Source organism: Nakamurella flavida (assembly GCF_030811475.1).
Classification (GTDB): domain Bacteria; phylum Actinomycetota; class Actinomycetes; order Mycobacteriales; family Nakamurellaceae; genus Nakamurella; species Nakamurella flavida.
This window is the reverse complement of sequence record NZ_JAUSQV010000001.1, coordinates 2,535,932-2,593,602: the sequence shown is the minus strand read 5'-3', so window position 1 is coordinate 2,593,602 and position 57,671 is coordinate 2,535,932. Positions and strand designations below refer to the sequence as shown.

The following is a 57,671-nucleotide window of genomic DNA, read 5'->3' as shown; positions in this document are numbered from 1 at the left end:
GCCGTTCTGGCAGGCGGCCCTGGGGTACGTCGAGGATCCGTCCGACCCCGGGCCGGACGGCAGCCTGCTCGACCCGACCGGTCAGGGGCCGTCGGTGTGGTTCCAGCAGATGGACTCACCGCGGGAGCAGCGCAACCGCCTCCACCTGGACGTCGACGTCCCGCACGACCAGGTGCAGGACCGACTGGCCGCCACCCTGGCCGCGGGCGGCACGCTGCTGTCCGACGCGCACGCCCGCGCGTTCTGGGTGCTCGCCGACGCCGAGGGCAACGAGGTGTGCCTGTGCACCTGGCAGGACCGCGAGCGCCCGGGCTGACCCGCGGCCCACCTGACCGCCGCCCCGGCCGTTCTACCGGGCCTGGTCGTCGGCCGGGAGGCCGGGCAGTCGGCGCTGCTCGGGTGGCCGGGGCAGCGTGCCCACGGCCACCACCTGTTCGTGCACCTGCTCGAGGGCAGCCCGCAGCGGGGCGACCAGGTCGGGACTCAGGCCGTCGAAGACCATCGACCGAACCAGTTCGGCATGCCCCGGGGTGGCGGCCCGGAGTGCGGCCAGCCCGGCATCGGTCAGCACGGCGTCGGAGGAACTGCTCGCCCGCATGCTCCAGGACGTGTTCAACCAGCCCGACGAGGAGCGCCGGGCCACGGCCATCGCCGGCATCTTCAGCGAGGACGTGGTCTTCCGCGACGCCGAGGGCACCGCGACCGGCCGAAACGAGTTGGCCGCGACGGTCGCCGGTCTGCTCGCCCAGGGGCCCGGACTGGTCTTCACCCCGGACGGGCCGTACCGCGGCGTGGCCGATCTGGGCATGCGCTCGTGGCAGCTCGGTCCGCCGGGCGGCGCAACGATCCTGGGTGGGCTGGACGTCGCCCAGGTGGCCGACGGGCGGATCGTGCGGCTCTGGACGATTCTCGGCGCGTGAGGGACGGGCCGGCTGTCCCGCGGGACAGCCGGCCCCGTCGTCCGTCCCACCGATCCGCGCGGCAGGGCTTGGGGCGCGGCCCGTCAGCCGGTGGCGACCAGCCCGCGCCGTTCCAGCAGCGGCTCGATACGGGGGTCGCGGCCGGTCACCGCGCGGAAGGCGGCGCCCATCTCGACGCTGCCGCCGACGGACAGCAGCCGGTCGCGGAAGCGCTGGCCGTTCTCCCGGGGCAGGCCGCCCTCGCCGAACCATTCGACGGTGTCCGCGTCGAGCACCTCGGCCCAGATGTAGGAGTAGTAGCCCGCGGAGTACCCGCCGCTGAACACGTGCTGGAAGTAGCGGCTGCGGTACCGGGGCGGCACCAGCTCCAGCGCGATGCCGGCGCGCTCCAGGGCCTGCTGCTCGAAGGCGTCCACGTCGGTGATCTCGTCGGTGGGCGAGATGCGGTGCCAGGCCTGGTCCAGCAGGGTCGCGGCGAGGTACTCGGAGGTGCCGAAGCCCTGGCCCCAGCGTTCGGCCGCCTCGAGCTTGTCGACCTGCTCCTGCGGCAGCGCCTCACCGGTGTCCACGTGGCGGGCGTAGTGCGCGAGGATCTCCGGCCGGCTGATCCACATCTCGTTGACCTGGCTGGGGAACTCGACCACGTCCCGCGGGACGGAGGTGCCGGACAGCCGCGGGTACCGGACCCGGGAGAACAGCCCGTGCAGTGCGTGGCCGAACTCGTGGAAAAGGGTGCGCACCTCGTCCAGGCTGAGCAGGGTCGGGTCACCGGCCGGGGGCTTGTTGATGTTCAGCACGTTGACCACCACCGGCAGAGTGCCCATCAGGTCGGACTGGTCGACGAAGCTGTTCATCCACGCGCCGCCGCGCTTGCCGGTGCGGGCGTAGTAATCGCCGAGGTAGAGCCCGATCGGCGAACCGTCGGCGTTGCGGGCCTCCCAGACGCGGACGTCCGGGTGGTAGCCGGTGAGATCGGGACGCGCGGTCATGGTGATGCCGTAGACCTGCTCGGCGGCGTGGAACACCCCGTCGACCAGGACCCGGTCGAGCTCGAAATAGGAACGCAGGGCGGCGGTGTCGACCTGGTAGCGGTCCGCCCGGACCCGTTCCGCGTAGTACGCCCAGTCCCACGGGGCCAGCTCGACACCGTCCTGCGCGGCGTACTCGGCGAGCACCGCGGCCTCGGCGTTCGCGTTGGCCACCGCGGGGGCGACGAGGCGGCCCAGCAGGTCGTCCACGGCCGCGGAGGTCTTCGCGACCTGGTCGGCCAGGGTGGCCTCGGCGTGGGTGGGGAAGCCCAGCAGCTGCGCGCGCACCGCCCGCAGCCGGGCGATCTCGACCAGCACCGGGCCGTTGTCCTCGTCGCCGGCCGACGCCCGGCCGACCGAGGCGGTGAACAGCCTCCGGCGCAGGTCCCGGTTGCGCAGCACGGCCAGCAGGGGCTGTGACGTCGGCAGGATCAGCGGGATCAGGTAGCCGTCGTCGCCGCGCTCGGCGGCCGCGGCCGCCGCGGTGGCGACGGCCGCCGGGCTCGCGCCGTCGAGCTCCACCGCATCGTCGACGAGTACCGCCGCGTTCTCCATAGCGCGCAACAGGTTCTGTCGGAACGTCGTGGACAGAACGGACAACCGCTGGTTCAGATCGGTGAGCGTGGCCCGGTCGCTCTCGCCCAGCTGCGCCCCGGCCAGCACGAGATCGGTGTGGTACCGCTCGATCAGGGCCAGCGCCTCGGTGTCCAGCCCGGCGTCGTGCCGGCCGGCGTGCACGGCGTCGATCCGGGCGAACAGCGCCGGGTCCAGGCGGATGGCGTCGGAATGCGCCGAGAGCTTCGGGGAGTACTCCGCCTCGATGCGCTGCAGGCCGGGGGTCGAGGTGCTCGACACGAGGTTGAAGAAGACGGCGCTGACCCGACCCAGCAGCTGTCCGGCCCGTTCCAGTGCGACCACGGTGTTCTCGAAGGAGGCCGGCTCCGGGTCGGCCAGGATCGCGTCGACCTCGGCGCGGTGCGCGGCCATCCCGGCGTCGAAGGCGGGCGCGTAGTCGTCCTCGCCGATGCCGGCGAACGGCGGCAGCGCGAAGGGCAGGGTGGACGGCGCGGCGAAGGGGTTCGTGTCGGACAGGTCGACAGAGGGCACGCGGGACTCCAGTGGTCGGACGATCGGTCGGGTGACTCCAGGGACGACCGTACGTCCGACCCGCTGTCGACCCCACCCGCCGGTCCGGCGGTGGCGCGTGACGGGCCCGCGTTCAGGCCGCGGACGACCCGGTGGACTCCGTGGACCCGGTGGACCCTGCGGGTGCGGCGGATTCCGCGGCGAGCACCTCCCAGTGGTGCCCGTCCAGGTCGCGGAAGCTCTTGGAGTACATCGGCCCGTCCTCCAGATCGGCCTTGGACGGTCCGGCGCCGGCGGCCAGGGCCGTGCGCTGCAGCTCGTAGACGGCCGCCCGATCCGGGGCCGAGATGCAGTAGATGCCGCCGACGGTGGTCGCGGTGTCAGCGATCTCGGCGTCGGTGAACTGCTGGAAGAACGGCTTGACCAGGAGCATCAGGTAGATGGTGTCGCTGATCTTGACCATGCTGGCGTTCTCGTCGGTGAAGCGTTCGTCGATCTCGAAACCCAGGGCGCGGTAGAACGTCTGGGCGCGCTCCAGCTCGGCGACGGGGAGGTTGAGGTAGATCTCGGTGGCGGGCTGGCTGGGCACGGGGGCTCCTCGGGATCGGGGTGACGCTGTCCGGGGGTGGACCGCGATCGGTGTCCGAACTCATCGGTGGGCCCAGGGTCAGAGGGTGGCGGCCGCGACGGCCAGCACGACGACCTGCACGCTCGCGGCGGCGACCCGGATCCGGTCAGCGTGCATCATCCGGCGGTGCGCGATCGCGTCCCACCGGGTGGACAGGGCGCGGTGGGCCGGGACGGCGAGCAGGCCGGTGACCGCCACGACGATCGCGGCCATCGCCCCGGAGACCGCGGCGAACGCCCAGGGGACGGGTCCGCGGTCGACCAGCAGCCAGCCCGAGCCGAGAGCGAGGAGGACGAACAGCGGACCCACCAGGGCGGTGATGCGGCGCTGATGGGCGGCTTCGTAAGCGGGGAAGTCCTCGGTCGACCGGGCCGAGACCGGGGTCATCTGCGGGTAGACCACCACCTGCACCGTCCACTGGAAGCCCGCGTACAGCGCGGCGGCGACCAGGGCGGCGAGCAGGCTGAGGGGCACCGGGCCATCCTGCCCGGCCACACGGGGTCGGGGACGCCCCCCTCGACGCGTCCCCGACCCGGTGGCCCTCCCGGTCCGGCCCCTCTCGGGGTCAGCCCTGCAGGGTCACCCGAGCTCGCACGTCGCCCAGACCGCGGGCGACGAGGAGCTCGCCGGTGCCGGACAACGCTGTCCAGCCGGAGTTCTCGGTGTCCCAGCGACGCCACAGCCGGGCGTCGGCAGTCACCGTGACATCGGCGGCGGCACCCGGTTCGACGTCGACCGCCTGCCACCCGACCAGTCGGACGGGCTGGTCGGTCTCGGCGGGGGCGAAGTACAGCTGCACCACCTCGCGGCTGGGGCGGGCGGAGGTGTTGGTGACCGGCACCCGGACGGCGGTGTCCTGGCCCGGGACCAGGGCGGCCTCGCCGTACTCCCAGCTTCCGTAGCCCAGGCCGTGCCCGAGCCAGAACGCGGGCGGCGCAGCCAGCTGGGCCCAGTGACCGCGGTACCCGATGAAGGTGCCCTCGGTGTAGACGAGATCGCCGTCCACCGGCTCCACCGCCCAGGCCGGGGAGGCGCCGTCGGCGGCCGGGAAGGTGGTGACCAGGCGACCGGCGGGCTCGATGACGCCGAGCAGGGCGGCGGCGATCGCGTGCCCGGCCTCCTGGCCGGGCAGGCCCACCCAGAGCACGGCGTCGACCTCGTCGAGCCACGGCATCAGGATCGGGGTGGCGGCGTTGACGACGACCACGGTCCGGCTCGCGGCGGCGGCGACCGCGCTGACCATCGCGTCCTGCTCACCCGGCAGGGCCAGCGTGGACTTGTCGACCGACTCGGTCTCCTGCTCCTCGGTGAGCCCGACGACGACCACGGCGACCTCGGCGTCCCGGGCCGCGGCGACGGCGTCGGCGATGACGTCCGCGGCCGGGCGCGGTGCGGGGCGGGCGACGACGCCAAGCACAGCGCCGCCGACGAGGATGTCCTCGCCGTCCTGCACGTCGGTGGTGATGGCGGTCTGCCGGGGCAGCCGGACGGTGCCGCGCAGCGTGGAACCCGCGGTGACGGTGGCCGTCTCGACCTGGACCGGGGGAGCGAGCATCTCCTCGCCGATGCTGCCGGTGGCCCGCAGGGTGAAGCTGATGTCCTGGTCGCCGGCCTGGAGCGTCCAACTGCCCACGCCGATGGCGCCCAGTTCGATCGGTCCGTCGCCGGTGATGACGGCCTCGACGTCGAGGGTGATGACCACCTGGTCGAACTCGTCGTCAATGCCGACGAGGGTGGTCGCGCCGGCCTCCAGGCGCTCCTCGATGACGGCGCCGTCGGCGTCGCGCAGGGTGAAGCGCACGCCGGGCGCACCGGTGACCGGGTCGGTGAGGAACCCACCGCGGGCGGGGACGGCACGGGTGCGCACCTCGACGCCGTCGGTCACGGTCACGCTGCCGCCCATCAGTTCCCGCAGCCCCTGGGCCGCGCTGACCTGGTACGGCGGATTGACCGTGGCCGAGCCCCCGCCCATGGTGATGGTCTCGACGGCGTGCCGGCCGATCAGGGCCACGGTGGCCAGGGACGACAGCGGCAGGGCCTCGTCGCGGTTGATCAGCACGGTCATCCCGCCGGCGGCGAGCCGGGTCATCTGCTCGCGTCGGGTGGCACTGCCGGGGGTGGGCAGATCGGCCGGGTAGCTGCGCAGTTCGCCCAGCGCGCCGACCCGTCCGGCCAGTCGGAGCACCCGGGTGAGGTGGTCGTCGACGACCGACTCGGCCACCCGGCCGTCCCGGACGGCGGCGACGAGGGCCTCACCCCAGGGCCCGTCGGGGCCGGGCATGACGAGGTCCAGTCCACCGTTGGCCGCCTGGGCCGCGGTCTTGGTGGCGAACCAATCGGACATGATCACGCCGGAATAGCCCCACTCGCCCTTGACCACCTCGTTGACGATGTGGTTCTGCTCGGTGGCGGCGACGCCGTTGATGTCGTTGTAGGCGGCCATCATCGACCACGCGTCGGCGTCGGCCTGGGCGATCTCGAAGGGCAGCAGGTACAGCTCACGCAGGGTGGCCTCGTCGACGACGCTGTTGACGGTGTTGCGATCGGTCTCGGACTCGTTGGCCACCAGGTGCTTCAGGCAGGCGGCGACGCCGAGACCCTGCATCCCGCGCACGTAGGCGGCGGCCAGCTTCCCGGTGAGCAGCGGGTCCTCGGAGTACGCCTCGAAGAGCCGTCCGCCCAGCGCGGTGCGGTGCAGGTTGATGGTGGGCCCGAGCACGACGTGGATCTCCTGGGCCAGGGCCTCCTCGGCGAGCATGGCGCCCACCTCCGCGGCGGTGTCCTCGCTCCAGGCCGAGGCGAGCAGGGTGGCGTTGGGGAACAGCGCGACCTGGCGGCCGCCGGCGAACTTGAGACCGCGCACCCCGGTGGGGCCGTCGGACATCCGCAGTTCGCCCAGCCCGATGACCGGCTCCGGGGCCAGCGTGAACGTGGTGCCGCCGGTCAGCAGCCGCACCCTGGCCGGCAGGTCCAGCCGGGAGATCAGCTCGGCGATGTCAGCGGTGCTGGCGGTCTCGGCGGCGGGGCTGCGATCGGCAGAGGTCAACGGTGGTCCTCGGGGTGTGCGGCGCCGGGGCGCCGGCGGGCGTCCGGAGCTCACCTCCGGTTTACTTATACGTGTCACTTGTCCGTGTCAGCACGCTAGGGCAGCCTGCGGGGCGGGGCAAGAGGAGGACGGTGTGATGGTCTCCGGCGAGCCCGTACCGCGCCGCGTCACCAGCGCGGACATCGCCCGGGAGTGCGGCGTGTCCCGCACCACGGTGAGCTACGTCCTCAACGACACCCCCCACCAGAAGATCTCCGACGCCACCCGCGAACGGGTGCTGTCCTCGGCCACGCGGCTGGGTTACACGCCGTCCGCCGCCGCCCGCACCCTGCGCGCCGGGCGGTCGGACATCGTGCTGTGCCTGCTCCCCGACTGGCCCATCGGGCCGGAGGTGGCCCGCACCCTGCAGTACCTGTCCACCGCGCTCGCCGGGCACGGCCTGACCTTCCTCACCCACCCCCGGTCGGCCGGGGAGTTCCTGCCCGCTCACCTGTGGCGGGCGATCGGGCCGGCCGCCGTCCTGGGCCTGGACCGGTTCACCAAGCAGGAGAACGTCGAGATGCGTTCCGCCGGAATCGGTGTCGTCTCCGTCCTGATGGCCGACGACGGTCCCCACCAGGGCGAGCTGGCCCAGCAGGGCATCGGGCGGCTGCAGGCCGAGCACCTGCTGGACGCCGGGCACCGGTCGATCGGTTACGCCTGGCCCACCGACGAGCGGCTGCTCGGGTTCGCCGAGCCCCGGTTGGCCGGGGTTCGGGCGGGCTGTGCCACCCGAGGGGCGGCCGAGCCGATGACCCTGGAGCTGACCGGTTCCGACGACGGGGCCAGGGTGGCCGTCCGGGCCTGGCGCGCCGCCGGGGTCACCGCCGTGTGCGCCTACAACGACGAGGTCGCCTTCCAGCTGCTCACCGCGGCCCGGGCCGAGAACCTCCACGTACCGGGGGATCTCGCGGTCATCGGGGTGGACGACATCCCGCTGGCCCGGCACGCGGCCCCGCCGCTGACCTCGGTGGCCACCGACCAGCAGGCGGTGGCGGAGTACACCGCGGAGGCCATCGCCCGCGCGCTGGACGGCGGGGCCGCCCCCCGCCCGCCGGGCCCGGGCGTCATCACCGTCGTGGTGCGCGAATCGGCCTGAGGCCTGTCGCCCGAGGTCCCCCGGTCAGCTCGGGCGGTGCACCCGCAGTGGGCCGGGGCTCTGCACCACCGGCATCATCTCGATGCGGTTGATGTTCACGTGGGCGGGCAGTCCGGCCACCCAGGTGACGGCCTCGGCGATGTCGCCGGGCATCAGCGGCTCGGTGCCGTCGTACATCGACCTCGCCCGGGCCTGATCGCCGTCGAACCGGACGGTGGAGAACTCGGTGCCGCCGACCAGGCCGGGCTCGATCGTGGTGACCCGGATGGGGGTGCCGAATAGGTCCGTGCGGAGGTTCGCGTTGAACTGCTGGACGAAGGCCTTGGTGCCTCCGTAGACGTTGCCCCCCGGGTAGGCGTAGGCGCCGGCGATGGACCCGATGCCGATGATGTGCCCGCGGCCGCGGGCGACCATGCCGGGCAGGACCGCGTGCGTCAGGTACATGACGCCCTTGACGTTGGTGTCGACCATCGCCTCCCAGTCGTCCAGGTCGGTCTCCTGGGCGGGGGCGATCCCACGGGCCAGACCCGCGTTGTTGACCAGGATGTCGATGTCGGCGAACTCGGCGGGCAGGTCGGCGATCGCCGCCGCGACCGCAGCCCGGTCCCGCACGTCCAGCTCGATCGCGAGCAGCGACGCCCCGAACCGGTCGGACAGATCCGCCAGCCGGTCACCCCGGCGGGCCGCGGCGATGACCCGGTCGCCGTTCGCGGCGAAGCGGGCGGCGATCTCCGCGCCGAACCCGGCGCTCGCTCCGGTGACCAGGACTGTCTTCACGGTGGGCCTCTCGTCGTGCGTGGCGGTTGCGCCGCCGAGCCTAGGCCCGGTCACGGCGGCCCTGCGTCCGGCCGACGGATGTCCCTACGGGTGGGCGGCGATGAAGCGGAGCAGCGCGGCGTTCCAGGCATCGGCCTCGTCGGCGAACGCGGCGTGCCCGCTGCGTTCGAAGACGTGGAGCTCGGCGCCGGGGATCAGTGCGACCAGCGCCTCGGACGAGCGCGGCGGCCACACCGGGTCCCGCCGGCCGGTGAACACGGCCAGCGGGACGGTCAGCGTGGGGAGGCGGTCGGTGAGGTCCTCGGCGACCATGCCGCGGAACGTGCCCAGGCCGGCGGCGATCTGCGGCGGCAGGCCGAGGGTGGACAGTTTGTCCAGGGTGCCGAGCAGGTCCGCCTCCCCGGTCGCGGCGGGGGTGGCGCCGGGTCGGCCGCCCATGCCGCCGAGCAGGGCGGCGACACCCTGCACGGCCGCGGCCAGCGGATCCCCCGGTTCGGGCTTGAAGCGTGGGCCGCTGCCGGTGAGCACGAGTCGGGTGACCGGGTCGCCGATGTCCAGGGCGTACTTCAGCGCGATGTGCCCGCCCATGGACCAGCCGATCAGCGTGACGTCGCGCAGGTCCAGCTCGGTGAACAGAGCGCGGAGGTCGTGGACGAAGGCGCCGTACTCGGCCGGGGTGCTGCTCCGGGTGGAACGGCCGTGGCCGCGCAGGTCGACGGTGATCACCCGGAAGCGGTCGGAGAGCGCGGCGACCTGGCGACGCCAGGAGTCCCCGCTGCCACCGAAGCCGTGCACGAACACCAGCGGCTGCCCGGTGCCCTGATCGGTGTAGGCGAGGCGGATGCCGGGTTCGACTTCCAGGGTGGGCATGGGTGGGGCCTCTCGGATCCGGGCGGGGAACGTCCCCTCCAAGATGCCTGCCTCGCGTCCGGGTCAGGCCTCCGCGGCGACCCGTCGGCCGCGGACGATCCGCGCGACCAGGGCCAGCACGCCGAACAGGATGACTGCGGCGGCGTAGACCACCGCGGTGGGGTGCAGACCCCAGGCGGTGCTGGCCAGGCCGGCGGCGACCGCGGGGACGCTGAACGCGATGTAGGAGATGACCAGTGCGACGGCGAGCAGTTCACCGCGCTGCTCCGGGGCGGCCAGCTTGACCAGGGCGGAGAAGCTGGTCAGGGCGGCGCCACCGAATCCGATGCCGGCGATGACGGTGCCGGTGATCGCCGGCCACACGATGCCCAGCTGCACGCCGACCAGGGACACCGCGGTGCCCAGGGCGAGCAGCGCGGGGCTCCACAGCTGGATGGGGTGCGGGTCGGCGGCGCGGAAGACGAACGCGGTCAGTGCGCCGGCACCGCAGAACAACCCGACGACGAGCCCGCCGATGAGGTGGCTGTGCAGGCCGAGCAGACCGGCCGCGATGGACGGGCCGAGGGAGAGGTAGAGCCCGACGAGCGCCCAGCTGGCCAGCAGGATCGGCACCAGGGCGAGCAGGTGACCGCGGATCAGCGGCGGCACACCGAGTTTGGGGATGAGCGAGTGCCGGGCGCCCGGGCGGCGGGCGGAGGTCTCCGGGAGGGTCCACACCGCGACGGCGGCCAGCACCATCCCGCCGAGCAGCAGCTCGAAGACCAGGTGGGTCGGCGCCGGGCCGTACTGGACGAGGATCCCGCAGCCCAGGGCGCCGAGGGCCAGCCCGGCCGGCGGAACCACGCCGTTGACCACGCCGGCGCGGCGCGGGGCGTGCGGCGGGTTCAGGTCGATGAGCGTGGCGCCCAGGGTGGTCATCGCGGCGCCGGTGGCGATGCCCTGCAGGACGCGGGCGATGAGCAGCACCGTGACGTTGCCGGCCACCGAGAAGAGCACCAGGGACACGGCTTCCAGGGCGATGGCCGCACCGAGGACGGGGCGGCGTCCGATGTGGTCGCTCAGCGCGCCCAGGGTGAGCAGGGAGCAGACCAGCCCGACCACGTAGACGGCGAAGACGACGGTCAGCGTGGTCGGGGAGAACGCCCACAGCTGCTGGTAGACGACGTAGAGCGGAGACGGCGCGCTGGATGCGGCCATGAACAGCACGAAGATCGCGGCGATGGCGACGAACGCCCGGGCGTGGCCGAGCCGACGGGGGGAGCGGACGGCCGGGGTGGTGCTCGTCCGGTCGGTCACGGTGGTCGACGGGGTCATCGGTCTCCTGACGGTGACCCGGGCGGACCCGGGCTTCTCGTGTCGACACGCGCGACGGCGGGCGTGGCTGACCAGACAGGTCTGTCTGGCCGGCTGAAGAGTAGACAGACCTGTCTGTTATTGTCAATCGCATGCCGCCCGTCACCGTTGCCCGCGCCCCGTCCGCCCGGGATCGTCTGCTGGCCGCCGCGGACGAACTCTTCTACGCCGAGGGCGTCAACTCCGTCGGCATCGACCGCATCATCGAGCACGCCGGGGTGGCCAAGGCCAGCCTGTACAGCACGTTCGGCAGCAAGGACGAGCTGGTCCGCGCCTACCTGCAGGGCCGTCACCAGGCCCGGGTGGACCGGATCACCCGCGAGCTCGCCGACATCACCGACCCGCGGGAACGCGTGCTGGCCGTGTTCGACGGGCAGGCCCGCGCCTTCGCCGCCGGCACCTTCCGCGGCTGTGCGTTCCTCAACGCCGCCGCCGAGGCCCGTTCCGGCACCGCGGTGCAGGCGGTGGCCGAGGAGTACCGGCGCTGGCTGCGGGACCTGTTCCGCGATCTGCTCACCGAGGTCGGCGTCGCCGATCCGGCGGGCCTGGCCGGTCAGCTCGTCCTGCTCTACGACGGCGCCGGGGTGGGCGCCAAGATGGACCGCGGCATCGGCTCGACCGCGACGGCCCGCACCGTGGCCGCGATCCTGCTGGATACGGCGCCACTGACGAACGCGTCATGAGCGTCGATCTCGGCCGGTTCACCGACGCGCAGGACGCCGGCGGCACCTACGCCTCGGCGCTGACCGAGTTGCGGCGGGGGAGCAAGACCAGCCACTGGATGTGGTTCGTCTTCCCCCAGATCGCCGGCCTCGGGCGGAGTTCGACCGCCGTGTTCTACGCGCTGGCGTCGGTCGACGAGGCCCGGGCCTACCTGGCCCACCCCGTCCTCGGCCCCCGGCTGCACGACTGCGTCGACGCGTTGCTGGCGGTGGAAGGGCGGACGGCCGAGCAGATCCTGGGTGGGATCGACGCGATCAAGCTGGGGTCGAGCATGACGCTGTTCGCCCGCGCGGATCCGTCGGATGCCGCGTTCCCCGCGGTGCTGGAGAGGTACTTCGACGGTGAGGCCGATGCGGCCACCGAGGCGCTGATCTAGGACCGGTCACCCGCGTTCGCGCCCCGGGTGAGAGGCGCGTTCACTCAGCCGCGGCGCGAACACGCCCATCGCCCTGCCGACGCTCACTTCCCCGGCAGCAGGTCCTTGACCTTTTCGGTGACCCCGTCGACCAGCGTCTGCACGGCGGACACCGGCGTGAACGCACGGGCGGCGGCGGTGAGCTCGGCGACCTCATCGGCACCGAGCTCGAGATCGGCTGCAGCGACGTTGAACTCGAGCTGCTCGACACTGCTGGCGCCGGGGATGACGACGACCTGGGGCAGGGCGAGGAGCCAGGCGAGGGCGACCTGAGCGGGCTTGGCGTCGTGCGCGGCGGCGACCGCGCGCACCACGTCGAGCAGCGGCTGGATGCGGGTGAGGTTCTCCGTCCCGAAGAGCGGGTTCATGGCGCGGACGCCGCCGGGGCGGTTGTCCGGGCCGTACTTCCCGCCGAGCAGCCCCTGGGCGAGCGGGCTGTAGGCCATGATCATCCGGTCGTTCGCCTCGGCGAACGGGACCAGGTCTTCCAGCGGTGCGGCGTGGGCCAGCGAGAACTGCACCTGGTTGCTGACCACCGGCCGGCCCAGGGCCTCGTCGGCCTTGCGCCAGCGGTCCAGCGAATAGTTGGAGACCCCGGCCGCGCCGATCGTGCCGTCGTCCAGCAGCGCCTTCATGCCCGGCATGATCACCGAGTCGGGGACCAGCGGGTTGGCCTGGTGGATCTGGTACAGCGGGATCTTGGTCAGCTGGAGCCGCTCAGCACTGCCCTTCGCGCGGCTGCGGACGACGGCCGGGAACGGCGCCACCGGGAACACCTTGCTGGCCACCACCACCCGGTCGCGGTCGGCGCCCAGCGCCTCACCGAGGATGCGCTCGCTCTTCCCGAGTCCGTAGACCTCGGCGGTGTCGAAGAGCGTCACGCCCAGCTGGCGGGCCCGCCGCACGATGTCCACCGCCCCGCCCGAGGCGTAGGTGTCGCCGTACCCCCATTCGCGGGAGCCGAACTGCCACGTACCCAGCCCGATGCGGCTGACCGGACCCAGACCGTCGATCTCGAGGAAGCGCATCACCCCAGTGTGCTCGCGCACGGCCCACCTCGGGGCTGGGAGGATGCCCCCATGACGTTCGCCTCGCTCTACGCGCACGGATTCGCCCGGGTCGCGGCCTGCACCATCACCGTGCGGATCGCCGACCCCATCGCCAATGCGGCCGAGGTCATCGCCGTCGCGCGGGAGTGCGACGAGCAGGGGGTCGCGGTCGCCGTACTGCCCGAGCTCGCGATGACGGGGTACGCGCTGGACGACCTGTTCGGTCAGGACGCGCTGCTCGACGTCGTGCACGCCGGGCTGGCCGAGGTCATCGCCGCGTCCGCCGACCTGCTGCCCGTCATCGTGGTCGGCGCTCCGCTGCGGCACCGCGATCGCCTGTTCAACACCGCGGTGGTCATCCACCGCGGCGCCGTGCTCGGCGTCGTCCCCAAGCTGCACCTGCCGACCTACCGGGAGTTCTACGAGCGCCGGCAGTTCGCCTCGGGGGACGGCATCGTCGGGCAGGAGATCGCGGTCGCCGGGCACACCGTGCCGTTCGGGCTCGACCTGCTGTTCCCGGCGTCCGACGTCCCCGGGCTGACCGTGGGGGTGGAGATCTGCGAGGACATGTTCGTCCCCGTCCCGCCGTCCAGCGGGCTCGCCCTCAACGGGGCCACGGTGCTGCTCAACCTCTCCGGCAGCCCCATCACCGTCGGGCGGTCGGACACCCGCAGCGTGCTGTGCCGGACCCAGTCGATGCGGTGTCTGGCCGCCTACCTCTACGCCGCCGCCGGGCACGGCGAGTCGACCACCGACCTCAGCTGGGACGGGCAGACGTCCGTCTTCGAGAACGGCGCCCTGCTCGCCCAGGGCGAGCGGTTCGCCGACAGCGCCCGGGTGACGATCGCCGACGTCGACCTCGATCTGCTCCGGCAGGAGCGCGCGCGGCAGGGCACCTTCGAGGACAACCGCCGCGCCACACCGGCTCTGGAGTACCGGCGCATCCCGTTCACCCTCGACGCGCCGGATACCGATCTGGGCCTGCGTCGGCCCATCGAACGCTTCCCGTTCGTCCCGGCCGACCCGGAACGCCTGGCCCAGGACTGCTACGAGGCCTACAACATCCAGGTCGACGGGCTCGTCCAGCGGCTCCGCGCCACCGGCACGCAGAAGGTCGTCATCGGGGTGTCCGGCGGGCTCGACTCCACGCACGCGCTCATCGTGGCCGCCCGCGCGATGGATCTGCTCGGCCGCGCGCGCACCGACATCCTGGCGTTCACCATGCCCGGGTTCGCCACCAGTGACGGCACCAAGGCCAACGCCTGGGCTCTCATGCGGGCCCTCGGGGTCACCGCCGCCGAGCTCGACATCCGGCCCGCGGCCACGCAGATGCTCACCGACCTCGAGCATCCGTTCGGCCGCGGCGAGGAGGTCTACGACGTCACCTTCGAGAACGTGCAGGCCGGCCTGCGCACCGACTACCTGTTCCGGCTGGCCAACCACCACGGCGGCATCGTGCTCGGCACCGGCGACCTCTCGGAGATAGCGCTGGGCTGGAGCACGTACGGGGTGGGCGACCAGATGTCGCACTACAACGTCAACGGCGGCGTCCCGAAAACCCTGATCCAGCACCTGATCCGGTGGGTCGCGCAGACCGGCACGTTCTCCGACCAGGCCGACGAGGTGCTGCTGGCCATCCTGGGCACCGAGATCTCCCCGGAACTGGTGCCGGCCAAGGCCGGCGAGGCCCCGCAGAGCACCGAGAAGTCCATCGGGCCCTACGAGCTGCAGGACTTCACCCTCTTCTACACGCTGCGGTTCGGTTTCCGCCCGTCCAAGATCGCCTTCCTGGCCCTGCACGCCTGGGGCGACGTGACGGCCGGCAACTGGCCCGTGGGCTTCCCCGACGAACGCCGTCGCGAGTACGACCTGGCCACCATCCGCGGCTGGCTCATCGTGTTCGTGCGGCGCTTCTTCGGCTTCGCACAGTTCAAGCGGTCCGCGATGCCCAACGGGCCGAAGGTGTCCGCGGGCGGATCCCTCAGCCCCCGCGGGGACTGGCGGGCGCCCTCCGACGGCAACGCCACCGTGTGGCTGGCCGACATCGAACGGAACGTGCCGAGCTGACCGGTTCGGGCCGGACTCAGGCGACGGGTGCGGACGCGAGCACCGGAGCGGAGAACGTCCCGGCCAGAAGCAGCGTCGCCGGGCCACCCTGCGCCGGCACCCGGTACAGCCCGCCGTCGTCGGAGACGACCAGGTTGCCCCGCAGATCGGCGACCATTCCTTCGAACGGCAGGGTCAGGCCGGACGTCGGGATCCGGACCGGATCGGTGGACGTGCCCGGTGCGTAGCGGTCGACATGATCGACGGTGGGATCCGGCGTGCACGCCCCGGTGGCCTCGGAGATCGGCGGGCAGAAGACCGTGTCCACCATGTGGAAGTAGGTCCCGACACCGTCCGCGGCCTGGGCGATGTTCGCTCCGGGCGGGCCGATCTCGACGCCGTCGGGAGAACCGGGCACGTACGTCTCGACGAAGTGGGCCCGGGTCGCGCTGGTGACGGCGATGCCCTCGGCCCAGAGCTGACCGGTGCGGGCCACCACGGCCGAGGCGAAGGCGAATTCGTCGTCGGGGTTGGCGCCGAGCTCGAACGAGCGGACCGGGCCGTCCCCCCGGGACGGGTAGGTGGTCGCGACGAACTCGCCGAAGACCGTGGCCCGGCCGCTGCCGTCGACCTCGAGCGTCCCGGACACCCCGGTGGCCAGGACGCGGGACCGGCCGTCCCGGGCGGCCACCATCGTCAGAGTGCCGCCGTCCACGACGAAGACGTTGCCCCGGTCGTCGACCTCGACCTGCTGCGGGCTCTGCCATCCGGCGCCGACGGTGCCGGTCGCGGAGCCGTCGGCCGGGATGCGCACCACCGATCCGGCCGCGTCGGCGACGTAGACCGTGCGGGAGCGGTCGACGGCCAGGGCGACGGGGTCGGTCAGCGGACCGCCGAGGGTGACGGGGGCGGCGCCGTCCTGGACACGGACGACGCGCCGCGTCCGCTCGTCGATCGCGTAGACCGGTTCGGCGGGCAGGGTCGACGCGGTCGGCACCGTCCACCGCACCGACGTGGCTGCCGAGGCGCCCACGGCGTTCCGGGCCACCACGGTGAAGGTGTAGCTGCGACCGGGCACGAGCTTGGTGAAGGTCTTGCGCCGGGTGGGGCCGGAGATCGTCTCGGAGAACGGGCCGGTGCCGACGCTGGACGTGCCGTCGCGGCTCACCAGGTAGGAGGTGACGGTGCTGCCGCCGTCGCTGTCCGGCGCCAGCCAGGTCAAAGCCACGGTGTCGCGGGAGATCTGCTGCAGTGCGGGCATCGTCGGTGCCTCCGGAGTACCCGCCGCGAAACCCGCAGGCAGGAAACGGAAATCGACCACGGTGGCAGACCCCGCCCGGTGTCCGGAGTCGTCCGCGGCGGCGACGAAGAAGCGGTAGTTCTGCCCGGGCACCAGCTGGTGGAAGACCCACGACCGGGTCGCCGGGGACACGGTGGCCGACCACGGATCGGGATTCACCCGGGAGCTGCCACTGCGACCGACGGTGTACCCCGTCACGGACGTCCCCGGTTCCGCGGTCACACCCTGCCAGGTCAGCCGCGCCGCGCCGGCGGGTAGACCCGCCGTGGAGACGGTGACGCCGGCGGGCGCGGCGGGCCGGTAGGTCTCGGCCGCGGAGGCGGTGAGGGTGCCGGCGGTGAGGCCGGCGCCGGCGACGAGGAGGACGACGGTGAGGACGGCCATGACGGGTGCGCGCACGCTGGCTCCGGTTCTCTCGACGGCGTGATCAGGGCGGATGTCCACTGCCGCGACCACTGCCGCAGTGAGGAGATGATCACCGAGCGTGGTTGAAGCGACGGTGAGGCAGGCGGCGACGTCCGACCTGGCCTGGGCGTTCCGGGTCCCCGCTGGGTGGATCCACTCACGGGGACTTCTGCTCCGGGGGAACAGAATCCGTGCATGGTGGACGCGGCGGACATGTGGCTGGAGCAGGCAGCGGCGGAACTGGGCATCCCGGTGACCGGCGGGGCCGGGGTCGTCCTGCAGGTGCGGTCGGGAGCGATCGTGGCGGCGACCCGGGCGGCCGAGGTGGTGCTCGGTCTGACCCGCGACCAGCTGCTGGGGCGCACCTCCGGTGACCCGCGATGGGTGGCCGTCGACCGGAACGGGCGGCCCCTGGCCGCCGACGACCACCCGCCCATGCGGGTGCTGCGGCGGGGTACCCCGGTGATGGATTCCGTGATGGGCATCCATCGGCCGGCCGAGGACGCGGCCGGCGAACACGTGTGGTTGCTCGTGCGGAGCGTCCCGTCGTCGCTCACGGTGGCCGGATCCACGCCGCCGTCGGCTCTCACCGTCTTCCGGCCGCTCGGGCCCCGGGAGTCCGAGGACCTCCGACTGCGTGATTCCGAACGGAAGTACCGACTCCTGGCCGAGAGCTCGTCGGACATGGTCACCTGGCAGGCCCTGGACAGCACCTTCCTCTGGGTGTCGCCGGCGTCCCGGGCCGTCCTGGGGTACGTGCCCGACGAGCTGATCGGAACACCCGCCCTGGACCTCGTCCACCCGGATGACATGCCCCTGGTGGACGCGATGCGCCGGGCCGCCGAACAGGACGGGGATCTGCCCCCCGGCTCGGTGACCATGCGGTTCCGGCACGCCGACGGGTCCTGGCGGTGGATCGAGAGCACCGCCCGGCTGCTCCGCGACCGCCAGGGCGTGTTGAGTGGGCTGTCCACGTCGGGTCGGGACGTGACGGCGAGGATCCGGACGGAGCGGGAGCGCGACGAGGCCGTGGAGATGTTCCGGCTTGCGATGATCCTGGCCCCGGTGGGCATGGCGCTCCTGGGCGGGGGCGGACGGATCGAGCAGGTCAACCGGGCCCTGTGCGAACTGCTCGGGCGGCCGGAGGCCGACCTGCTCGGGCGCGCGGGCGCGGACGTCCTGGCCGGGCCCGCCGGCCCACCGCTGCTGACCGCCGACCCCACCGACGGTGTCGACCGCGTCTCGGAGGCGGAGGTGCGGTTCTGTCGACCGGACGGGTCGGATCTGTGGTGCCGCCGGTCCCTGGTGCCGTTGCACGGCGCGACCCCCGCCGGGGTCCGCGGGCGGGTCCTCGTTCAGGTCCAGGACGTCACGGTCGAACGGACCGAGCGGGAACGGCTGGCCGCGGCCGCGCGCACCGATGTGCTGACCGGGCTGCCCAATCGGGCGGTTCTGCTGGACCGCCTGAACCGGGCGCTGGGTGGCCGTTCCCCGGACCCGGTGGGGGTGCTGTTCGTCGACCTCGACGGTTTCAAGGCCGTCAACGACACGTGGGGACACGACGCCGGTGACGAGCTGCTCCGGCAGATCGCCGCCCGGCTGTCGGTCACCGTCCGCGCCGTCGATCTGGTGGTCCGGCTGGGTGGTGACGAGTTCGTGGTGCTGTGCGAGGACGTCGGGACCACCGCCGAGCTCGACGCCCTGGCCCGCCGCATCCGGGCGGCGATCCGGGAGCCGGTGGTCGTCGACGGGCACGTCCTGACGGTGATGGCGAGCGTCGGGGTGACCGCGGGAAAGGACGTCTCGGCGCGGGACCTCCTCGTCCGGGCCGACCGCGCGATGTACTCGGCCAAACGCGCCGGACGCACACGACCCGTCATGGATGCCGTCGACTGAGGGGACGGCCGGGCCGTTCCGGCGCACCGGTCGGTGGGAGAGGATGATCGCTGGACCGTCGGGCCACCGGTCGGTGGGTGCCGGCATTCGGCCGGGCACGGGGAGGGGCAGGGGTGATCGCAGGGCCGCAGCGTGCAGGTGACGACCGGGGTGATCACGCCCCCGGTGGGTCGCCGAACCTGTCCTGGATCGTGCGGCAGGCCGTCGACCCCGTCGGTACCAGCGTGGTGGGCGGCGCCGTCGGGTTCCGCCGCATCGCCTCCTGGGCCTGGGACGCCGCCCGTCCCGCCCGCGAGGTCGTCGAGCGCGCACAGGTCGCCGTGGCCGACGCCACCGATCAGCTGGTCCGCCGCACGGTCCGGTCCGTCGTCGAGATCGCCTTGCAGGAAGTCGATCTCACCGCCGTCGTGCGCGACAACGTGGACATCGAGGCCCTGATCGACACGGTGGACCTGGACGAGGTGGTGGCACTGGTCGACGTCGACCGCATCGCCGCTCGTCTGGACCTCGAAGCCATTCTCGACCGGATGAGCCTGACCCGCATCGTGCTGGAACGGGTCGACCTGGACGCCGTCGTGCGCGCTGTCGACCTCGACGCGCACGTGGCCCGGGTCGACGTGAACGCCGTCGCCGACCGCGTCGATCTCGATGCGGCAGCCGGGCGCCTGGACGTGAACGCCGTGGCCCGCCGCGTCGCCCTCGACCCACTGATCTCCACCGTCGACATCGAGGCGATCGTCGACCGGCTCGACCTCGGGGACATCGCCGAGGACGTGATCGACCAGATCGACCTCGCCGGCCTCATCCGCGGCTCCACCGGGGCGTTGTCCGGGGAGGCGGTCACCACCCTGCGCACCCAGAGCCGCGGCGCCGACGAGGCCGTCGCCGTCTTCATGCGTCGGCTGTTCTCCCGTTCCGGTTCCCGGGACGCACCGGTGGGTGAGCCGCGCGAAGAAGGGCCGGATGGCGGGTCGTCGCCGGTGAAGGACACGGAGGCCGACCGGTGAGCACCGATTCCGACGAGCGGACCGGAACCGATGACGCCCGGTCCGAGCACGCCAGTTCTGAACACAGCAGTTCCGAGCACGGCAGCCGAAGCGGCCGACCCCGGTCCACCGGTCGGTCGCGGGCGATGAACGGATCCGGTCCGGCCGGCATCGTCTCGCGGGCCATCGCCGGCGTCGTCGACGTGCTCATGGCGGTGGTGATCTGCGGGGCTCTGGTGCTGGGCACTGCCCTGGTCGACGCCGTTCTCGATCCACGCACGCTGGCCCTGCCGCTGCGCCTGCCGTGGGAGGTGTCCGCGGTGTCGTTCCTGGTCATCGCGGCCGTCTACCTGGCCTTCTGCTGGGGGACGGGCGGCCGCACCGTCGGCGGCGCCCTGATGGGGACGCGGCTGCGGGCCAAGGGGGGCCGGCCGGGTTGGGTCACCGCGTGCCTGCGCGCCGGCCTGTGCGCGGTCTTCCCGATCGGCCTGCTGTGGGTGGTCGTCGACCGGGACCGCCGCTCCCTGCAGGACCGGCTGCTGGGCACATCGGTGGTCTACGACGAGCCCGCGCTGGTACGCACCGACCGGAGGTGACGGCCGGGCCGATCGCGGGCGGCCGCACGGCGGTGCGAGGATGCCCGCATGCCCGTTCTGCTGCACCTGGACTCGTCCATGGACCCGGCCCGCTCCCGGTCCCGCGCGATCACCGCGACGTTCGCCGACACCTGGCGGGAGGTCTCGCCGGAGCACACCGTGGTGTACCGCGACCTGCACGCCGATCCGCCGCCGCATCTCGACGACGCCGCGTTGCACTGGCCGGCGGCCATGTGGCGGTCCGGTGAGGAGCCGGCAGAGGCGTCGGTGCGGACCCGGCAGATGTTCCTCGACGAGCTGATGGCCGCGGACGCCGTTCTCGTCGGGGCGCCGATGTACAACTATTCCCTGGCCTCCACGCTGAAGGCCTGGGTCGACCACATCCACATCCCGGCCGTCACCACCGGCGTGGACCCGCTGCCGATGGCCGGCCGCCCGGCGGTCGTGGTGACCAGCCGGGGCGCCTCGTACGACGTCGGCAGCCCCACCGAGGGTTTCGACCACGCCGTGCCCGTGCTGCAGATCGTCCTGGGCACCGCGCTCGGCATGGACGTCGAGGTGATCACCACCAACCTGACGTTGGCCGACTACGTGCCGGACATGGCGCCGGAGCTGCCGCGGGCCGAGGCCGAGCTGGCCGCCGCCCACGCCGAGGCGAAGGCGGCGGCGCTGCGGCTGGCCCAGCGGTAGTCAGAAGCCGGCCGCCACCGGGACGACGTGCTGGCCGAGGATCTCCAGCGGGGTGATGGACGCGTAGTTCGCCGGGGCGCCCTGCAGGTGCTGCACGCCGAGAGCGGCCAGGTCCTGCAGGTGGGCGAGCAGCTCGTCGACCTTCTCCCCGTTCGGCCCGACCTCGAGCCCGCCCATCACGGTCACCTCGATCTCCTCGAACGGCCGGCCGAGGTCCTGGCAGTGCTGGCGCAGCACGTCGAGCTTGCGTTCGATCTCGGGGGAGTCGAACAGATTGCAGGCCTGCGCGTACTGGGCGACCATCCGCAGCGTCTTCTTCTCGCCGCTGCCGCCGATGAGGATGGGCGGGTGCGGCCGGCGGAGCGACTGCGGGGAGTTCAGCGTCCGGTCGAGGCTGTAATGCTTTCCGCGGTAGGGGCTCTCGTCCCCGCTCCACATCTGCAGGCAGATCTGCAGGGTCTCCTCGAGCCGCTCGAACCGCTTCTTGAGGGGCGGGAACGGCAGGCCGAGCCCACGGCACTCCTCCTCGTTCCAGCCGGCGCCGATTCCGAGCATGGCCCGGCCGCCGGACAGCACGTCCAGGGTGGTGACGGCCTTGGCCAGCAGGCCCGGCTCGCGGTAGATCGCGGCGGTGACCCACGCGCACAGTTCGACGCGGGACGTCTGGCCGGCCAGGAAGCCGAGAGCCGTGTACGCCTCGAGCATCGCGTTCTCCGGCGGGCCGACCATCGAGATCTGCCAGACGTGGTCCATCACGCTGAGCCGGGCGAAGCCCTGCTCGTCGACGGTCCGCGCGATACGGGAGAGGTCCTGGGCGAGCTGGGCGGGGCCGCCAGGGAAGGTGAAGTCCGCGACGTGGAGACCGATCTTCATGGCTGAGCCGCCGTTCTGCGCAGGGATGTCCGGCGACGGTAACCCCGCTGGACGGATCAGTCGTCGGTGGAGCGGCGCAATCGCTTGATGTCCCCGCGCCGCTTCTTGTCGTCGACCCGGCGGCGGGTGGCGGACCGGGACGGTCGGGTCGGGCGGCGGGTCGGAGGCGGGGGAGCGATGGCGGCCCGGACGATGTCGGCCAGCCGGTCGCGGGCGGCGTCACGGTTGCGGTGCTGGGAGCGGTACTCCGACGCGACCACGACGACGGCCCCGTCGACCAGGCGGTCGGCCAGCCGGTCCAGCGCCCGCACCCGCTGGAACTCGCTGAGCGCGGCGGTCGATGCCGGCCACCAGCGCAATTCCGCGCGGGAGTCGGTGGTGTTGACGCCCTGCCCGCCCGGCCCGGAGGAGCGGGAGAATCGCCAGGACAGTTCGTCCTCGCCGATCACCACCCGCCCGCTCACCGGTATGCCGTCCATCGGCACAGCATGGCGGGTGGGCGCCGCCTCCCCAAGCGGGTTCTTCCCGGGCGGCCGCGTGGTCAGATGGACGGCGGCCGCCCGGCCGCCGAATCCCCGAGGAGTACCCGTGATCCGACACATCGTCGTCTTCAGCGTCGCCGGCGAGGACGCCGCTGCCCGTTCCGCCACCGCGGCCACCGTCAAGGACGGGCTGGAGGCCCTGCCCGCGCAGATCCCCCAGATCCGGCGGCTGGAGGTCGGGCTCGACCTGGGCACCGTCGAGCGCAACGCGGACCTGGTACTGCTCACCGAGTTCGACACCCCGGAGGATCTCGCCGCCTACCAGGTGCACCCGGCCCACCAGGCGTTCGTCGCGCAGGTCGGCCCGCTGCTGGCCGGCACGGCCGAGGTCGACCACCTCATCTGACCCAGCGTCCTGCACCCGTCGGTCAGACCCCGGCGGTGACGCCTTCGATCCAGCGCCGCACCACCACCTGCAGCGCGGGTAGCGGGAGCGAGCCGGATTCCAGCACCGCGCTGTGGAAGCCCTGCAGGGTGAACTTCTCGCCCAGGGTGGCGCGGGCCTCGTCGCGCAGCCGGAGGATCTCCTGCTGGCCGACCAGGTAGGCCAGGGCCTGCCCGGGCCAGGCGATGTACCGGTCCATCTCGGCGAACAGGAAGTCGCGGGACACCGGGATGTGGTCGACGAGGTAGCCGCGGGCCTTCTGCCGGCTCCAGCCCAGGCCGTGCACGCCGGAGTCGACGACGAGCCGGGCGGCCCGGTGCATCTCCATGAACACCGCGCCGATCTCCTGCTGGACGGAGCTGTAGAGGCCCAGTTCACCGGCCAACCGTTCGGTGTACAGGCCCCAGCCTTCGGCGTGCGCGTTGACCAGGGTCTGGGTGACCAGCCGCGGCAGGGAGGTGTCGGCCTGGGCGCGGGCCAGCTGCAGGTGGTGGCCGGGGACCGCCTCGTGGAACGCGACCGCCTCGAGTTCCCAGCCGACGCCCATGCCGGGGACGACGGTGTTGAACCAGTAGGTGCCCGGGCGGCTGCCGTCGGCGCGGGGCAGTGTGTAGTGCGGGGCCATGCCGGAGCGGCCGACGGTGTCGGGCATCGGGGAGACGACACACGGGTCGGGCAGCGGCGGATCGATGACGTCCGCGGCCCGCGCCTCCGCCCGCAGGATCGCGACCCGGGCCCGCTCCATCGCCGCCTCCGGGTCGGGGTCGGCCCCGGCGGCGACGGCGGCGCGGATGGCGGGCAGGTCGTCCAGCCCGATCCGAGCCCCGAGGACCAGTGCGCGCTCCTCGAGCTCGCGGACGGCGGTCAGCCCGGTCTCGTGCAGCTCCTGCGGGGTGAGCGGAAGGGTGGTGTGCCGTTCGATGGCGGCCAGGTAGCGCGCCTCGCCGTCGGGCAGGTGGCCGATGCCGGCATGGTCGTCGTCGCGGGCGACGGGCAGCAGCTCCTGAGCGACGAGATCCCGCCAGCGCCGGACCGCGGGGGAGACGACCTCCGCGGCGAGGCGGTGCACCTCGGCGCGCCAGGCCTCCGCGCCGTCCCAGCCCTGCGGGGCGGCGGGGGCGGTGAGCGCGGCGGGCGCCGGCTCGCCGAGCACGGCGTCGGCCCAGGACAGCGCGTTCTCGGCCAGGGACCGGACGGGCGTCAGCCCGCGGGCGGCCCCGGCCCGCAGCCGGTCGGTGACGGTGTCGATCCAGTGCGCGGACGCGGTCAGCCGGGCCAGGTAGGCCTGCGCGGACTGCTCGTCGGGGACGACGGTGCTGGCCGCGGTGCTGAACAACACCGGCGGCCCGGAGAGCGGCAGAGCGGTGACGGTGAAGTCGACCTCGCCGACGTCCAGGGTGTTGAGCTCGGCGCGCACCGTGCTCGCGATCGCCGCCTGCAGGACCGTGTCCGCCGGGTCCGCGAGGATCCCCGCCGCCGCGTCGCCGATCCGGGTGAGCTCCGCCCGGTAGGCCGCCTCGGCCGCCGGGGACGCGTCCGGCGCGAAGGCGTCGTACTGCGGCAGGCCGAACTGCGAGGCGCCGAACGGGTCGTTGCGCAGGACGGCCTCGACCAGTTCGTCGGCCAGTGCGGGCAGGGTCGGGGTCATGGGCGCTCCAGGGTGGCGATCGCGGACGTGTCGGGCGGTGCGCCCATCGTCGCCCATGGCGTGCTCGGGCAGACGCAGTGCCCGGCTGTCCTGTGCGCGGCGGGGATTCTCGTGCCCGGCCCGGCAGCGGCTCAGGCGGCCGCGGCGACCGGCGCCTGACCGTCGATGCGCAGCGGCAGCCGGGTGGCGGTGCGGGCGGGGGCGGCGGGAACCGCGCGGTACTCGACCGGCACCGGGGCCAGCAGCTCGGAGATCGGGTCGAACACCCTGAGCTCGGCGGCGGCGCAGGCCCTGAAGGCGGCGATGACGGAGTCGAGACGGCGGCGGAAGGTGGTGCTCATGGCGGGCTCCTGACAGCGGTTGGGGTGATGGGACCAACGCTAGGAATCCGCGGCTCCGGTGAAATCTGTCGACCGGCCTGCCTTGTCGGTCTCCGTCTATCCCGTCCGGCATACCGGGGCCGCGGCGACCGATGAGTTCGACGGGCCATCGCCGTCTTCAGGGGGTGGCGCCCACCCGGGCTCGCTGCCACGCTCGGGCCGATGCCGATCGGTCCTCGACGAAGGAGATCCCCGTGCCGACCAACCTGAACCCGTACCTGTCGTTCCGTGACAACGCCGCCGAGGCGATGGAGTTCTACCAGTCGGTGTTCGGCGGCGATCTGACGATGAGCAAGTTCGGTGACTACCCGATGGGGATGGATCCGGCGGAGAACGAGAAGGTGATGCACGCCCAGTTGGTCGCCCCCGGCGGGATGATCCTGATGGGCGCGGACACGCCCGCCTCGATGGAGCACTCCGCGGCCGGCGGCAACGTGTCGTGCTCCTTGAGCGGGACCGACGTGGACGAGTTGCGGGGGTACTGGACGGGGCTCACCGCCGGGGGGACGGAGACCGTCCCGTTCGAGAAGGCGCCGTGGGGTGACTGGTTCGGCATGTGCGTGGACAGGTTCGGGGTGTCCTGGCTCGTCAACGGCGGCGGCACGCCGGAGGCCTGATCGGGTGGGGCCGGTCTGCCATCAGCGAAACGCGGTGCCCGCCCGGGGGAGCGGGCCCGTAGCGTGACAGCACGGGGAGCAGCCCGCGACCGGAGGTGGCAGCAGGATGGTTCGACGTGCGCGCGGTGTGCTGACGGTCGAACCTGCCCGCGCCCTGGCGATCGCCGTGCTCGATCCGGTGCCGCTGGTCGCCGTGCCGGCGGTCGATTCCCCTGTCGTCCACCCGGCCGCCCCCGCTCCCGTCGTCCTTTTCCGGCACGCTCTCGGCTCCGTCCTGCGAGTGGAGCGCACCGCCCAGGGTCGGACGCTGCAGCAGGTGGCCCGGGCGGCCCGGGTGTCGGTCGCCTTCGTCTCCGAGGTGGAGCGGGGGATGAAGCAGCCGTCGTCGGAGATCCTGGCCGCGCTGACCACCGCGCTCGAGGTGTCACTGTCCGAGGTGGTCGCCCGGAGCGCCGACCTGCTGCGACAGCCCTCGGTGGCCGGTGCCACCCAGTTGCGTGCCGCCTGAGTCTCCGGTCGAGCGGGCCCCGGCGCCATTCGTCGCCTTTCTGACTCTGGGTGCCCGGCGCGTGCCCGCTGTCCCCTGAACGGGACCCCCGCGGGCTCATGACTCTGCGTATCGTGGGGGCCACGCGCAGGAGTGCCGTCCGGCCAAGAAGCGGTCCGGACGGATGTTGGCTGCATATGCCGATCCTGCGGATGCCCCGGACGCTGTGTGTCCGGTGGACGGGAGGACGGGCATGGAGCTGGACGCGATCAGGTCGACCCCGGCGAACGCCGTCGAGGTGGACAGGCTGAGCGCCCTGCGGGAGCTGCGCCTGATGGACACTCCGCCGGAGGAACGCTTCGACCGCATCACGCGGTTGGCCCGGGAGATCTTCGACATGCCCATCGCCGCGGTCTCGTTGATCGGTGCGGACCGGCAGTTCATCAAGTCAGGGCAGGGCGCGGTGGCCGACGCTCCCCGGGCGCACACCTTCTGCGGGACGACCGTCACGATGCCGACCGCGTTGATCGTCGCGGACGCCGACGAGGACCCGCGCTTCTCCGGTAGCCCGCTGGTGACCGGCGATCCCCATCTCCGCTTCTACGCCGGGTTCCCGCTGACGGTATCCGGGGGGCACCGCATCGGTGCGCTGTGCGTGATGGACACCCAGCCGCGCGAGTTCGGGCCGGCGCAGGTCGACCTGCTCGAGGAGATGGCCCGGTGGGTCGAGCTGGAGCTGTCCACCGCGGAACGCCTCGACCACGCCAGCGCCGTGCAGCAGACCCTCACCGCCGCCGATCTGCCGGAGCTTCCCGGGTTCCAGTTCGCCGAGCTCTCCGTGCCCACGCTCGGCCTGCGCGGCGACTTCGCCGACTGGCGGACGGTGCCGGACGGCATCGAGGTCACCCTCGGCGACGTGATGAACAAGGGTGAGGTCGCCGGCCTGCTCGCCGCGACCGTCCGGGCCACCGTGCGGGCGCTGGCCCGGCACGTGCCGTTCCCGACGGTGGTGACAGAGGCGTGCGCGTTGGTCGAGAAGGACCTGCACCGCACCGACTCGTACGCCACCCTCTTCCACGCCCGGCTCAACCGGGACGGCTGGCTGGAGTTCCTGGACGCGGGCCTGGGCCTGATGGTCGTGGTGCGGGCATGGGGCGGGCACCGGCACCTGCCGACGCGCGACCTGCCGTTCGGCATCGTCGACGGGTCGGGCGCCACCCCGAACAGCCTGTGGCTGGAGATCGGCGACACCGTGCTGGTGTTCACCGACGGCCTGCTCGGCCTGTGGGACGGCTCGCTGCGGCACCTGAGCGATCTCGAGGCCATGGTCCGATCCTCGAACGACGCCGGCGAGGTGGTCGCGCGGCTCGGGGCGATGGCCGGTGAGCAGGCCCGGACCAAGGACATCACCGCGCTGGTCATCCGCAGGGTCAGCTGACGCCGTAATCCCGCTGCTGAAGTCTGGTCCGGGCGTGCGGGCCGAGGGTGACGCCGAAGCCGAACTCGTCCAGCACTGCCCGGATGTGCTCGACCGGGAGTGAGCCGTGGCGTTCCAGGGTGAGGTGCGATCGACCCGCCTCCTGCGTCACCCGGTGCAGAGCCAGCACGGACATCGGCTCGTGCAGCGGGTACCGGGCGCGCGCGGCGGCTTCGTCTGGGTGGGCGAGCAGCACGAACCGGGGGACGTGGCCGAAGTCTTCCGGCAGGCCGTCGGCGCGGAAGTGCGCCGGGGTGTCTGCGGCGCCGGTGCGGTGCCGGGACTGGTTGGCCGAGGTGACGAACAGCGGCCCGGTCTGCTGCCAGGCGCGGCGCAGGAACGCGTTGCTGGGGCAGGCGTGGCCGGGGCCGACGATCTGCGCGGTGGTCAGGTCCCCGCCCGTGCTGGTCAGCAGGCGCGGCAGGCCGGTGGCGGCGGGGGCGCGGAAGCCGAACGGGCCGAGCGCAAACAGCGCCGCGATGATCGCGTCGGCGGTGGCCCGACTCATCGACAGTCGGTCGAGGTTCAGGACGGTGCTGGTGAGCTCCGGCGGGCCGGTGATGCTGCCGACCTGGCCGGATGGCCGACCCTTCATGGCGTTGACCGCGCGGATGGTCGCGTCGTCCCCGCGGGCGGCGAGGGCGGAGGATAGGTGGCGAAGCCGCTCGAACGAGGGCGCCGGCGGCGAGCGCGTCCGCGGCCTGGTCGGAGCCGTCGGGCAGGAGCAGTTGCACGGGACCTCCTAGCCTTGGTACCGGAGCGGAGGGGCGCGGCGGCGGCCTGATACGTCGGGGCTGTGGGAACCGATTTGGGTGGGTCCGGCGCGTGCGGTAATCTCAGACCTCGCGGCGCCGTGGGATCTGCAGTCCGGGACCCGGGGCGTCGTGAGTGCTGTTCGAGGGCCTGTAGCTCAGGCGGTTAGAGCGCTTCCCTGATAAGGAAGAGGTCGGAGGTTCAAGTCCTCCCAGGCCCACGGTGGTACCCCTCGCAGTGCGGTGTTCGCAGCGCTGCGGGGTCAGGGGAAGTCCGATCGGCCGTGAGGACGTGCTCATGAAGAAGGCTTTGCTGCTCATCGCGATCGGCGCCGGCGGCGTTCTGCTCATGCAGAAGCGCAAGCGCGAAGCCGCCGCCGAGGCCGCCCTCTGGGAAGAGGCCACCAAGGCCGTCCCCACCGTCAAGCCGGACGACCTGCCCACCACCACCGCAGGCCCCGCCGTCTGACCCTCCACCCCGGCTCCATGTGCCGGGGATCCTGTGGCCCGACGTGGTCACCAGGGGACGTAGCTCAATTGGCAGAGCACCGCCTTTGCAAGGCGGGGGTTGAGAGTTCGATTCTCTTCGTCTCCACCATCCATCGTTGGTTGCCGCTCATCATCCGGGCAGTGTTGACGGGCCAATCATCGATTTCAGGAATGCGTTGGTCTCTGGATCCACACTGCAGATCAGGGTGCCGACCATTCCCCGAGTCATGAGGACCTTATACACGTTTCGTACCAGCCCGTCGAATTGGGCATCGGTGACGGTCGCCTTGGACCGGAAGTCTGGGTCCTTGTTGTATTCTCGACGGCTGACCCACTTGTCGGTGCGCCACACTAGGTCAGGACCCAAGATCACACCGTTCCAGTCGTATTCAAATCCCTGCGCCGTGTAGACGCATCCGACCTGGTGGAATCCATCGGGTTGTGATGCCCAAAGGGCAGACGGTGGTGCGCCTGGGAGTGGCCGCTCGCTGCGTGAGTTCCATGGGTGTCGCCAGTCATCGATGATCACGTCGGCAACAAGACTGCCGTCTGGCCGGGGGTCACTCCAGGACCAGCAGTATCCGGCGGTCATCCGGGCACCGAAGCCGTTATCGCGGTAGACGGCCAGGCGGCCTTCCAACTCGGCAGGGCCAGTGACGGTGTCGACCGAGAAGCGGTCGTCTCCCTCCCACTTCCAAGGCCCGCGATCCGTCAGACCCAGGAGGTCTTCGATCCAGCGGATGTAGAGCTCGCTGCCGCCGCTCCTGAATTGGGCACCTAGCGGGACCTCACGAACCTCGAGACCGAGAGCCGAGGCGTGGGCCTTGATCTCTTCCACCGTCCCCATCTCTCCAGGTCGAACCACCTGATGTTCGTCGAGGAGGAAGACCGGAACGCGGGCAGCCTGGATGAGCTCGTCGAGCTGGGGGCGCCCGGTGCGGAGTGCGGCTCTGGTATAGCGATTGGCCGAGGTGGCCCTCATTCGGTGGGCTTCGTCGAGAATGAGCACGTCGAGCCCGTTGCGCTCAGCTTCCATGAAGGAGTTGAAGTACTTGAACAGACTGCCGGAGCGCTGCCGCCCCTGACCACTGACCGTCCTCAGGGTTTGGGTGAAAGACCGGGAGCCCGTTGCATGCACCACGGTCCGCCCACGGGAAGCCAGTTCGCCCATCAACGAGAGAGCGATGACACTCTTCCCGCTTCCCGGGCCTCCGCTGACCACCACGACGGTCTTGTGGTCTCCAGACCTCGACCGCTCCACCTCGGCCAGGACGAGGTCCACAGCCACCCGTTGCTCATCGAGAAGAACAAATTGTTCGCGGTGGGCCAGCTCGTCGGCCACCACGTTGAGAAGCTGGCGTGAAGGACCAACTTTGGACTTGGCCAGCATGTCGGCGTATGGCGCACCGGGTACTCCCGGCTCAAGACGCGACCGAAGAAAGTCGATCAGCTCCCCGCGCTGCGCGCCGGAGAACAGTCGTCCACGCTGGTCCTGCGGGTATGTGGACAGTGTTTGAGCTACATCCAGCGATGCGTTGTGGAGGTAAGCGAATCCAGCCATCGTGTCAGGCTGGTCGTGCACGACCGCGAGGAAGTCGGCAAGGTATTCGCAGTAGTGACGGACCTGGGCGATGGGGTGCTGACGAGGGCCTCCCGGCATCCCGGGCACGGTTACCAGACTTGGCGCGTCCGGCCAGGGTGTGGCCGCCGTCCACTGCTTGAGCTCAACGACGACGTAAGACGGCCGACCGGTCTTCGGGTGGCGCCCAGCCAGCACGGCATCCGCACGCTTGCTGGTCAGCGGGAGCTGGAACTCCAAGAGGATTTCAACATCTTGGAGTCCAGCGTCGATCAGGTCGTTCGCGAGCACGGGCAGGCTCTTGGACCACGACCGAACTTCCCCCGGTGATGGTCGAGCACCTGTGTGGTGCTTCAGCAGGTCGAACAGCTGAACCTCGATGGCCTGGGGGTTCTGGGTGAGCTCGTGGAACGCGCGCACACTCTGTCGAAGCAGAATGACAGGACCCCCCGGGCAGCACGAAAAGATTCGTGCGGGTGGGGGACTGTCCGTAGAACGGGTGCCCGTCGGGCCGCAGTGACGAGCATAGGAGGAAGGACGGGCGGGATGGCACAGTGACCCCCGTGTATGACCTGCGCGAGCTGACCGAGGCAGTCCGGACGTTCAACCGCGACCGCGACTGGGAGCAGTTCCACGACGCAAAGTCGCTGCTACTAGCACTCGTTGGAGAGGTCGGGGAGGTAGCAGAGCTCCTTCAATGGCAGCCTGCAGCGACCGTCCGGGAGGACGTGAAAGCGGGGCGGCTGCATACGCGGTTGGCCGAAGAGCTGGCTGATGTCCTTCTCTACCTGGTCATGTTGGCCGATGAGACGGGCGTCGATCTGGGTCCGGCGGCGGCGGTCAAGCTTGCTGCTACCGCTCAGCGGTATCCCGCTTCGAAGTTCCGAGGCCAAGCCCCGGAGCGGCAGTAGAGCAGCCCGACGCTGTACGGCGGCGAGCCTGGGAGCGAGACCGGGACCGAGGCGGAAGGACGGCGTCCGGCTCGTAGGCAAGTCCTTGCTGGCGCCGCCGCACACGCGCGGGGGATCCTGCTGCATTGACCCGTCGGCACCCTGGCCGTCCCCAAACCGCAGCCCGGCGCCGACCCGGCCCCGGTCGACCCGCGGAAGACGACCGCATCCCCCCGGCCGACCTGTAGACCGATGCCCCCGAGCCTGATCCGCGGACCGCCACCACCCACCCCGCCGGCCTCGATACCGACAGCGCTCAGGCGCAGCTGCCTGAACCGCGGGTTAATTCTGAGACCGGGCCCGCGGATCCGTAGGCCCTCGCCCCTGTCATCGTGCTGCCCGCCGGGGAGAACAACGCGGCGCAGACCCGGGCTCGCGCCGCGGTCATCGCCGCGTGGGACTACTACCGCCAGCTCGCGCCGCGGTCCTGGGTCCCGGCCTACGTCGCCGGCCGCGGGTTGGACCCCTCCGGTATCGGCTACGCCCCGGGCGGGTGGACGCGCACCCTGGATCACCTGCTGGCAGCCGGGTTCACCGACACCGAGCTGCTGGCCGCGGGCCTGGCCCGGATCACCAGCCGCGGCGCCTTGATCGACCCGTTCCGCAACCGGGCGATGCTGCCCATCCACGACGCCACCGGGCAGGTCGTGGCCTTCACCGGCCGCGCCCACCCCAGCGAGATCGACGACCGCACCCCCAAGTACCTGGGCAGCGCCACCACCGACCTGTTCAGCAAGACCGTCCTGCCCTACGGACTCACCCCCGACACGATCGACCAGCTGCGGGCTGGGGCCAGCCTGGCCATCGTCGAAGGCCCGATGGATGCCCTTGCGATCACCGCCGCCGCCGCCCACGCCGGGCGGCGCCTGGTCGCCGTCGCGCCGTTGGGTACCGCGCTCACCGGGCAGCAGCTGGCCACCCTGGACCGCATCGCCCCGCTGACCGACCGCAAGATCATCGTCGCCCTGGACAACGACCCCGCCGGTCAGCGGGCCGCCGCCGCCGCTCACGACCTGCTGGCCGCGGCCGGCGTGCACGATGCCCGGGTATCGAACCTGCCCGCCGGGACCGACCCCGCCGACCTCTTGGCCACCGCCGGTGTCCAGGCGTTGGCCATCGCGATCGGGCAGCGCCGGCCGCTGGCCGACCTGGTCGTCGACCAGGCCCTGACCGCGTCGCTGAACGGCGAGCAGAGCATCGAGGCGCGCATCCACTCCCTGCGCTACGTCGCGCCGATCATCGCCCGGATGCCCGCGCCGCTGCGGGCCCGCCACGCCGCCCGCGCTGCGTCGACGCTGGACCTGGATGCCTTCCGCGTCCTGGACAAGATCGCCGTCCACGTCCCGTACGACCCCACCCCGCAAGGACCGCTGGGGTTGCCGAAGCCGCCGGCGCTGCGGACCCGGCAGGCGCAGATGCTGGCCGCGAACGCAGCACGGATCAACGCGATGGGCTCCCACACCGCCACCCAGACCCGCCGCGGCCCTGCGGTCGATGACGACCGGGACGCCGAGCGCGGCGCGGAGACCGACCGCGACACCGGCGCCGACTGGTAGCACCGGCCAGGAATCAACTCCCCCCGATCACCGATAGGCGTTCAAGGAGGTTCGCGGTCACCCCGACGGTCTATATGAGGTGGCGGCCGCCTACCCTTTTACCGGAGGACGAGCGAGGAGATCACCGTGACGCCGCTACTGGTCTTTACAGACGCCGTTGCCGAGATCCAACGACGCACCCAGTGACGGCCATGCCTACGGAACTTGGCGCTCATTGTAAACAGCCCGTCAGCGCCGTCCACCGGAAGGTCAGTCGTCGCACTCCCGCACAGCGCTGGTGAAGTCGTCAAGTTATCGAAAATACTCAGCACAACAACGCTGGAGCCGACTATGCACACGGCTGCGGATTCGCCGGAGACCGTGCTCAATCTAGATTGAGGGGTCTCTGTCAGGCCGGCGATCTCAGCGGCGCGAGAAAAAAGGTAGCTATCTGCTGGGCTATTCACCGATCATTCCAATCCATGTCGCCCAGGTGTCTTTCGCGGTTCCCTCGTCAGCCGCTGAGACCCATGTCAGCTGAACGGTAGCAAACCCCCTTAAATCGGCAGTGCTGGCTCTTAAGTCTGCGCTGAGATGACTATTTGAGTAGTCAAACTGCAGGGGACACTTTGTGTCCGCGCGGAAGTCGCAGAGCACTTCGACGGAGGAGCCCTGGGGAATACCGTCCGGGTCGATCGTAGCGAACGTTTGCATCACGAGGCGCTCAGGAGGGTTCCCTTCACTCAGGGTCATAAGGACTTTCCCGTTGGTCAAGTTGACTCGAGGTGCTCGTGCCCAGTCCAGCGAAGCTGGTTCCGTGGGTGGTATTCCTGACCCGTCCCAGGACAGCACCACCGGAGGTTCGAACTGATCCACACCTTCGGCGAACGAGACCAATGGAGGGTGTCCGCCAGGTGCGAATTCGGCTATTGGGTTCATTCCGGACGGGGATGCGTCGAGCTGTGGCCGGGCGCACCCCCCTGATGCAAACGTCACGAGGACGATCAGAACCGAAAGCCTCAGCCTCCGCACGTGATCTCTGAATTGTTCTCGTCATAAGATGCGGCAGTGTAGGTCGTCCCGTTGATCGTCGCTACGCCCCGTGACGTTGTCCGGTAACGGTACTTTTCGCCACGGGTGCAGTCGATAGCTACAGTAACCCGAACCGTCTGAGCCATTCGCGGCCCTGCGCTGGCAGATCCTCGATTTTCCCAGCCGTACCACCGGGATCTGTAGGTGGTCGCACTAACTGTGTTCTGAGAAACGATCCCGGTTGTGCAGAAGGACTCCACCCGGGTGTGAATCTGGTTGGCCGTCGTGTATGACACATGAGGAGTGTCGGTACGAACGCCGCAGTTGCCGGCGGCTTGGGTCGAAGCAGCACTACTGGTGGTGGTCCTGGCTTTCGTCAAGGGTACATAGGGGCCGGTTCCTCGGGGGCCGGCAGGTTCGGCGCCGGGGTCACTGGTGGGGGAGCTGAGCTGCGGCGAGCTCGGCGAGGCCGCAGGCCCGGCTGCGAGTGCAGGGGAGGCGGAGATGAGCATGCTCGCCACAGCTATTCCGAGCACTTTCAGAATGCTTGATCCCACAGGCTTCCGCATGTCAAACCCCTTCTCGAACCGACCAGAGTGGGTGAGGGTACCGGAAGGTAGTCGGATGGTCACGACCGGTCGTGGCTGTCTTGGGGGAGGAGCCCCTGTCGTGGCTGGCGACCAGGCCGAAGTTGGTCGTTCTAGCACGCCGCCACCCGTCCGGTGACCGAGTCTTCTTGACCGCGATCACCGGCTGCTCAGGGGACTAGGGACAAGGCGGGAGCTCTACCGTGACGGCGGCGCGGTAGTCGACCGCATCACCTGCCGGTCGACACCGTCAGGGACGGCGCCGTGCGCGGCGTAGTAGTCGGCCACCGCCTCCTTGGCCGGGTGAGCAGCAACACCGCCCCGGTGGCCTGCCACTCCTCATGCAGCACCTGCAGCAGCTGGCTGCCCTCACCTTCCCGGTTGGAGCGCACCAGGGAAGACATCACGAACACCGGCGCCCCGGTCGCCGCGGCGAGCTCGCGTCGGTGGGCGGGAAGGGAGCGCACCTGCGGAGTGCACAGCAGGCGCAGCACCTGCACCGCCAGCTCCGCCAGCATCGGCCCGCACACGATGGCCAGCGCCACGACGGCCGCCCAGCCCGACGACAGCGGCCCCACCAGGACCAACGCCAGCGGAACCGCGACCGCGAGCATCACCGCGAGATAGCCCACGGTCAGCGCGACCGCGGCTACCAGCGCGGGCCGCTGGATCTGCGGGGTTGTTTCACCGGTCAGGGTCATCGACGCCCCGGCCCGTCTTCGTATGTTCCCGCTGGTAACCGCCACGACCGGGGTGTCCAGGGGCCACACCCACGGCGCGATCAAGACCCCGGTCCACGACCGGGCACCGGGGTTGAGCACGTTGGACGACCGGGCCTGCCGCCACCCGATCTGCCGGGCCGGCGCCGACCGCGGCTCGGTCCTGACCGGTCACTGGCCCGGCTTGCCCGCCCCGGTCCGCGCCGGGTCGGCTGGCGAAGGGGCGTGGGTAGGCGCGGGGGTTGGTTCGGCGGGGGTGGCCGGAAGGAGCGGCGCGGTGGTGGGCACGACCTCGATCCGCCGCCGCGGTTCGCCGATGTCAGCCATGAGGGTCACGCTCCGGGGGACGAGGTGGGCGGTGAGGCGGTGACGTGGACCGGTAAGACTCCGTCGCGGCCGCAGTGGCGTCGCGATGCAGCGATGTCATTTGGACGGCGACGGCTCGTGCGGCGAGGGTCGGGTCCTGGTGCTCCCAGAAGCGCATGACGATCCAACCCGCCTCCTGAAGGATTGCGTTGGTCTCCCTAGCGCGTTCGCGGTTCCTGGTGATCTTGTCGGCCCAGAATCGGGCGTGGGTGGCGGAGACGGTGTGGTGTTCGGGGCAACCGTGCCAGAAGCACCCGTCGACGAAGACGGCCACCTTGGCTCGGGTGAAGACCAGATCTGCGGTGCGTCGGAAGGTGGGGATGGGTCGGAAGGAGACCCGGTAGCGAAGACCCAGGGCGTGAACGGCCCGTCGAACTGCGAGTTCGGGTCGGGTGTCTCTGCCCTTGTTGGCCTGCATGAAGGCTCGTTGCCGCCGGGCATCCAGTTGGCATACTGCTTCAAAGACGCTGCGAGCGCCGCAGCTGGACCCGAGACCCAGTCCAGCGGACGGTCTTATGGCGTCGCCTTCGCAGACCGTGCGGATCAGACGCTACCCAGCCACACGATTGAGGAATGGCAAGACATCTGCCGTTACAGCATGGCCGGCGAACGTGGGTGGATCAAGCCTGACGACCCCTTGGTCGGCTGCTTGAGCGGCGCCGGCAAGTTGTACATCATGCCCGGAACACCCGACGGCGCAGTGTGCGCCGGCTTGAACCTGGCTGTCGTCAGCCCCAGCTCATAGTCTTGCCAGCGTTATCGTCACTGTGACTAATTGCTGACGTCTGACCCCGACTCGGGACTCACTCCGAGGGTGCCGCGAACGTCCGCCGTAACAGCACACCATCACGGGCGCCCCCGACCAGGTTGATCACAATCAGCACCAGCCCGAAGAACCCGATAACGAACCCATCGGCCTGCACCAGCAGACTGGCGCCCAGCACCACGAAAACGGCACAGATGGCCAAGCTGGTTACCAGATCGGTCCGGGTGCTCTCGTCGTTGGTGAGCATCACCCGGAGCCGCCACAGCCGGTTGTCAACACCCATCCCGCACGCCCCCCGGACGGCCGATAATTGATATTATGTCAATAGTGCCTGGCTTACTTGTGCGGAGGCGGGAATTTTGCGCTGTCTACCATGGTGCTGTCCTTGTTCGCCGGGACTTCCTGATAGGGACCATCAGGCACGTCAACAAGGACGCTGAGAGAACTCCCCGTTTGATCAGAGAAGATGCTGACGATGTCTTGGAGTACGGCCGGAGGCTCGCTTACAGAGGCACCCTCGGCACTCGCGCCCCCGGCAGCATGAACCGGGTAGCCGGTAAATGCGACTACCCATACTGGTTCGGCAACATGTGCCGGGTCGACACTTCCATTATTACGGAGCGTCCCATTACTTGAATTCGTGAGAAGGGCATACCGAACGATAGGCTCGGAATATTTTGGCGCATCTAAAAACAAGTTACCGCCTTGAAGGCGTTGATATGCTTCGTCCGCGGACATCTGGGGAGACATGTCCGCCGGGGGAAGTTCGAGCGTGATCAACCCCCCGTGGTAAGTGACGATGGGGGTAAATGCATCCGGGGCGGGCGCCCGGGCGGCGGTGACCGCCGCGCTGGATACGACCTTTTCAGCGGCTGCATCACCTCCTCCTGCTGCACTGAGCGTCGTTCCGGGGTGAGGCGCAACTGTTCAGGGCAGCCCCGAGAAGAAAACAGAGTGTCGTTACCGCTAGCTTGGTACCGGACTTGACCACAACAATTCCCCCCAGACGATGGTCAGAGTACGCCTAACAATGCATTGCAGTGAGTCGCCCGGAGGCCTGAAAAGCGTATCCAACGTTTGGCAAGCCGACCGAACATGACGAAACGGCCACGGACTCCACCACGCAAAGCACCCTTCGACTCTACGCTGAGAACGACGCCTTACACGCTAATCGAATCCCCCCGATCACATCGCAGCGATCAGTTTGTTAAGGCGCCTTTCGATGGATATGTAACCTGCGAGCGACGCCTGAGGAAGACCGACCGCCTCCGCCTTCAAGACATGCCGCATGGATAGCAAGTCAGCGGGATCGTCCTCATTGTACAGCTGGATATTCCATGTACCCTCGGGCTCAGGCAGAACTGGCGAGCTCATCAACGGAACCATTGGCCACAGAAGCCTATTCCATGGCCTAATCTGGGCGAAGATTGGCCAAGCGCCGGACGTGAGTCCCATCCCGCTGAATCGAGATATAAATGCGGCGTTTTCTGCACTAAGGTTGCAGGTCAACCTGTCTGGTAGCGAATCGAAAAGAGGGTCAACGAAGAAATACCCCAGTGAGATTTCCGGGGAGGTGACCGAACGCCGGGCGACAACTCCAGATGCCCACCTCCCGTCTGGGGCAGGCACACCGAAGACGTCGCCTTCCGAAAACTCGATACGGTCCCGCCGGGTGCGCGATGTCATAGAATTGTTGTTCTCCCTGAACAATGGGTGTTCTCAAAGACCTTTATTTCCCTATTTTACATCATACAGCTCGATCCCCCCGAAGGTGTCGGTTTGCAGCCTGCTGGTAGGTTCCTAGCCTGGGACTTTTGGGACTAATTGGCCGGATCTTATTGTACCCGCCGTTAACCTTCTGCGCTTGTGGGTTGGCGTCGTAAATCTTCTGCTCCAACCCCCTCTGTTCTTCGTAGACATCCGATCTGTGAACCGTATCGAAATCTAGGTGTTGCAGCTCTGGGTCGTTCGCGTGCTGACGCTCTCGTACTTTGAGATTGTTGGTTCTGCCTGTGCGCACAACGGTACCCTCTTCTTTGAGTACGTAGACCCCACCTTTTGTGGCGCTCTCTGCAGCCGCGCAGCCACCATCGAATGCGGCTGCGATGGCTGCATCTTCTTCTGGAAGCGCTGCGGAGGCGGCCCCATCGGTGAGGACTTCCTCGCCGACGTCGATCACAACGATGGCAGCTATGCACCAGAACCCGCACAGCCCAGTGGGGTCGGCGTCGTTGAGGGGGTTGCCATTGACATAGGCGTAGGGGGTGCCTGTTGAGCCCACCAGTGGGTCGATGGTGAGGAACTGTGCTGTGGTGGGGTCGTAGTAGCGGGCTCGGAGGTAGAGCAGCCCGGTCTCAGTGTCGGTGTACTGCCCGGTGTACTGCAGTGGGCTGGCGGCGGTTCCGGTGTGGGTGGCCTGGCCGTACGGGGTGTAGCTGTAGCGGCCGGCGTCGGCTCCGGTGGAGTCGAGCAGGGTGCGGGTGGAGCCGATCTGGTCGTGCACGAAGTAGTACGCGCCGGCGGCGCCGACCTGTTCGATGGGGGCGCCGTCCGGGCCATAGAGGTAGTTGTTGGTGCCGTCGGACAGCAGGTTGGTCGCTGCGTCCCAGGTGTAGCGGGTGGTGGTGGCGCCGACGGTCTTGCTGGTGCGGATGCCGTCGCCGTTGTAGGTGTACTTCCCGCTCCCGGCGGGGGTGCTGGCCGAGGTGAGGCGCCCGGCCTGGTCGTAGCCGTAGGTCGAGGGCGGGCCGTTGGCCGGGGTGCTCTTGGTGCGCTCGCCGACTCCGTCGAAGGTGAAGGTGGTGGCGACGGTCGGGATGGTGCCGCAGGTCGGGGTGGTAACCGCAGTGGTGGTCGACCAGCACTGCTGTCCGGCCGGGTCGAACGCCTGGGTGGCCCCGCCCACGGTGGTGGGGTGGTTGGCGGCGTCCATGGCGTACCCGGCGGTACCGCCGCTGCCGGTCGCGCCGCCCGTGCTGGAGGTGAGCTGTTCGCGGCTGCTGTAGGCGAAGGTCTGGGTGGCGCCGCCGGCGGTCTGCGAGGTGACCTGGCCGGCGCTGTCCAGGCCGTAGCCCAGGGTGGTGATGACGGTTGAGCCCTTGGCCGCAACGGTCTGGGTCAAGCGGTCTGCTTTGTCGAAGGTGTTGGTGACGGTGACCCCGTCGGGGTAGCCGGTGGTGGTCAATGCGTGGTCGTGGTCGTAGCCGAAGGTGATGGCCCGGCCGGCGAAGTCCTTGACCGACGTCATGCGGTTCGATGCATCGAAGGCCTGGATGACGGGGGTGGCCTGGCCCGGGTAGGTCAGGACGTCAGGTTCCCGGCGGTGTCGTAGCCGTAGTTCACCGTGGCTGCGGCGCCGTTGGTGGTGGCGGTGATCTGCCCGAAGGTGTCGTAGGTGGTGCTGGTGGTGCCGGTGCCGTCGGTCAGGGTGGTGCGGCGGCCGTCGGCGTCGTAGCCGTAACTCACTGTGGGGGTCACGCCGTCGGAGTAGGTCAGCTTGGTGATCTGGCCGGCCGCGTTCGAGGTGGGGGTGACCTTCCGTCCGAGTGCGTCCGTGCTGGCCGTGACCCGCCCGGCGTGATCGACGGTGATCGTGGACTTCCGGTTGTCCGGATCGGTCGTGCCGACGGTGCGTCCTTGCCCGTCGTAGCTGTAGGTCGTCTTGCGGCCGAGTCCGTCGATGGTGTCGGCGACGGTGCCGTCGGGGTTGTAGTCGGTCTTGGTGGTGGTGCCGTCGGCGGCGGTGCTGACGGTGGGGCGGTCTGCCTGGTCGTAGGTGGTGCTGGTGGTCTTGCCGTTGCCGTCGGTGGCGGTCAACTGTTGGCCGTCGCCGCCGTAGGTGGCTTTGGTGGTGTGGCCCAGGGCGTCGGTGGTGACCAGGGGCTGGCCGTAGGCGTTGCGGGTGACGGTGGTGCAGCCGGTGGTCGGGGGCGTGCAGCCCGGAGTGGTGCCGGCGGCGACCCCGTTGCCGCTGACCGTGGAGGTGACCCACCCGGTGCCGGTGTTGTACCCGGCCTTGCTGGTGTTGCCGGTGGCGTCGGTACTGCTGACCTGGTCGCCGAAAGTGTCGTAGGTGGCCGTGGAGGCGTGGTTGTTCGGGTCGACGGTCTTGGTCAGGTCGGCAGGGTGGGCGGGGTCGGTGTAATAGAAGTTCGTGGTCCGCGCGGGGGCGGTTCCGAGGTTGCCGGTGCTGGACTCGACGACGTTCCCGGCCTGGGTGATGGTGGTGGAGGTCAGGTCTCCGTAGGTGAATCCGCCGGTGTTGGTGGCCGTGGAGCTGGTGTTGATGTGCCCGGCCTGGTCGTAGACGTTGACGGTGGCCACGCCCATCGGATCGACGGACTCGATGAGGTCACCGGCGTCGTCGTAGGTGCTGGAGGTGGTGTAGCCCAGGGCGTTGGACGCGGCGATCTGGTTGCCGTGGGTGTCGTAGGAGAAGGTCTGCAGGTTGCCGTCCGGGTCCGAGGCGGTGGACACGCCCAGGCTGACCGGGTCGTAGGTGTACGTCCACGTGCCGGCGTCGGCGGTGCCGTAACCCTTGGTCTCGCTGGTGAGCAGGCCGCCTGAGTAGGTGTCCAGGGTCTTGTGACCGCCCGGGTCGGTGACCAGGGTCTGCCCGGCGGACAGCGCCGGGGAACTGCTGGGTCCGTAGGCGAAGGTGGTTGCCCGCCCGGTGGGGTCCTTCTGGGTCAGTACCCGGTCTGCGGAGTCGTAGGTCATCGTGGTGGCCGCGGCCGTCACCGAGGACGAGGTGTAATTCTTCGGTGTCCGCATGGAGGCGACGAGGTGCTTGCCGGCGACGTAGGAGAACTGGAACCGGTCATTGGAGGCCAGGCCCGCGCTGCGGTCGGTGCCCACCCCGTACACATCGGTGAGGTTGCCCGCGGAGTCATACGCGTAGTCGATGCGCCGCCCGGCCGTGTCTGCCAGGGCGGTGATGTGGCTCCCGGTCCAGGTGAGCGTGAGCTTGCGGCCGGCCGGGTCGGTGACGGTGGACAGGTGCCCGGAGCCGTCATAGGCCAGGGCCGTGCTGTACGCCGGGGCGGCGTGCGCGCCGGCCAGGGTGGTCTCGGCGGTGAGGTGACCGGTGGCGGCGTCGAAGGTGTAGATCTCCCGGCCGCTGCGGGTGAAGACATAGCTCGAGCCGGAGGCGACGAGGGTGGCGTCGAAGCGCGGCGCCGACGGGGTGAAGGTGCTGCCGTTCTTGGTAAACGGCACTCGGGAGCCGTCCTCCTGGGTGATGGTGACCGCGCCGCTGGTGGTATCGGTGGCGGCGGTCAGGTTGTAGCTGTCGGTCCAGCCGTACCCGAAGGGCCCGTCCTTGGCCAGCGCTGCGTTGGGGCCGGTGGGGTCGGCGGTGGCGGCGGCGTAGGAGCGGGTGAAGTTCAGCGGCATGCCGCGGCCGGGGATGGACAGGTCGGTGAAGGTGTCCCCGAAGTAGCCGGTGGAGGTGTCGACCGGGTCGCCGGCGGTGCGCTTGGCGCACCCGCACTGCAGCCACGCGGGGTTGGAGCCCTTGGGTTCGTCCTGCACGGTGGGCGGTCCGCCGATCGGGGTGCCCGGGGTGCCGCCCTGCGGCACGAAGGCGACCGCGTCCCAGGCGACGTCGAAGTTGTAGGCGTGCTGGCCGGCGCTCTGGATGACCGCTGATTGGTTGGACAGGGAGACGCTGCCGCCGTTCTGCATGGCGAACGTGCCGATGGTCGCCCACTGCTCGGAGCCGAAGCTCTGGTTGACGCGGATCTTCCACGGGGTCGCGTTCCCGCCGGGGTTGATCGTGTAGACGACGTTGGTCGCGGTCGCCCCGATGGACGGGACGTGGATCTTGACCGTGTAGTACTGCAGCGAGGGCAGCGTCGGGGTCCAGGTGCCGGTGTTGATCAGGCCCGGGTTGGTGCCGTCCTCGGTGTGGGAGAACCAGACGTGCCCGCCCAGGCCGACACCGAGCTGATGCATGTCGATCTGGCCGATGGGGTCCCCGGCGGCGTTGGCGCCGGGGGTGAGGGTGAAGGAGCCGCCCGAAGACCAGTTCGGTGTTCCGCAGCCCTGCAGGTTCGCCGGCGGGGCGCTCTCGTCGTCGACCACGATGGCGTTGGTCGCGACCTTGGCGTGGTCCACCGAACAGGTCGGCGGGTTCTGGTTGGCGAACGTCGGCTCGGTGGACCCGGAGCCCACCGTGTATGGGCTGGTCGCGCAGGTCGTTGCGCAGTTCGGGATCCACGTCACGGGCTGGTGCCACCAGCATTCGAAGTCGTCCAGCATGCAGTGGGTGGCACCGGGGTTGGAGGTGTTGGTGTTCTGCGGGTCGCAGTGGTTGTCGGTCAGCGTGCAGAACGAGGCCCGGGCCGGGATCTGCAGCCAGCTCTGCCCGCCCTGATAGGTGGGCTTGGCGTAGGCCTTAGAGCCGTAGCGCACGATGGGCGAGGCCATCCAGCCCATCACCCGCTCCTGGTACGGCCAGTTCCCCGGGTGGGCCGCGTCGGCGTAGGAGGTCTGCAGGAACGGCGCCCGCGACGGCGGGTAGTCCAGGTTGTCCGGGTTGTTGGTCCACCCCAGACCCCAGGTGCCGTCCGGGCCGGTGCAGCTCGGTCCGGGGGTGCAGCCGGTGGAGTTGTACCTGCTGCCCGGCTGGACACCGCCGTTGTAGGCCCAGATCGCGAAGTACCAGTTCTCCAGATCCTGCGGATCGGCGTTGTTTGCGGTGATCCCCGCCGCGTACAGCTGGTTCCACTTGCCTTCCAGGATCTGCAGCCCCGCGGCGATGTTGTCCTGGTAGTCCACCGCGACCTTGACCTGCCCACGAGCGGACAGCGAGTGATCACCGGCGTGCATGCCGTCGGTGACCTGCGCGATGCCGTAGCCGCAGTCGGCGCCGGCGTAGTTCATCGAGACGATGTCGCCCGCGGCGCCGTAGTAGTCGGCGATCAACGGGTCGCCGGCGTTACCCGCCGGAGCGTGCCAGGAGGCCTGGTTGAAGTTCGACTCCTGCGCCATGATCGCTTCGAACACCACCCGCGGCACCGTCGAGCTGCTCGTCCCGGCCGGGTGGGACAGCGGGATCAACGGGAAATCGGTGCTCGGCGAGTACGCCGGGAAGCCCAGGCCCTGCCAGTTCGCGGGCCGCGTGGATGCCGCGCCGGTGAGCAGGCCCTGCTCGGCCATCTGCGCCGCCCAGTCCACTTGGGCCGGCGATGGCTGCATTACCTGCTTGCTCACATCACCCGGGGCGACCGCGCACGTCGGGGTCTGCGTCGACGCGGCCTGCACTGAGAACGCCCCCACGGCCGTCGGATTCGTCGAGCGGCGCAGTACCGCGGGCACCGCGGTGGTCGAAGGACCGGTCGAGGGCAGGCGGTAGGCCGCCGGGGCGGCATCGCCGCCCGGGTGCAGACCAGCTGCGCTAGGCGTGGGCGCCACGTCTTGGGTGGACTGGGGGGTGACGCCTGGCGGGACGTAGGTGGGGACCTGACTGGTCGTGGACACAGACGTGCCCGACGGCGCCGCCACTACCGACCCATCCGCGCCGCTGACCGCGGCGGCGTCCGGGTCCGAGCTACTAGCCCGAGGCACCAGGGTCGTCACGCCGGTCGTCGGCACCAGGGATGTCGGTGCCTGCCCGGTCGTCTGGTCCGTGCCACCCGGGGTGGCGCCGATCAGCACGCTGCCGTCCAACGAGGAGCTCGACGCCCCTTGCGGCAGGCCCCCGTCGTCAACGACCGCGACCTTGGCCGCACTCGCTGCGGGGCCGTCGGACGTCGCGGACCCGGACAGCACCGCGCCGCCGTCCCGGCCGGCGAACATGTGCAGTCGCGTCCTGGGCCCGGTGCCCAGGTCGGTGACAGCGCCGGCGAGGAGATGGTGTGCGACGGCCGTGGACCCCGCCTGGTCGGTGGTCAAGAAATCGACACCGCCGTCCGCCGCCGGGTGCAGCTCGTAGGCATCCCCGCTGACCCGGGCGAGAACCTGAAGGGCACCGTCGGTGCCGACCGCGACGATGCTCGAACCTGCCACCGCGACTGTGCCGGTCACCGCCGGGGCCGCCGAGGTCACCTGACCGGCGACGGTGACCGATGACCGCACCGCACCGGTGGCCAGATCCGCCGTGGTCAACACGGTCGAGGCGTCCTGGTCGCCCAGGTCGGTGGTGAACACTCCGTCATCGCCGGTGCCGCACCCAGGCGAGTAGTACTTCAAGCCCACCCCGGACGCCACCGGGTGCACCTCACCGGAGGCCAGGTCCACCGAGAACGCGAACGCACCCCGGTCGCGGGCCTGGGACAGGTTGACCGAGGAAGCCGGCAGAACGGTCACCGCGGCGAAGTTCCCGTCCCCGGAAAGACACTGATAGCCAACCCAGGCGGACGGATCTAGGCCCGCCGGCCGCAGGATCGCGACCTCCCGCCACGCCGACCCGCCCTGGGCGATCTGCAGGTGGTAACCGCTCTCGTCCCCGTACCCGTCCAGAGCGACATCGCCCGACGCCACCCCGGCATCCGTCGCCACTGCCGACACGGCCGCCGGGACGCTCGTCGTGGCCGGGACGACCTGGGCGTCAGCCACCGGTTGAACCAGACCAGCAGCGACGGCGGCGGCGGTCCCGACAGCCAATAACGCGACCCGCCACCGCCTTGCACCCTGCTCGGAACGGGAGAACGGCATGCGAGGACCAGCTGTGCGCAAGAGACGCCTGACTCTGGAAGGAATGGGCTCACGGGCAGGGAATCGACCGACGCCGGCCCGAGCCGAAAGGAAAGCTAGCCCCCCGACAAAGTCTTAGCAACGGTAAGTTTCATGTGAGGCTGAGGTCGGCGTGGCGTCGGCGGCGAGTCTCACAAACCTGACTCCTGGCCCTTGGTCGCCACTCTCGGCGATACAACATCACCCTTGGTGATTAGTGCTTTGTGTGAAGTGTTAAGCATTGAACCGGTCGGATCAGCCATACGTAACGAAATGCCTCAACTAACCAGAAACCGGCAAATGGGGTGCACCAGAACGAGTGCACTGGTTCCGGGCCATCTGAGAAGGACTGTGGTGACAGCCAGGCTGTGGGCCGAGGAGGACGACTGGGAGCCGATGCGCTCCAACGGCGCCCTCTACGGCAGCCTCGGTCATCGAGCCCTCGCCAGGTTCGCTCCCGTCGCGACGGTGATCATCCGCGTCGTGTCAGCGGGCGGTCACGAGTGGTGATGGCGGGGGGTGCGGGGTGGGGCGAGTCAACGGCCCTGACCTGGAGGTGGCCCCACCCACCCACTTCAACGGGGATCAGGCACACCGCCCCTCTAGAGGCGCCTCTGCTCCGCACCCGTGACGGGACTGGCATGACCGGCATCGCCATCCCTGCCGAGACCAGCACCATCGGCCGGGTGAGCCCGGAGAAGCCCTGGCCGGCCGGGTGCTGCGGGTGGCTGACCTGCGTGCATGGCGGCGTTTGGCTCGTCGACTGCTGCGAATGCGCCCGCTGCCAGACCCTCATGCCCACCATCGACCAGCCCGCGTCGAAGGGCGTCATCTTCATCGCGGGCGGTCAGCTCCTCCTGCACGGCTCCCCCGCCTTGCACACCCCTCCGGAGAGCCGGACAACCTCACATCGGACAGGAACGTCCCTGCGGGCGGGCTCACTGACCGGGAGAGACATGTTCGCGCTGGTGTTCATCGTTCCGTTGGTCCTGCTCGTCGGGGCTGTCTTGCTGCCGGTGGCTTTCCTGCGCAGCTTCGGCAGCCGGCCATGGACCGCCTGGGGACACGGTGTACTTCTGGCCCTGACGGGCTTCTGCCTGGCTTCGCTCACCGGACTGTTCACCGCCGGGGCCCTGGTGATGGACGCCGGGGACGTCTGCTTGCGTCCACTCGAAGGTCTCGGTCACTCCTCCAGTGACACCTACCCCACGCTGCGCACGAAGCTGTTCCCGTTCCACGCGGTGTGCGACGACGGTCGCCACTCGGTCGACCTGGTCCCCGGCTTCGTCAACCCCACCCTGGTCGTGTGCCTGCTCGCCCTGCCGGTGCTGCTCGTCGGCCTGGGGGCCGCCCGCCGGCGCAGGGCTCCTGGTGCCTCCACCTCCAGCCCTGTGCTCCAGCAGACGGCGGCAGGCATCGCTCCATCTGCCCCAACGCCCCAGAGGGCGGCGGCGGAATCACCGGGACCCACTCCGGCTCCTCGCATGCTGTCCTGGGTGATGGCCGGTCTCGGGTTGACCGCGTTGTTCCTGACCCTCGCCGGCTTCTTCACCTTGGCCGCTGCTTCGCTGCTTGCGCTGCTCGTGGTGACGATCTTGGTCCTTCACCTGCGTCGAGCCAGCAAGGGCCGCCCCCGCCGGTGACTTGTGCCCGGCACCCCGCCCGACTTCATCGACGACCCCTGAATAGAGGCCCCACCCCCGTGGCTACCGCTCCGAGCAGTCCGAGGCCCCGATGGGCGCCATGGTCCCGCGCATTGCTCCCCGACCCATTGGGCAACAACCTCACCGCTGCGGCCTGCCCGCATTGTTCGCACGCGTGCTGCGCACGACCCTGGCTCGCGTCGAAGGGGTCGCATGGAGGCGTTCGACGCCCGTGCAACACCCACCAGCGAGAATGACCCATCGCACCAACCTGAAGTCACGCGCCGCCGGAGGACCCTTGAACCGCACTGCCCCGTGGGTGGCCCGCCTGGCCACCTCCGATCCCGGGCTGTTGCGACTCCGGCTGGCCCTGCGCGGAGCGGGAGCAGTCGGTCTGATCGCATTGGTCGCCCACTTCGTGGGCCCATGGGTCGGCATCCCATCAGTCGCCGCCATGCTCATCGGTGGCAGCGTCGGGTTGCAGGGGTCGTTCGCGGCGTCTGGGCGCCCGCCAAGAGACGTTGTCCGGGTGCTCGTCTGGTTCCCGCTGGTGGCTGCGGCCGGTGCTGTCCCCGCCGCTCTGCTCTCCAGCGATCACCCCGTGCAGGTGATCCTCTTCGCCGTCCTCTTGGTGCTCGCCGTCTTCGTGCGGCGCTTCGGGTTACGCGCCCAGATGTACGGGATGCTCGGCTGGTTCGCCTACTTCTTCACCTCCTTCACCGGCTTCACGCTGGACACCTTGCCGGGGCTCCTCGCCCTGGTCGTGGTGGCCACCGGCTGCGTCATCCTGGTCGGCGCCGTCCTCTTCCCTGATCGGCCGGCCGCCGTCTACACCGCTGCGCGCCGGGCCTTCACCGACCGGGTCACCGTGCTCATCAGTACTGCGGCCGATGTCGTCGGCGGGTCGGTCACCACGGGGGACGGTGAGCGGCGGCTGCATGCCGCCGGGCTGCGGCTGGTCGAGGTCTCGCTCATCGTGGAGGGCTACCTCAGCCAGCCCGGCAGCCTTCCCGAGGGCACGGCCGAGTCCGTCGCTGTCATCCGCCGGCGCCTGCTGGACGCCGAACTCGCCGCCGACGAACTCGCCGAGGCCGTTACGCAGCTACGTCATGACGGCATGCCGGAGCAGGTGCGAACGGCCCTGGCCGACGCGTTGCGGGTGGTCGGGCAGGGCGATGTGGACCGCGGTCGGGAGCAGCTCCGGCAGCTCGACGACCGGCTGGCCGACGACCACGACCTCGACGAGGTCCGCTCGGATGTCGAGCCGGCCGTCACCGCCGCGCGGCGGCTGCTCGCCGCCACTGCGGATCCGCTGACCCCTGCCCCCACCGGAGACGTCACGTTCGAGGGCGCGGTCGCATTGATGGGCGGCAACCTGCCCTCGTCGGCGAACTCCGCCAAGGACATCGCCGCCGCGCAGACCCCCCGCCTGTCCCTCAACACCCGGATGACCATCCAGGCCGCGATCGCCGCCCCGATCACCGTGCTGCTCGGCGAGCTCATCTCCCCGTCCCGCTACTACTGGGCGCTGCTGGCCTGCCTACTCGTCCTCACCGGCACCTTCACCACCGGGGAGGTCACCGCCAAGGGCATCAACCGGGTCGTTGGGACGGTCGCCGGCCTCGGCGCCGCGACCCTCGCCGTGCACATCACCGGCACGTCCGGGTGGGCCATCGTCGGCGTCATGCTGGTCTGCGTCTTCCTCGGGCTGTACTTCTTCCGCGTCTCCTACGCGGTCATGGCGTTCGCCGTCACCACCCTGCTCGGCGAGATCTACAACGTGCTCAACGAGTTCACCCGAGCGTTGCTGCTCACCCGCATCATCGAGACCGTGGTCGGGGCCGCGGTGGCCGTCCTCGTCGTGCTGGTCATCCTGCCGATCCGCACGGCCGACGCACGGCACGCGGCGCACCGGGCCTTCCTGATCGAGCTGGGTGCCCTGCTGGGCGACATCGCCGTCCGGCTCCGTGAACCCGGACGGCAGCGCAGTCTCGCGCTGGACGCGCGGCGCTTGGACGCTCAGCTGCACCAGTACGCGACGGTCTCCCGGCCGGCAGCCGGCGCGACCATGCTCGGTCTGGCCCGGCCCGGCGCGCTCACCTCGATCTCCGCCTTCACCCAGGTCGCCTACCGCGCCCGTGCTCTCGCCGCCTCGGTGATCCGCCTGGAACCCGGCAGCCGACCCGACCTGGCCGACCGGTGCGACCTCCTGCGGCAGGAGGTCGCGGTGACCGCCGACCCGCCTCCGCCCTGGACGCCAGGCCCGGACGACGCGATGGACCGTCGACTGAACGCCCTGCGGGATGCGGTGCGCGCGTTGCCTGGTGGTAATCGGTGACGACGACCGGGCGCGAACCGGGTGGGGTGGCGAGTCCGCCAGGGGATCGGTGCGATCAGGGGGAGCCGGCCGAACTCCGGGATGGACGACGGAGCGCCTCGCTCATCCGCGGTACTGCCACGTCTCAATAACCCCAAGTAACGAATCAAACAGCCCGAACCAGACATCTGGCACAGACGGGTGGGGAACGTTAACGTAGCGACGGGCTGCGTGGGGGCTAGCCCAGGGGACCACCCGATCGGGTGGGGTACTCGTTCACCACATCTTCGTTTGGTCCAGGGGGATTTACATGTCCGTGCCCGACCCGTTTGCACCTGTTCCGCCCACGCCCGATCTGTCGCGCGGCGCCGCCCGCCAGCGCACCACCGGACTGGTGATCCTCACCGTCGTCGGGGTCCTCGGGCTGATCTTCACCATCACCGGGACGGTCATCAGTGGATTCGGCGGCCTCCTGCTCGGCCTCGGGTTGACCGCGATGGTCATCGGGCTCGGGGCGGTCATCATCGGTCGTCGTGGGTGGGCGTTGATCGGATCGCGTCGGGTCGGCGGGGCAATCCTCGGCGCGGGCGTGGTCGCCGCCATCGTCGGCACTCTCATCATTCCCAAGGACACGGTCACCCAGAACTTCGTGGCGGCACCGGCAGCGGCCACATCTGCATCGTCGAGCGCGTCGGCGACGACATCGGCATCGACCACCACAACTCCGGCCTCGACCGTGAACTCTGCCGCGCTGTCCAGTTCAGCAGCTGCGGCGTCCTCATCGTCAGCGGCATCGGTGGCGGCCGCGGCGTCGGCATCGGCGGAAGCCGCGGCAGCGGCGGTCGCGGCCCAGGCAGCGGCAGAAGCGGCTGCGGCCCAGGCTGCTGCCGACGCGCAGGTGGCCGCCGAGGCGGCTGCTGCCGCCGAGAAGGCTGCACAGGAGAAGGCGGCCGCGGAGCAGTCGGCGGCCGCTCTCCAGGCTCAGGCCGCCGAACAGGCTCGAGTGCAGGCGGAAGCCGTTGCGGCGCAGCAGGCCGAGACCGAGCGTCAGGCCCAGGCAAGCCAGGAGGCGGAGGCCGACCGGCAGTCCGTTGCTGCTCTTGCGGCTGCGGCGCCGGCTCCCGCCGCGAGCTCGGGGTGCGACATCAAGGGCAACATCAACAGCGAGGGCGTGAAGATCTACCACACGCGCAGCAGCCCGGATTATGAGAAGACCCAGATCGACGAGTCCAAGGGGGAGCGGATGTTCTGCTCGGAGTCCGAGGCTCGGGACGCCGGATGGCGCGAGACCAAGAAGAACTGACGGCTCAGCCCACCGGCTGCGCCACCGTCTCCACCATGGGCCGGGCCAACCGGAACATGCTGACCCACGCCACGATCAGCGCCAGCAGCGCCACGAACTCCGCCGGCCCACCGCCGTCGCCGGCCACCGCCGCGACCAGGCAGACCACCTGCAGGAGCAAGGCGACCCCACCGATCACCCACAACCCGAGGGCGGTGTCGCTCAAGCGTTCCCGGGCGTGATGGGGGTGCCAGGTCAGCCAGACGGCGGTGCCGAGCCGGGCGAGGGCGGCCACGCCGGCGCCGATGGCCACGATGGCCGGCAGGGAGTTCTCCCCGGGACCGGTCAGCCAGACCCCGCAGGTGAGGACCAGCGAGAGCAGGCCCAGGGCGGCGGCGAGGTTGCCGATGACGGTCAGTGATCGGCGCGGCGTCCGGGCTCGTCCCATGCACCCAAACCTTTCAGTGGAGACCCACCACAGCAACCAGCCCGGCCGGATATCCGGCCGAGCTGGTCGAACAAGCAGGGAAGTGCAGATCAGACGGAGCGGTCCTGCGGGTAGGAGGCGCCCTCGTCGGTCCAGTGCGGCCCCATGCGGCCCTCGGTGTTGGCGACCACCTTGGGCTGCACGATCTTCCAGCCGATCGTCAGGATCAGCGCGAGCAGCGGGATCCCGATGACGATGACGATGAACGTCGTCTTGTGCCAGAACTCCGGTGAGGACTGCCACCCGGAGATGGCCATGCCCACCAGCACCAGCCCGAGGAACACCAGGCCGATGTAGCTCGTGTACGGCGAGCCGGGCATCTGGAACGGACTCTTCGGGATCACGCCCTTGTTCACCAGCTCCCGCAGCCGGAGCTGGCAGACGAAGATGGTGCCCCAGGTGAAGATGACGCCGAGGGCGGCCGCCTCCAGGGCGATCTCGAAGGCATCGGGCTCGACGGCGTTGAGGATGGCGCCGAACACGTAGACGACCGACGTCATCACGATGCCGGCCCACGGCACACCGGACTTGCTCATCTTCAGCGTGAACGCCGGCGCCTGCTTGCTCATGCCCAGGCTGCGCAGCACCCGGCCGGTGGAGTACAGACCGGAGTTCAAACTGCTCAGCGCGGCGACGATCAACACGGCCTGGATGAGCGCGCCCATCCAGTCGATGCCCATGCGGGTGAAGACGGTGACGAAGGGAGATTCCCCGGCGGTGTACTCGGTGGTCGGCAGCATGCTGACCAGCAGCAGGATCGAGCCGCAGTAGAAGACGCCGATGCGGAAGATGACGGAGTTGACGGCCTTGGGGACTTCGCGCTCCGGGTTGGCCATCTCGCCCGCGGCCACGCCGACCATCTCGATGGCGGCGTAGGCGAACACGACACCGGACATCACCAGGATCGGGCCGTACCAGTTATAGGCGCCCGTGGTCGGCCAGAAGCCGCCCGGGTTGCTCCACAGGTTGTCGAACCCGGCGCGGTGGTCGCCGATGTCGAACCGGCCGATGACCATGACCAGACCGACGACCAGGAAGATGACGATGGCGCCGACCTTGAGCACCGAGGCCCAGAACTCGAACTCACCGAACGCCCGCGCCGACAGCAGGTTGATGATCAGCACCACGGCCAGGGCGACGAGCACGGTGGTCCACCGGGGCAGGTCCGGGAACCAGTACGTCATGTAGATGGCCACCGCGGACAACTCCGCGATGCCGGTCAACGCCCAGTTCAGCCAGTACATCCACCCCGTGACGTACGCGGCCTTCTCCCCGAAGAACTCGCGCATGTACGAGACGAACGCGCCCGAAGTCTGGCGGTGCAGCACCAGCTCGCCCAGGGCGCGCATCAGGAAGTACGCGATGACTCCCACCGTGGCATAGCTGATCAGCAGGGCCGGGCCGGTGGCGTTCAGGCGCGACGCGGAGCCCAGGAACAGGCCGGTGCCGATGGCACCACCGATCGCGATCATCTGCACGTGCCGGCGGCCCAACGACTGCTTGTAGCCGACCTGTTCCGCGTCCAGTGACGAGGACGAATTCTCTGTCGTGGTCATGCTGGCCCCGTCCGGCCGCAGGAGCTGCGGCTCTCCAGTCGTTCTCACGCACGTGTTCTCGGCGTTGATCAGCGGATTTTCCCGGCGACGGCGGAACTCTGCGCGCCATGTGTTACCGGCTGATGACGCACGGCCACGAAAGGGTAACGATCCACGCGATCGGGAACCTGTTGTCACACAGCGGGTTCAGATCTGCCGAGCCTTCCCCGTCCACCCTGCGTTCACACACCGGGACCCACGCCGCAGACTGGCACGATGTCGCCCATGGCAGACCTGGTGCCGTTCCTGCGCGGCCACCCCCCGTTCGACGCGCTGACCGACCGCGACCTGGCCGTCATCGACGAGCAGGCCGAGGTCCGCGAGTACGCCCCGGGCGAGGAGGTGATGGACGCCTTCCGCGCCGTCACCGACGCCGTATGGGTGGTGCTCACCGGCCAGGTCGAGCTGTTCGCCGTCGCCGAACCCGGCCCGGCCGACGAGGTCCTCGGCCGCGGTGGGGTGTTCGGCTACTCCGCCCTGCTGTCCGGCAACCCCGTCGGCCCGCGCGCCGTCGCCCTCGGCCCGGCCACCGTCGTCCGCATCCCCTCCGCGGCCGTCGTCCCCTCGTTCTCCTCCGCCGCCGGCGTGCGCTTCCTGGCGAACTCGCTCACCCGGTCGGACCGCACCGCCACCGACGGCGCGTACGGCATCGTCGACCAGCTCGTGGTCACCGAGCCGGTGCGCGTGCCGCCGACCGCGACCGTCGCCCACGTGGCCCAGGAGATGACCCGGCGCAACTGCCACTACGCCGTCGTCGATCTCGAGCCCACCGGGTTCGGCCTGGTCACCGACGCGATGCTGCGGTCGCGGGTGCTGGCCATCGGACTCCCCGGCGACACCCCGGTCACCGCCGTCATGGACGCGCCCGCCCCGGCCGTTCCCGCCGGCACCCTGGCCGCCCAGGCGCTGGTCGACCTCACCGACCGGCACCTGGAGTGCGTCCTCGTCGTCGACCGGGCCGGCGACCTGCGGGGGCTGGTCGACCGGGCCGACTTCATGCTCGCCCCGTCCACCGCCGGGCTCTCGCTCAGCGGTCAGATCGACGCGGCCGGCGACCCGGCCCGGCTGGTCTCCCTGGCCGGCCGGCTGCCCCGGCTCGTCGACGACCTGACCCGGCGCGGGCGGGCCGTCGGCGAGGTGACGACGGTGGCCGCCACCGCGGTGGACGCACTGGCCCGTCGCGCCCTGGCCCTCACCCTGGCCGCCCACCCCGAGCTCGACCCGGCCGAGATCACCTGGCTCGCCCTGGGCAGCAACGGCCGCCGGGAGACCGTCCCCAGTTCCGACGTCGACGCCGCCGTCGTCTTCGCCGACACCGTCACCCCCGAGCGGGCCGTGGCCTACCGGGCCGCGTTCGCCGAGGTGGGTGAGCTGCTCGGCCGGTGCGGGTTGTCCGTCGACCCGCACGGCGCGTTCCCGGTGCTCGGCCTGTTCTCCCGCACCGTGGGGGAGTGGCGGCAGGCGGCCGGCCGCTGGCGCGACGAACCGTTGGACGACAACGGGATGATGATGACCTCGCTGCTGCTGGACGCGCGGCCCGTGCACGGGGACCCGGCGCTGCCCGTGGTCAACGACGTCTTCGGCGACATGCGCCGCCACCCCGGGACGATGCGGCTGCTGCTGGCCGAGTCGCTGTCCCACCGGGCCCGGCTGCGCTCCATGCGCGACGTGCTCGCCCGCCGCGGCGGCACCTTCGACATCAAGACCCACGCCCTGCGGCCCGTCGTCGACATCGCCCGCTGGGCCGCGCTGGCCGCCGGGTCGTCCGACCTGTCCACCCGCGCCCGGCTCGCCGCCGCGGCCGGGTCGGCGATGATGCCGGACGACCAGGCCGCCGTCCTGCGCGAGGTCTTCGACGTGCTGCAACGCATCCGGTTGCGCTACCAGCTGGCCCAGGGCGACCGCGGCGAACCACCGTCGGACGTGCTGTCGCTGCGCCGGCTCTCGCCGTTGGACCGCAGCCTCATCGGGCAGGCCGTGCGGGAGATCGCCACCGTGCAACGCCGGATGAGCAACCTGGCCCAGGTCACCCCGCCGAAGGACTGGTGACCAGCCGGGTCAGCGCACGAACACCTACCGGACGATCGACCCGCCCGGGATGACGTAGGGCGCCCAGCGCACCCCGCCCTCCCGGCCGAGCACCGGATCCACCCCGACGATGCGGTGCCGGCCCAGGGTCACCGTGGTGTGCCGGGCGTCGGCGTCCAGCACGGTCCGCTTCTGCACCCGCATCGGCGCCCGCCAGCGGCCCGCCGTCCAGTCCCGGACGCTGGAATGCCCGTGCACCTGGTGGAAGGGCAACTCGGTGTCGGCGTCGAGCCAGGACACGGCCAATTCCTCGCCCGCCGCCGCCCAGATCGGGCCGGCCGTCTCGTCGACCTTGCCGGTCAGCACCACCCCGCCGTGGAACAGCACCGGCGCGCTCTTGGTGGCCACCAGCCCGTTCAGCGCGCGAGCGGCGTAGGGCGCGGTGCCCGGGCCGTCCAGTACCTGTTCCCAGAAGCCTTGCGTCAGCCCGGCGTGGGTGGCCAGGTGGTCGCCGCCGGGGGAGGTGATCGCCGCGGCCATCACCATCCGGCCGTCCGCCCACCAGTCGCGCAGCATCCGCGAGGCCACCGGGGCCAGCCGCTCGTGCCACTCGAAGAGGGTGTGCCGGCCCAGGTACTGCGCCTCGTGGTTGCCGGCCAGCTGCACCCAGCGGGAACCGTTGCGCTCCATCAGGTCGGCGACCAGCTCGAGGACGCCGAGCGAGTCGGGTCCGCGGTGCACCAGATCGCCGATCTGCACCACGGTGAGATCCGCGGGCAGTAGCAGCTCGTCGGGATCCACGCCCAGCCCGACGAGGGCGGCGAGCAGTTCGGCGCGGTGGCCGCCGATGTCGCCGATCACCGCCACCGTCATCGGGCGGGGCCCGCCGTCACACCGCGTCCAGATCCCGGTTGCGGGTCTCCTTCATGATCAGCAGGGCGATCAGCGTCAGGCCCGCTGCGATCAGCAGGTAGATGCCCACCCAGCCGACCCCGAACTGCTTGACCAGCCACACCGCGATGAACGGCGCGACGGCCGCACCCAGGATGCTGGCCGTGTTGTAGGAGATGCCCGACCCGGTGTAGCGGACATTGGTCGGGAAGAGCTCGGGCAGCACTGCGCTCATCGGCCCGAACGTCAGGCCCATCAGCAGCATGCCGATGGACAGGAACACCAGCATCGAGCCCTCAGTGATGGTGTCGCGGTTCAGCGCGAACCCGAACGTCAGACCGAACACCATGATCGCGATGGTGATGACGGTGAGGGTGGACCGACGACCGAAGCGGTCGGCCAGCCGCCCGGAGACCGGGACGCCCGCGGCGAAGAACAGCACGGCGACGAGCTGCAGCACCAGGAAGTCCGAGTACTTCCAGCCCAGGGCGTTCGGTCCGGCCGGGCCCGTCGCGTAGCTGAGAATCCACGTCGTCATCAGGTAGAAGAGCGTGTACGTGCCGACCATGACGAAGGTGCCGATGATCAGTGCGCGCCAACTCGTCCGGAACACCGTGGCCAGCGGGGTCTTCACCTTCTGCCCGCGGGCCACAGCCCGGGCGAAGACCGGGGTCTCCTCCAGACGCAGCCGCACGTACAGGCCGATCATCACCATGATTGCGCTGAGCAGGAACGGCACCCGCCAGCCCCACGACAGGAATGGCCCGTCCGGGTTCGGGTTGGCGTTGTCGTGACCCATCGTCAGGGTCAGGATGAGGAAGAAGCCGTTCGCGATGAAGAAGCCGATGGGCGCACCCAGCTGCGGCCACATCGCCGCCCACGCCCGCTTGCCCGGCGCCGCCGTCTCGGTGGCCAGCAGAGCCGCGCCGCTCCACTCGCCGCCGAGGCCCAGACCCTGGCAGAACCGCAGGATCGCCAACAGGATGGGCGCGAGTATGCCGACCATCGCGTACGTCGGCAGCACCCCGATGAGGAACGTCGCGATGCCCATGGTCAGCAGCGAGCCGATCAGCGTCGCCTTGCGACCGACGCGATCACCGAAGTGGCCGAACAGGATCGAGCCGACGGGCCGGGCCACGAACGCGAGCCCGAAGGTGGCCAGCGAGGCCAGCAGCGCCGTCGTGGCGTCCGACTTCGGGAAGAACAGATGCGGGAAGACGGTCACCGCGGCGGTGGCGTAGATGTAGAAGTCGTAGAACTCGATCGACGTGCCGACCATCGAGGCGACGACGATCCGCCGGCGCGGGACCCCTCCCGTCGCTTCGGCCTCGACCTGCGTGGAACTGCTCATCGGCATTGCTCCTGACCTGACCGTGCCGCCCCGGGGGGAAGTCACCTGGTCGGACGGCGGGGCCGTCGCGACGCGCGGGATGGATGACGTGCGGGACGATCGTAGGCCGGACGCGGCCGTCACTTCACGGTCGACTGGCGCCGTCCTCCCTACTTTCCGTACCAGATCGTGCGCCCGGTGCGACGCCGGGGCCGGGGACGGGAGGACCAGCGATGACGCGGACCCGGGTGGGGGAGACCTCCGCGCTGCTCGCCGGGGCGCTGCTGCTGCTCGCCGCCTGCAGCCAAGGCGGTGAGGTCGCCGGCAGCACCGGGGCACCGTCGAACACGTCGGGCACCACCTCCGGCACCACCAGCGGGACGTCCACCATCCCGACGACCACCACCGGGACGACCACCGCGCCGGCGCCTGACTGTGCGGCGTCGGCGCCCCGGGTCATCCGGGACGGCTTCCCCGAGCCGACGGTGCGGGCCAGTGTGGACGGGGTTCTGGAGACCACGCTGCACGCCTCCTACAGCGACGTCACCCTGAACGGCTCCACGTACAGGACCCTGAACTTCGAGGGCGAGGTGCCCGCGCCGACGCTGTCGGTGTGCCCGGGCGACACCCTGCGGGTCCTGCTGCAGAACGACCTGGGCGCCACCCCGGCGGCCTGGATGCCGACCGGGACGGCGGCCGATCCGCACGCCGGCATGGCCGGGATGGACATGGGCGACCCGGCCGACGGGCAGCTCATCAACCTGCACACCCACGGCCTGCACGTCTCGCCCGCGGGTGACGGCGACGACCCGTTCCTCTCGCTGAGCCCCGGCCAGAACCAGCAGTACGAGATCGAGATCCCGGCCGACAACCCACCCGGCATGTACTGGTACCACCCGCACCGGCACGGCTTCACCGAAGGTCAGGTCTACGCCGGGATGTTCGGGGCGCTGCTGGTCAACGGGGGTCTGGACACCTCGCCGCTCACCCGGGACATCCCCACCCGCACCCTGGAGATCAGCTCCACCCAGCTGGGCGACGGCGTCGTGGTCCCGGTGGCGCAGAGCGAGACGGCGCAGAGTCCGTACCTGATCAACGGGGTCATCAACCCGACGGTGGCCATCCGCCCCGGCGAGCTGCAGCGGTGGCGCATCCTGAACGCCGACGACAATGCCATCGTGCGGATGGCCCTCCCCGGCCAGCAGCTGTGGGTGGTCTCCACCGACGGCAGCACCACCCCGTCCGCCCAGGCCCGCGACGCGGTGATGATCGGACCCGGCGAGCGC

Annotated in this window: 48 protein-coding genes and 2 tRNA genes (2 of these 50 running past the window's edge); 25 read left to right on the top strand and 25 right to left on the bottom strand. The window is 70.4% G+C overall.

The genetic code is table 11. From position 1 onward, the window contains the following. Positions 1-316, top strand: the 3' portion of a protein-coding gene (locus tag J2S58_RS11600) for a VOC family protein (RefSeq protein ID WP_205258210.1). The gene continues 377 nt to the left of window position 1, outside the view; 316 of the gene's 693 nt are visible here — the last part of the coding sequence; its start codon lies off the left edge, out of view; it ends in the stop codon at positions 314-316. Between the two features lie 33 nt (positions 317-349). Here the strand turns inward: J2S58_RS11600 and J2S58_RS11595 are convergent, their stop codons facing one another. Beyond that, positions 350-598, bottom strand: coding sequence for a hypothetical protein (locus J2S58_RS11595; protein ID WP_205258211.1), 249 nt, complete (start codon positions 596-598; stop codon positions 350-352). Here J2S58_RS11595 and J2S58_RS11590 point away from each other — a divergent pair. Continuing rightward, positions 597-920: a nuclear transport factor 2 family protein gene (locus J2S58_RS11590; protein ID WP_205258212.1), complete on the top strand. Its 324-nt coding sequence runs from the start codon at positions 597-599 to the stop codon at positions 918-920. The two genes, J2S58_RS11595 and J2S58_RS11590, sit on opposite strands and share 2 nt — an antisense overlap. Positions 921-1,003: 83 nt before the next feature. On the opposite strand, the gene J2S58_RS11585 is transcribed toward J2S58_RS11590, so the two are convergent. The 4 genes from J2S58_RS11585 to J2S58_RS11570 all read right to left on the bottom strand — a co-directional run bounded on the left by J2S58_RS11585 (position 1,004) and on the right by J2S58_RS11570 (position 6,708). Beyond that, the gene (locus tag J2S58_RS11585) at positions 1,004-3,055 is read right to left on the bottom strand and encodes a M3 family metallopeptidase (protein ID WP_306828301.1); all 2,052 of its coding nucleotides are present in this window, start codon (positions 3,053-3,055) and stop codon (positions 1,004-1,006) included. Between the two features lie 112 nt (positions 3,056-3,167). Further along, on the bottom strand, positions 3,168-3,623 hold the full coding sequence (locus tag J2S58_RS11580; protein WP_205258213.1) for a VOC family protein: 456 nt from the start codon (positions 3,621-3,623) through the stop codon (positions 3,168-3,170). A gap of 78 nt (positions 3,624-3,701) precedes the next feature. Beyond that, positions 3,702-4,136, bottom strand: a complete 435-nt coding sequence (locus J2S58_RS11575) for a hypothetical protein (protein WP_205258214.1) — start codon at positions 4,134-4,136, stop codon at positions 3,702-3,704. A gap of 91 nt (positions 4,137-4,227) precedes the next feature. Further along, entirely contained in the window at positions 4,228-6,708 is a 2,481-nt protein-coding gene (locus J2S58_RS11570; protein ID WP_205258215.1) for a beta-glucosidase family protein, read from the bottom strand. A 136-nt stretch (positions 6,709-6,844) separates the two neighbouring features. Here J2S58_RS11570 and J2S58_RS11565 point away from each other — a divergent pair, with 136 nt between their 5' ends. Further along, positions 6,845-7,846, top strand: a complete 1,002-nt coding sequence (locus J2S58_RS11565) for a LacI family DNA-binding transcriptional regulator (RefSeq protein ID WP_205258216.1) — start codon at positions 6,845-6,847, stop codon at positions 7,844-7,846. Between the two features lie 24 nt (positions 7,847-7,870). Here the strand turns inward: J2S58_RS11565 and J2S58_RS11560 are convergent, their stop codons facing one another. The 3 genes from J2S58_RS11560 to J2S58_RS11550 form a co-directional block, all read right to left on the bottom strand. Continuing rightward, entirely contained in the window at positions 7,871-8,623 is a 753-nt protein-coding gene (locus J2S58_RS11560) for an SDR family NAD(P)-dependent oxidoreductase (RefSeq protein WP_205258217.1), read from the bottom strand. Positions 8,624-8,707: 84 nt separating this feature from the next. Next, positions 8,708-9,493, bottom strand: a complete 786-nt coding sequence (locus J2S58_RS11555; RefSeq protein WP_205258218.1) for an alpha/beta fold hydrolase — start codon at positions 9,491-9,493, stop codon at positions 8,708-8,710. 63 nt (positions 9,494-9,556) lie between these two features. Next, positions 9,557-10,807 carry an MFS transporter gene (locus J2S58_RS11550; RefSeq protein ID WP_205258219.1) on the bottom strand — a complete coding sequence of 417 codons (1,251 nt, stop codon included), beginning with the start codon at positions 10,805-10,807 and terminating at the stop codon, positions 9,557-9,559. 131 nt (positions 10,808-10,938) lie between these two features. Between J2S58_RS11550 and J2S58_RS11545 the strand changes: the two genes are divergently transcribed. Beyond that, on the top strand, positions 10,939-11,529 hold the full coding sequence (locus J2S58_RS11545) for a TetR/AcrR family transcriptional regulator (protein ID WP_205258220.1): 591 nt from the start codon (positions 10,939-10,941) through the stop codon (positions 11,527-11,529). Then, a complete protein-coding gene (locus tag J2S58_RS11540) occupies positions 11,526-11,945 on the top strand; it encodes a DUF1810 domain-containing protein (RefSeq protein ID WP_205258221.1) in 420 nt (139 codons plus the stop codon). The genes J2S58_RS11545 and J2S58_RS11540 overlap by 4 nt, the downstream gene beginning before the upstream one ends. Before the next feature lie 83 nt (positions 11,946-12,028). Here J2S58_RS11540 and J2S58_RS11535 read toward each other — a convergent pair whose 3' ends face one another. Beyond that, positions 12,029-13,012 carry an aldo/keto reductase gene (locus J2S58_RS11535; protein ID WP_240189375.1) on the bottom strand — a complete coding sequence of 328 codons (984 nt, stop codon included), beginning with the start codon at positions 13,010-13,012 and terminating at the stop codon, positions 12,029-12,031. A gap of 51 nt (positions 13,013-13,063) precedes the next feature. On the opposite strand from J2S58_RS11535, the gene J2S58_RS11530 reads away from it, so the two are divergent. Beyond that, positions 13,064-15,100 (top strand): NAD(+) synthase, encoded by a 2,037-nt coding sequence (locus J2S58_RS11530; RefSeq protein ID WP_205258223.1) that lies wholly within the window; start codon positions 13,064-13,066, stop codon positions 15,098-15,100. A gap of 16 nt (positions 15,101-15,116) precedes the next feature. Here the strand turns inward: J2S58_RS11530 and J2S58_RS11525 are convergent, their stop codons facing one another. After that, complete coding sequence (locus J2S58_RS11525) at positions 15,117-16,778, bottom strand: fibronectin type III domain-containing protein (protein WP_205258224.1); 1,662 nt, start codon at positions 16,776-16,778, stop codon at positions 15,117-15,119. A 201-nt stretch (positions 16,779-16,979) separates the two neighbouring features. Here J2S58_RS11525 and J2S58_RS11520 point away from each other — a divergent pair, with 201 nt between their 5' ends. From J2S58_RS11520 to J2S58_RS11505, 4 genes are all read left to right on the top strand, one after another. Beyond that, positions 16,980-18,680, top strand: coding sequence for a sensor domain-containing protein (locus J2S58_RS11520; protein ID WP_205258225.1), 1,701 nt, complete (start codon positions 16,980-16,982; stop codon positions 18,678-18,680). A 113-nt stretch (positions 18,681-18,793) separates the two neighbouring features. After that, on the top strand, positions 18,794-19,687 hold the full coding sequence (locus tag J2S58_RS11515) for a hypothetical protein (RefSeq protein WP_205258226.1): 894 nt from the start codon (positions 18,794-18,796) through the stop codon (positions 19,685-19,687). Between the two features lie 125 nt (positions 19,688-19,812). Next, positions 19,813-20,262 (top strand): RDD family protein, encoded by a 450-nt coding sequence (locus J2S58_RS11510; protein ID WP_205258227.1) that lies wholly within the window; start codon positions 19,813-19,815, stop codon positions 20,260-20,262. A 48-nt stretch (positions 20,263-20,310) separates the two neighbouring features. Beyond that, on the top strand, positions 20,311-20,952 hold the full coding sequence (locus J2S58_RS11505) for an FMN-dependent NADH-azoreductase (protein ID WP_205258228.1): 642 nt from the start codon (positions 20,311-20,313) through the stop codon (positions 20,950-20,952). Here the strand turns inward: J2S58_RS11505 and J2S58_RS11500 are convergent, their stop codons facing one another. Next, positions 20,953-21,825, bottom strand: coding sequence for an LLM class F420-dependent oxidoreductase (locus J2S58_RS11500; protein WP_205258229.1), 873 nt, complete (start codon positions 21,823-21,825; stop codon positions 20,953-20,955). 56 nt (positions 21,826-21,881) lie between these two features. Next, positions 21,882-22,304, bottom strand: a complete 423-nt coding sequence (gene arfB / locus J2S58_RS11495; protein ID WP_205258230.1) for an alternative ribosome rescue aminoacyl-tRNA hydrolase ArfB — start codon at positions 22,302-22,304, stop codon at positions 21,882-21,884. 109 nt (positions 22,305-22,413) lie between these two features. Between arfB and J2S58_RS11490 the strand changes: the two genes are divergently transcribed. After that, positions 22,414-22,713, top strand: coding sequence for a Dabb family protein (locus J2S58_RS11490; protein ID WP_205258231.1), 300 nt, complete (start codon positions 22,414-22,416; stop codon positions 22,711-22,713). Positions 22,714-22,735: 22 nt separating this feature from the next. On the opposite strand, the gene J2S58_RS11485 is transcribed toward J2S58_RS11490, so the two are convergent. Further along, positions 22,736-24,400 (bottom strand): DUF885 domain-containing protein, encoded by a 1,665-nt coding sequence (locus J2S58_RS11485; RefSeq protein WP_205258232.1) that lies wholly within the window; start codon positions 24,398-24,400, stop codon positions 22,736-22,738. Positions 24,401-24,531: 131 nt separating this feature from the next. Beyond that, complete coding sequence (locus tag J2S58_RS11480; RefSeq protein ID WP_205258233.1) at positions 24,532-24,741, bottom strand: hypothetical protein; 210 nt, start codon at positions 24,739-24,741, stop codon at positions 24,532-24,534. 233 nt (positions 24,742-24,974) lie between these two features. Here J2S58_RS11480 and J2S58_RS11475 point away from each other — a divergent pair, with 233 nt between their 5' ends. The 3 genes from J2S58_RS11475 to J2S58_RS11465 all read left to right on the top strand — a co-directional run bounded on the left by J2S58_RS11475 (position 24,975) and on the right by J2S58_RS11465 (position 27,322). Then, a complete protein-coding gene (locus J2S58_RS11475; protein ID WP_205258234.1) occupies positions 24,975-25,397 on the top strand; it encodes a VOC family protein in 423 nt (140 codons plus the stop codon). A gap of 106 nt (positions 25,398-25,503) precedes the next feature. Then, positions 25,504-25,905 carry a helix-turn-helix domain-containing protein gene (locus J2S58_RS11470; protein ID WP_205258235.1) on the top strand — a complete coding sequence of 134 codons (402 nt, stop codon included), beginning with the start codon at positions 25,504-25,506 and terminating at the stop codon, positions 25,903-25,905. 232 nt (positions 25,906-26,137) lie between these two features. Continuing rightward, positions 26,138-27,322, top strand: a complete 1,185-nt coding sequence (locus J2S58_RS11465) for a PP2C family protein-serine/threonine phosphatase (RefSeq protein ID WP_205258236.1) — start codon at positions 26,138-26,140, stop codon at positions 27,320-27,322. Here J2S58_RS11465 and J2S58_RS11460 read toward each other — a convergent pair. Then, entirely contained in the window at positions 27,315-27,956 is a 642-nt protein-coding gene (locus tag J2S58_RS11460; RefSeq protein ID WP_205258237.1) for a hypothetical protein, read from the bottom strand. The two genes, J2S58_RS11465 and J2S58_RS11460, sit on opposite strands and share 8 nt — an antisense overlap. 304 nt (positions 27,957-28,260) lie before the next feature. Here J2S58_RS11460 and J2S58_RS11455 point away from each other — a divergent pair. From J2S58_RS11455 to J2S58_RS11445, 3 genes are all read left to right on the top strand, one after another. Beyond that, positions 28,261-28,334, top strand: a tRNA-Ile gene (locus J2S58_RS11455). Between the two features lie 77 nt (positions 28,335-28,411). Further along, positions 28,412-28,582 (top strand): DLW-39 family protein, encoded by a 171-nt coding sequence (locus tag J2S58_RS11450; RefSeq protein ID WP_205258238.1) that lies wholly within the window; start codon positions 28,412-28,414, stop codon positions 28,580-28,582. A 53-nt stretch (positions 28,583-28,635) separates the two neighbouring features. After that, positions 28,636-28,711: transfer RNA gene (locus tag J2S58_RS11445), tRNA-Ala, on the top strand. Between the two features lie 21 nt (positions 28,712-28,732). Here the strand turns inward: J2S58_RS11445 and J2S58_RS11440 are convergent. Next, on the bottom strand, positions 28,733-30,601 hold the full coding sequence (locus J2S58_RS11440; RefSeq protein ID WP_205258239.1) for a DUF2075 domain-containing protein: 1,869 nt from the start codon (positions 30,599-30,601) through the stop codon (positions 28,733-28,735). Positions 30,602-30,744: 143 nt separating this feature from the next. Between J2S58_RS11440 and J2S58_RS11435 the strand changes: the two genes are divergently transcribed. Both J2S58_RS11435 and J2S58_RS11430 read left to right on the top strand, forming a co-directional pair. Then, a complete protein-coding gene (locus J2S58_RS11435) occupies positions 30,745-31,092 on the top strand; it encodes a nucleotide pyrophosphohydrolase (protein ID WP_205258240.1) in 348 nt (115 codons plus the stop codon). Between the two features lie 371 nt (positions 31,093-31,463). After that, on the top strand, positions 31,464-32,687 hold the full coding sequence (locus J2S58_RS11430; RefSeq protein WP_205258241.1) for a toprim domain-containing protein: 1,224 nt from the start codon (positions 31,464-31,466) through the stop codon (positions 32,685-32,687). A gap of 1,828 nt (positions 32,688-34,515) precedes the next feature. On the opposite strand, the gene J2S58_RS11425 is transcribed toward J2S58_RS11430, so the two are convergent. From J2S58_RS11425 to J2S58_RS11405, 5 genes are all read right to left on the bottom strand, one after another. Next, positions 34,516-34,986 carry a hypothetical protein gene (locus J2S58_RS11425; protein WP_205258242.1) on the bottom strand — a complete coding sequence of 157 codons (471 nt, stop codon included), beginning with the start codon at positions 34,984-34,986 and terminating at the stop codon, positions 34,516-34,518. Positions 34,987-35,323: 337 nt separating this feature from the next. Then, on the bottom strand, positions 35,324-35,788 hold the full coding sequence (locus tag J2S58_RS11420) for a very short patch repair endonuclease (RefSeq protein WP_205258243.1): 465 nt from the start codon (positions 35,786-35,788) through the stop codon (positions 35,324-35,326). A gap of 385 nt (positions 35,789-36,173) precedes the next feature. After that, positions 36,174-36,419, bottom strand: a complete 246-nt coding sequence (locus J2S58_RS11415) for a hypothetical protein (RefSeq protein ID WP_205258244.1) — start codon at positions 36,417-36,419, stop codon at positions 36,174-36,176. Positions 36,420-37,883: 1,464 nt separating this feature from the next. Continuing rightward, positions 37,884-39,383, bottom strand: a complete 1,500-nt coding sequence (locus J2S58_RS11410) for an RHS repeat-associated core domain-containing protein (protein ID WP_205258245.1) — start codon at positions 39,381-39,383, stop codon at positions 37,884-37,886. A 53-nt stretch (positions 39,384-39,436) separates the two neighbouring features. After that, positions 39,437-44,695 (bottom strand): DUF6531 domain-containing protein, encoded by a 5,259-nt coding sequence (locus tag J2S58_RS11405; RefSeq protein WP_205258246.1) that lies wholly within the window; start codon positions 44,693-44,695, stop codon positions 39,437-39,439. Positions 44,696-45,166: 471 nt separating this feature from the next. On the opposite strand from J2S58_RS11405, the gene J2S58_RS11400 reads away from it, so the two are divergent. From J2S58_RS11400 to J2S58_RS11385, 4 genes are all read left to right on the top strand, one after another. Then, the gene (locus tag J2S58_RS11400) at positions 45,167-45,322 is read left to right on the top strand and encodes a hypothetical protein (RefSeq protein ID WP_205258247.1); all 156 of its coding nucleotides are present in this window, start codon (positions 45,167-45,169) and stop codon (positions 45,320-45,322) included. Positions 45,323-45,453: 131 nt separating this feature from the next. Then, entirely contained in the window at positions 45,454-46,455 is a 1,002-nt protein-coding gene (locus J2S58_RS11395) for a hypothetical protein (RefSeq protein ID WP_205258248.1), read from the top strand. A 298-nt stretch (positions 46,456-46,753) separates the two neighbouring features. Continuing rightward, the gene (locus J2S58_RS11390) at positions 46,754-48,793 is read left to right on the top strand and encodes an FUSC family protein (protein WP_205258249.1); all 2,040 of its coding nucleotides are present in this window, start codon (positions 46,754-46,756) and stop codon (positions 48,791-48,793) included. Positions 48,794-49,082: 289 nt separating this feature from the next. After that, entirely contained in the window at positions 49,083-50,075 is a 993-nt protein-coding gene (locus tag J2S58_RS11385; protein ID WP_205258250.1) for a sunset domain-containing protein, read from the top strand. Between the two features lie 4 nt (positions 50,076-50,079). Here J2S58_RS11385 and J2S58_RS11380 read toward each other — a convergent pair whose 3' ends face one another. Then, positions 50,080-50,502 carry a hypothetical protein gene (locus J2S58_RS11380; protein ID WP_205258251.1) on the bottom strand — a complete coding sequence of 141 codons (423 nt, stop codon included), beginning with the start codon at positions 50,500-50,502 and terminating at the stop codon, positions 50,080-50,082. 89 nt (positions 50,503-50,591) lie between these two features. Further along, a complete protein-coding gene (locus J2S58_RS11375; protein ID WP_205258252.1) occupies positions 50,592-52,097 on the bottom strand; it encodes an amino acid permease in 1,506 nt (501 codons plus the stop codon). Between the two features lie 264 nt (positions 52,098-52,361). On the opposite strand from J2S58_RS11375, the gene J2S58_RS11370 reads away from it, so the two are divergent. Continuing rightward, the gene (locus J2S58_RS11370; RefSeq protein ID WP_205258253.1) at positions 52,362-54,185 is read left to right on the top strand and encodes a putative nucleotidyltransferase substrate binding domain-containing protein; all 1,824 of its coding nucleotides are present in this window, start codon (positions 52,362-52,364) and stop codon (positions 54,183-54,185) included. 24 nt (positions 54,186-54,209) lie between these two features. Here J2S58_RS11370 and J2S58_RS11365 read toward each other — a convergent pair whose 3' ends face one another. Beyond that, complete coding sequence (locus tag J2S58_RS11365; protein ID WP_205258254.1) at positions 54,210-55,037, bottom strand: metallophosphoesterase; 828 nt, start codon at positions 55,035-55,037, stop codon at positions 54,210-54,212. A gap of 16 nt (positions 55,038-55,053) precedes the next feature. Beyond that, entirely contained in the window at positions 55,054-56,406 is a 1,353-nt protein-coding gene (locus J2S58_RS11360) for an MFS transporter (protein WP_205258255.1), read from the bottom strand. A gap of 212 nt (positions 56,407-56,618) precedes the next feature. Here J2S58_RS11360 and J2S58_RS11355 point away from each other — a divergent pair, with 212 nt between their 5' ends. Further along, positions 56,619-57,671 carry the 5' portion of a multicopper oxidase family protein gene (locus J2S58_RS11355; protein ID WP_205258256.1) on the top strand. The gene runs 606 nt beyond the window's last position, so the window shows 1,053 of its 1,659 coding nt (coding positions 1-1,053); its start codon is at positions 56,619-56,621; its stop codon lies off the right edge, out of view.

Excerpts from the sequence above, each read along its gene's own strand:
- J2S58_RS11590 (WP_205258212.1), top strand. The coding sequence starts at position 597 with ATGCTCCAGGACGTGTTCAACCAGCCCGACGAGGAGCGCCGGGCCACG.
- J2S58_RS11595 (WP_205258211.1), bottom strand. The coding sequence starts at position 598 with ATGCGGGCGAGCAGTTCCTCCGACGCCGTGCTGACCGATGCCGGGCTG.
- J2S58_RS11565 (WP_205258216.1), top strand. The coding sequence starts at position 6,845 with ATGGTCTCCGGCGAGCCCGTACCGCGCCGCGTCACCAGCGCGGACATC.
- J2S58_RS11555 (WP_205258218.1), bottom strand. The coding sequence starts at position 9,493 with ATGCCCACCCTGGAAGTCGAACCCGGCATCCGCCTCGCCTACACCGAT.
- J2S58_RS11550 (WP_205258219.1), bottom strand. The coding sequence starts at position 10,807 with ATGACCCCGTCGACCACCGTGACCGACCGGACGAGCACCACCCCGGCC.
- J2S58_RS11545 (WP_205258220.1), top strand. The coding sequence starts at position 10,939 with ATGCCGCCCGTCACCGTTGCCCGCGCCCCGTCCGCCCGGGATCGTCTG.
- J2S58_RS11540 (WP_205258221.1), top strand. The coding sequence starts at position 11,526 with ATGAGCGTCGATCTCGGCCGGTTCACCGACGCGCAGGACGCCGGCGGC.
- J2S58_RS11535 (WP_240189375.1), bottom strand. The coding sequence starts at position 13,012 with ATGCGCTTCCTCGAGATCGACGGTCTGGGTCCGGTCAGCCGCATCGGG.
- J2S58_RS11530 (WP_205258223.1), top strand. The coding sequence starts at position 13,064 with ATGACGTTCGCCTCGCTCTACGCGCACGGATTCGCCCGGGTCGCGGCC.
- J2S58_RS11520 (WP_205258225.1), top strand. The coding sequence starts at position 16,980 with ATGGTGGACGCGGCGGACATGTGGCTGGAGCAGGCAGCGGCGGAACTG.
- J2S58_RS11510 (WP_205258227.1), top strand. The coding sequence starts at position 19,813 with ATGAACGGATCCGGTCCGGCCGGCATCGTCTCGCGGGCCATCGCCGGC.
- J2S58_RS11505 (WP_205258228.1), top strand. The coding sequence starts at position 20,311 with ATGCCCGTTCTGCTGCACCTGGACTCGTCCATGGACCCGGCCCGCTCC.
- J2S58_RS11500 (WP_205258229.1), bottom strand. The coding sequence starts at position 21,825 with ATGAAGATCGGTCTCCACGTCGCGGACTTCACCTTCCCTGGCGGCCCC.
- arfB (WP_205258230.1), bottom strand. The coding sequence starts at position 22,304 with ATGGACGGCATACCGGTGAGCGGGCGGGTGGTGATCGGCGAGGACGAA.
- J2S58_RS11485 (WP_205258232.1), bottom strand. The coding sequence starts at position 24,400 with ATGACCCCGACCCTGCCCGCACTGGCCGACGAACTGGTCGAGGCCGTC.
- J2S58_RS11480 (WP_205258233.1), bottom strand. The coding sequence starts at position 24,741 with ATGAGCACCACCTTCCGCCGCCGTCTCGACTCCGTCATCGCCGCCTTC.
- J2S58_RS11470 (WP_205258235.1), top strand. The coding sequence starts at position 25,504 with ATGGTTCGACGTGCGCGCGGTGTGCTGACGGTCGAACCTGCCCGCGCC.
- J2S58_RS11465 (WP_205258236.1), top strand. The coding sequence starts at position 26,138 with ATGGAGCTGGACGCGATCAGGTCGACCCCGGCGAACGCCGTCGAGGTG.
- J2S58_RS11460 (WP_205258237.1), bottom strand. The coding sequence starts at position 27,956 with ATGAAGGGTCGGCCATCCGGCCAGGTCGGCAGCATCACCGGCCCGCCG.
- J2S58_RS11450 (WP_205258238.1), top strand. The coding sequence starts at position 28,412 with ATGAAGAAGGCTTTGCTGCTCATCGCGATCGGCGCCGGCGGCGTTCTG.
- J2S58_RS11425 (WP_205258242.1), bottom strand. The coding sequence starts at position 34,986 with ATGACCCTGACCGGTGAAACAACCCCGCAGATCCAGCGGCCCGCGCTG.
- J2S58_RS11420 (WP_205258243.1), bottom strand. The coding sequence starts at position 35,788 with ATGCAGGCCAACAAGGGCAGAGACACCCGACCCGAACTCGCAGTTCGA.
- J2S58_RS11415 (WP_205258244.1), bottom strand. The coding sequence starts at position 36,419 with ATGGGTGTTGACAACCGGCTGTGGCGGCTCCGGGTGATGCTCACCAAC.
- J2S58_RS11410 (WP_205258245.1), bottom strand. The coding sequence starts at position 39,383 with ATGACGTCGGTCAAGGACTTCGCCGGCCGGGCCATCACCTTCGGCTAC.
- J2S58_RS11395 (WP_205258248.1), top strand. The coding sequence starts at position 45,454 with ATGACCGGCATCGCCATCCCTGCCGAGACCAGCACCATCGGCCGGGTG.
- J2S58_RS11385 (WP_205258250.1), top strand. The coding sequence starts at position 49,083 with ATGTCCGTGCCCGACCCGTTTGCACCTGTTCCGCCCACGCCCGATCTG.
- J2S58_RS11380 (WP_205258251.1), bottom strand. The coding sequence starts at position 50,502 with ATGGGACGAGCCCGGACGCCGCGCCGATCACTGACCGTCATCGGCAAC.
- J2S58_RS11375 (WP_205258252.1), bottom strand. The coding sequence starts at position 52,097 with ATGACCACGACAGAGAATTCGTCCTCGTCACTGGACGCGGAACAGGTC.
- J2S58_RS11370 (WP_205258253.1), top strand. The coding sequence starts at position 52,362 with ATGGCAGACCTGGTGCCGTTCCTGCGCGGCCACCCCCCGTTCGACGCG.
- J2S58_RS11365 (WP_205258254.1), bottom strand. The coding sequence starts at position 55,037 with ATGACGGTGGCGGTGATCGGCGACATCGGCGGCCACCGCGCCGAACTG.
- J2S58_RS11360 (WP_205258255.1), bottom strand. The coding sequence starts at position 56,406 with ATGAGCAGTTCCACGCAGGTCGAGGCCGAAGCGACGGGAGGGGTCCCG.